The organism is Streptomyces antnestii (genome assembly GCF_004005495.1).
Classification (GTDB): Bacteria; Actinomycetota; Actinomycetes; order Streptomycetales; family Streptomycetaceae; genus Streptomyces; species Streptomyces antnestii.
The window spans coordinates 115344-172042 of the sequence record NZ_RZYA01000001.1; the positions used below are offsets into that span (position 1 = coordinate 115344).

The following is a 56699-nucleotide window of genomic DNA, read 5'->3' on the forward strand; positions in this document are numbered from 1 at the left end:
TCTGGGGCGAGGTCCGTGAGGAGATCGCCTCGGGCATCACCCAGCAGGGTGGTGTCATCGACGAGGTCGAGGGTCCGCTCGGCTGGGAGCTGCGGGCCCAGGTGCCGGTGCAGCTGCCGGACGGCACGGGTGGCTTCCAGGTCGTCCGGTTCATCGGTGTCGACGGCCCCCGCTGGTTCCTGCGCGGAGTGATCTCCGGGCAGGGCGCGGTGCAGCCGCAGGCCGCCGGGCTTCTGGAGCAGATCTTCCGGGACACCGTCGTGGTCCGTGGTGAGGGCCCGATGGCCCCGCGCGACCCGATCGTCCTGAAGCTGCCGGACGACGCGCAGATGGTGGCCGAGGGCGTTCAGCAGGAGCCCCAGGAAGGCTCCCGCTTCGCCGGCGGCATGGGGCAGCTGGCGCGCGGCCCCGAGATCACCGAGGTGCGCTGACCCGCGCCTCACCGGCCATGCATGGGCCGCACACTCCTCCGGGAGTGTGCGGCCCATCGGCGTTGTGGGGCAGGGGAGTTGGGGAGGCGGGCGCGTGGGGGCCCGTCGTGGTCCGCACCTCTTGACGGTGGGCTGGTCCGTACCTAGGGTCTGCGGCCAACACCCGTGTTCACAAAGGCACTTCACGTTCACGTAGAAGAACGGATGACCCCCCCACATGCCGAACACCCCGGCCCCCGCACGCCACCGCCGCAGACACCGCACCCCCCTCCTCGCCACCCTCGCGACCACCGTCACCGCACTCGTCGCCGCCCTCCTCGCCTGGCCGGGCGCCGACCGCGCCGACGCCGCGCCCAGCGCCTTCACCCACCCCGGCGTCACCGTCTCCCGGAGCCAACTCGACTTCGCCCGCGCCAAGGTCGACGCCGGCGCCCAGCCCTGGAAGAGCGCCTACGACCAGATGCTGGCGAGCAAGTACGCCTCCCTCACGCGCACCCCCAAGCCCCGGGCCACCGTCGAGTGCGGCTCGTACTCCAACCCCAACTACGGCTGCACCGACGAGCGTGAGGACGCGATCGCCGCGTACACGGACGCCCTCGCCTGGTACCTCACGCGCGACGAGCGCTACGCGAAGAAGTCCATCGAGCTGATGGACGCCTGGTCGGCCACCATCAAGGACCACACCAACAGCAACGCGCCCCTCCAGACCGGCTGGGCCGGCTCCTCCTGGCCCAGGGCCGCCGAGATCATCACGTACACGTACAGCGGCGGCTGGGCGAACGAGGGTCGCTTCAAAACGATGCTCCGCGATGTCTACCTGCCCGAGGTCATCAACGGCTCGAACTCCAACGGCAACTGGGAGCTGTCGATGATGGAGGCCGCCGTCGGGATCTCCGTCTTCCTGGAGGACAAGGCGTCGTACGACAAGGCGATGGCGAGGTTCCGGACGCGCGCGGCCGCGTATGTGTACCTGTCCTCGGACGGCGCGCTGCCCAGGACGGTGCCGAGCCAGAACCTCGACACCAAGGACAAGATCGTCAAGTATTGGCAAGGTCAGTCAACCTTCGTGACGGGGTTGACCCAGGAGACCTGCCGCGACTTCACCCACACCGGATACGGCATCTCCGCGATCTCCCACATCGCCGAGACCAGCCGCATCCAGGGACAGGACCTGTACGGCACCGACATCGGACAGCGGCTCCAGCAGGCCCTCGGCTTCCAGGCCAGGTACGAGCTCGGGGAGGCCCCGCCGAGCTGGCTGTGCGGCGGAACCCTCACACGCGGCCTCGGCCCCGTCACCGAGGTCGGCTACAACGCGATGCACACCCGCCTGGGGAACGGCATGACGAACACCCAGAAGCTCACCGAGCGGAGCCGCCCGGCGGGATCCAACAACCTGTTCGTCGCCTGGGAGACCCTGACCCACGCCGAGAACCCGAACTGATCCGGACCATTGCCCGGCCGGTCGCCGCGTGACCATACTGGCGCCCGGCCGGGGAACGTACGGGGGAGTACGCATGAGCGAGAGCACGGAAGCGGGGACCGCCGTCCTCGACCAGGACGGCGGCGGACCCATGGTCGTCGCCCGGGACCTGCGCCGTTCCTACGGCACGGGCGCGGCGGCGGTGCACGCCCTGCGCGGTGTCTCCTTCGAGGTGCCGCGCGGTGAACTCGTCGCCCTCAAGGGCCGCTCCGGATCCGGCAAGACGACCCTCCTGAACCTCGTCGGAGGACTCGACGAGCCGGACGGCGGCCGCATCGCCGTCGACGGCCAGGACCTGTCGGGCCTCGGCGAGAACGGCCTCCTCGAACTGCGCCGGGACCGCATCGGCTTCATCTTCCAGTCCTTCGGCCTCATCCCGATCCTGTCCGCCGCCGAGAACGTCGGGGTGCCGATGCGGCTGCGCAAGGCCGACCCCCGCGAACGCGAGGAACGCGTCGAGCTGCTCCTCGCCCTAGTCGGGCTCGCCGACCACGCCGAACAGCGCCCAGGCGAGCTGTCCGGAGGCCAGCAGCAGCGCGTCGCCATCGCCCGCGCGCTGGCCAACCGGCCCGCCCTCCTCATCGCCGACGAGCCCACGGGCCAGCTCGACGCCGAGACGGGCCTCGCCGTCATGGAGCTGCTGCGCGCCGTCGTCCGCAGCGAACACGTCACCGCGCTCGTCGCCACCCACGACGCGACGCTCCTCGGCCTCGCCGACCGCGTGCTCGAACTGCGCGACGGCGAGATCACGGAGATCACCGAGCCCGGCGAGCGCTGACGCGGGCCACCGCGCGGCAGCCCCGGACGGCCGTCGGCACGGCCCGCCCCGCATCAGGGTTGCGTCAAAGACGCCGGTCCACTGCACCCTCACCCCATTTGCCGCAATTGGTGGCCGTAGGGTCGACGCTGCGTACAACACGTGTAGCGGGAAGACAATGGGGCCATGGGACGCGGCAAGCTTCGGATCTACCTCGGTGCGGCACCGGGTGTCGGGAAGACCTACGCGATGCTGTCCGAGGGCCACCGCCGTATCGAACGGGGCACGGACTGCGCCGTCGGCTTCGTCGAGCACCACGGCAGGCCCCGTACGGAGGTGATGCTCCACGGCCTCGAACAGATCCCCCGCAAGGAGCTCACCTACCGCGGCGCCGTCTTCACCGAGATGGACGTCGACGCCGTCCTCGCCCGCCGCCCCGAAGTCGCCCTGGTGGACGAACTCGCCCACACGAACGTGCCCGGTTCGCGCAACGCCAAGCGCTGGCAGGACGTCGAGGAACTGCTCGCCGCCGGTGTCGACGTCGTCTCGACCGTCAACATCCAGCACCTGGAATCACTCGGTGACGTCGTCGAATCCATCACCGGCGTCCGCCAGCGCGAGACCGTCCCCGACGAGGTCGTGCGCCGCGCCGACCAGATCGAGCTGGTCGACATGTCGCCGGAGGCGCTGCGCCGCCGCATGGCGCACGGCAACATCTACAAACCCGACCGGATCGACGCCTCCCTCTCCAACTACTTCCGCCCCGGCAACCTCACCGCCCTGCGCGAACTCGCCCTCCTGTGGGTCGCCGACCGCGTCGACGAATACCTCCAGCAGTACCGGGGCGAACACAACATCCGCTCCACCTGGCAGGCCCGCGAGCGCATCGTCGTCGGACTGACCGGCGGCCCCGAGGGCCGCACCCTGGTCCGGCGCGCCGCGCGGATGGCCGCCAAGGGCTCGGGCAGCGAGATCCTCGCCGTCTACATCGCCCGCAGCGACGGCCTCACCGCCGCGTCCCCCAAGGAGCTCGCTCTCCAGCGCACCCTCGTCGAGGACCTGGGCGGCACCTTCCACCACGTCATAGGCGACGACATACCGGCCGCGCTCCTGGAGTTCGCCCGCGGCGTCAACGCCACCCAGATCGTCCTCGGCTCCTCACGCCGCAGGACCTGGCAGTACGTCTTCGGGCCCGGCGTCGGCATGACCGTGGCCCGCGAGTCCGGCCCCGACCTCGACGTCCACATCGTCACGCACGAGGAGGTCGCCAAGGGCCGCGGCCTGCCCGTCGCCCGGGGCGCCCGCCTCGGCCGCTCCCGGATCATCTGGGGCTGGCTCATCGGCGTCGGCGGCCCCGTGCTGCTCTCCCTGATCCTCACCCACATCAGCACCGACCTGGGCCTCGCCAACGACATGCTGCTCGTCCTGTCGGTCACCGTGGCCGCAGCCCTCGTCGGCGGCCTCGTCCCGGCCCTGGCGTCGTGCGCCGTCGGCTCGCTCCTCCTGAACTACTACTTCACGCCACCGCTGCACCTGTTCACCATCGCGGACCCGAAGAACATCGTCGCCATCGTGATCTTCGTAGGGGTCGCGGTGTCGGTGGCCTCCGTCGTCGACCTCGCGGCCAGACGCACCCATCAGGCCGCCCGGCTGCGCGCCGAGTCCGAGATCCTCTCCTTCCTCGCCGGCAGCGTCCTGCGCGGCGAGAGCAGCCTGGACGCCCTGCTCGAACGGGTCCGCGAGACCTTCGCCATGGACTCCGTCGCCCTCCTGGAGCGCGAGAGCGACGTCGACCCGTGGACCCGCGCCGCCAGCGTCGGCCCGCACCCCCTGGAGCGCCCCGAGGACGCGGACGTCGACATGCCGGTCGGCGACCACATGGCGCTCGCCCTGTCGGGCCGGGTCCTGCCCGCCGAGGACCGCCGCGTCCTCGCCGCCTTCGCGGCACAGGCCGCCGTCGTCCTCGACCGCCAGCGCCTCCAGTCCGAGGCCGACCAGGCCCGCGCCCTCGCCGAGGGCAACCGCATCCGCACCGCCCTGCTCGCCGCCGTCAGCCACGACCTGCGCACCCCGCTCGCCGGCATCAAGGCCTCCGTCTCCTCCCTGCGCTCCGACGACATCGCCTGGTCCGCGGAAGACCAGGCGGAACTCCTCGCAGGCATCGAGGAGGGCGCCGACCGCCTCGACCACCTAGTCGGCAACCTCCTCGACATGTCCCGCCTCCAGACCGGCACCGTCACCCCGCTGATGCGCGAGATCGACCTCGATGAGGTGGTCCCGATGGCGCTCGTCGGCGTCCCCGACGGCAGCGTCGACCTCGACATCCCGGAGAGCCTGCCCATGGTCACCGTGGACAAGGGGCTCTTGGAGCGCGCGGTCGCCAACATCGTCGAGAACGCGGTCAAGTACAGCCCCGAGGACGAGCCCGACAGCGTCGTATTGGTCTCCGCCAGCACCCTCGGCGACCGCGTCGAGGTACGCGTCGTCGACCGCGGGCCCGGCGTCCCCGACACCGCGAAGGACCGCATCTTCGCCCCGTTCCAGCGCTACGGTGACGCACCGCGGGGCGCGGGCGTGGGCCTCGGCCTCGCCGTCGCGCGCGGCTTCGTCGAGGCGATGAACGGCACCCTCACCGCGGAGGACACCCCCGGCGGGGGCCTGACCATGGTCCTCACCCTCACCGCCGCGACCGGCCGCCCACAGGCCGGCCCCACCACTTCTTCCCTTGCTCAGAGAGGCAGGTACGCATGACCCGGGTGCTCGTGGTCGACGACGAGCCGCAGATCGTGCGCGCCCTCGTCATCAACCTGAAGGCGCGCAAGTACGAGGTGGAGGCCGCGGCCGACGGGGCGGGCGCGCTCCAGCTCGCCGCCGCGTTCCACCCGGACGTGGTCGTGCTCGACCTGGGCCTGCCCGACATGGACGGCGTCGAGGTGATCAAGGGGCTGCGCGGCTGGACCCGCGTACCGATCCTCGTCCTGTCCGCGCGGCACTCCTCCGACGAGAAGGTCGAGGCGCTCGACGCCGGCGCCGACGACTACGTCACCAAGCCGTTCGGCATGGACGAGCTCCTGGCCCGCCTGCGCGCCGCGGTCCGCCGGGCCGAGCCCACCGGCGGCGGCGAGGACGAAGGCATCGTCGAGACGGAGGGCTTCACCGTCGACCTGGCCGCGAAGAAGGTCAACCGGGACGGCCGTGACATCCGCCTCACCCCCACCGAGTGGCACCTCCTGGAGGTCCTGGTCCGCAACACGGGCCGCCTGGTCAGCCAGAAGCAGCTCCTCCAGGAGGTCTGGGGCCCCTCGTACGGCACCGAGACCAACTACCTGCGCGTCTACATGGCCCAGCTCCGCCGCAAACTGGAGACGGACCCGTCACACCCGCGGCACTTCATCACGGAGCCCGGGATGGGGTACCGCTTCGAGCGCTGACCCGCGGAGCGGCTCGCGGAGCCCGGGGTGGCTTCCGTATCGAGCGCTGACCCGCTCATACGTTGTCGGCGACCCCCGGTACGCTTCATATATGAGTGCTGCACCTCGTTCCGAGACGTCGTCCGAGAAGCCGGCGGGCCGCTTCCGGCGCATGCTCGACCGGCTGTCCACCTCGCAGGAGGACCTGGAGTCGGAGGAGCTGCGCGAGGACTCGCAGACCACGGGCTGTACCCGCATCGGTGACTGCCACGACCGGCAGATAGTCACCGTTACTGGTACCTTGCGCACGGTCACCCTCCGACCACGGGCCGGAGTCCCGGCCCTGGAGGCGGAGCTGTTCGACGGCTCCGCGGCTCTGGACGTCGTCTGGCTCGGCCGGCGGTCCATCGTGGGCATCGAGCCGGGGCGCAAGCTGATCGCATCCGGCCGGATCTCGATGAGCCGGGGCCGTAGGGTGCTCTTCAACCCGAAGTACGAACTCAGACCGCTCGGACGGGAGTAGCCGGTGACGTCCCTCGACAAGCCGACGGACCGCGAAGCCACGGATCAGGACGCCGAATCGAGGGCTGTCACCGAGGCCGCCCTCTTCGAGGCTTTCGGCGGCGTACGGGGCATGGTGGAGACGGTCGTTCCCGGCCTCCTCTTCGTGACCATCTTCACGATCAACAAGAACCTGCACGTCTCGGCCATCGCGGCACTCGCGGTGGCCCTGCTGCTCGTTGTCGTCCGCCTGGCCATGAAGGACACCGTCAAGCACGCCTTCAGCGGCGTCTTCGGTGTGGCGTTCGGTGTCGTTTTCGCGATGATCACGGGCAACGCCAAGAACTTCTACCTGCCCGGCATGCTCTACACGCTGGGCATGGCCGTCGCGTACATCGTGACCACGCTGTGCGGGGTGCCGTTGATCGGGCTCATCCTGGGGCCCATCTTCAAGGAGAACCTTTCCTGGCGCACGCGTAACCCCGGCCGCAAGAAGGCCTACGCGAAGGCCAGTTGGGCCTGGGGCCTGATCCTGCTCGCCAAGTGCGCGGTGCTCTTCCCGATGTACTGGTGGGCGGACACCACGAAGTTCGGCTGGGTTCTGATCGCCCTGAAGATTCCGCCGTTCCTGCTTGCCGTGTGGCTGACCTGGGTCTTCCTGGCGAAGGCGCCCGCGCCGATCGATGTCTTCGCGGAGATGGAAGCGGAGGAGCGGGCCGCTCAGGAAGCGAAGGATGCGGGTCGGGAAGCGGGGGGTGCGCGTCATCGCCGGGAGGCTTGACGTTCGTTCGCGGCTGACGGCCGGTGGGGGCTTGTCGCGCCCACGCGGCGGAGCCGCACATGTAACAGCCCCGCGCCCCTTAGGGGCGCGAATGGGGCCCCGGAGTACGAACTCCGGGGCCCCATTCACGTACCTACGAAGAACCCCTTAACCCGTGACGTCCTCGCGGCGTACCGAGAGCAGGTCCTCGAGTTGTTCCTCGCGGGCCTGGGCGGCCACGAAGAGGAGTTCGTCGCCCGCCTCCAGGGAGTCCTCCTGGGAGGGGGCCAGGACGCGGGTGCCGCGGATGATCGTCACCAGGGACGTGTCCTCCGGCCAGTGGACGTCGCCCACGCGCGTGCCGGCCAGGGCCGACTCGGGCGGCAGCGTCAGCTCCACCAGGTTCGCGTCGCCGTGGCTGAAGCGCAGCAGGCGGACCAGGTCGCCCACGCTCACCGCCTCCTCGACGAGCGCGGACATCAGACGCGGCGTGGACACGGCCACGTCGACACCCCACGACTCGTTGAACAGCCATTCGTTCTTGGGGTTGTTGACGCGGGCGACGACCCGCGGGACCCCGTACTCGGTCTTCGCGAGGAGCGAGACGACCAGGTTGACCTTGTCGTCGCCCGTGGCCGCGATGACCACGTTGCAGCGCTGCAGCGCCGCCTCGTCCAGGGACGTGATCTCGCAGGCGTCGGCGAGCAGCCACTCCGCCTGCGGGACGCGCTCGACCGAGATGGCGGTCGGCGCCTTGTCGATGAGAAGGACCTCGTGCCCGTTCTCCAGGAGCTCACCGGCGATGGACCTGCCCACCGCGCCCGCTCCGGCAATGGCGACCCTCATCAGTGACCGCCCTCCACTTCAGGACCCTCGGCGAACGCCGCTTCGACCTTCTCGACGTCGTCGGTGCGCATCATCACGTGCACCAGGTCGCCTTCCTGCAGGACCGTCTGCGACGTGGGCAGGATCGCCTCGCCGAGCCGGGTCACGAACGCGACGCGGACGCCGGTCTCCTCCTGGAGCCGGCTGATCTTGTGGCCCACCCAGGCCACCGAGGCGTGCACCTCGGCGAGCTGGACGCCCCCGGTGGGGTCGCGCCACAGCGGCTCCGCGCCGGACGGCAGAAGCCTGCGCAGCATCTGGTCCGCGGTCCACCGCACGGTCGCGACGGTCGGGATGCCCAGGCGCTGGTAGACCTCGGCGCGGCGCGGGTCGTAGATACGGGCCGCGACGTTCTCGATGCCGAACATCTCGCGGGCCACGCGGGCGGCGATGATGTTCGAGTTGTCACCGCTGGAGACCGCGGCGAACGCGCCGGCCTCCTCGATCCCCGCCTCGCGCAGGGTGTCCTGGTCGAAGCCGACCCCGGTGACGCGGCGGCCGCCGAACCCGGAACCCAGGCGCCGGAACGCCGTGGGGTCCTGGTCGATGACCGCGACCGTGTGCCCCTGTTGCTCAAGGGTCTGGGCCAGGGCGGAGCCCACCCGGCCGCACCCCATGATGACGATGTGCACCGGCCGCTACCCCGCAGTCCTGGTCATGCCGATGACCTGCGAAAACACCCTGCTCACTCTTCTCTCTCAGTCTGCCGGGCAACAAGGGGCAACCGCGTGCGGCGTTGCCCGGAGACGAGCTTAAGCCGCATGGCCTCCGTTGCCAGCATCCGCGTAGCCCCGAGCGCGATCAGTGCGCGATCAGTGCGCGATCAGTGGTCGATCAGTGGTCGATCAGTGTGGGATCAGCTTCGCCGTACGGAAGAGCCGCCGGCGATCGCTGCGGCGTCCCGTTTGAACGCCCACTCCATCTTGGGCTCCATCGCGAAGCGGAACATCCGCTGGACCGGTGGTGTGCACAGACCGGTGATGAGGGCGGCCGCGGCCAGCGTGACCGTGACCTCGCCGAGCGGCGTGTGCAGCCAGTCGAGGTCGTACCAGTTCCAGAAGCGGGAGCCCTTGGCGACGAAGCCGTGCAGCAGATAGCCGTACAGGGTGCCGGCGCCGAGCGCGGTGAACCACATCCTGCGCCGGGGCACCCAGGCGAAGAAGCAGGCGACGAGGACGACCGAGCAGCCGAACATGGCGAGCGTCATGACGGCCCCGGACCAGCCGGGGGCGCCCAACTCCTGCGCGCTGTCGCGCCGGTAGAACCAGGCGGCGTTCATGCGCGGCGCCGCCCAGTACGCGAAGAGGAGCGCGGCCGCGAAGACCGGGACGGCCAGGAGACGGGCCTCGCGCCGGCGCACGAGCTGGAAGTGCTCGGGCTTGAGGACGAGTCCGAGGACGAAGAAGGGGAGGAACTGCAGGACGCGCTGCAGGTCGAGGTCGTCGCCGATGTCGGGGGAGACGGAGGCGAGCGCCGCGATGGCCAGGGCGAGCGGCACGGGCCACCGGACGACCTTCCACAGCGGGGTGGTGAGCCGCCAGACGAACAGCGCGATCAGGAACCAGGTCAGGTACCAGGGGTCGAGGAGACTGATCGGGTACGTCGGGTCGTCGTTCGCCCACCGCTTGAAGAACGTGTACGCGACCTCGAAGATCACGTACGGCACGGCGACCCCCGTCACCAGGCGCTTCAGCCGTGCCGGGCTCGCGTCGAAACTGCGCGAGAAGTAGCCGGAGATGACGATGAACGCCGGCATGTGGAAGGTGTAGACGGTGACGTAGAGCGCGGCCGCGGCCCGGCTGTCGCCGCGCAGCGGCTCCCAGGCGTGCCCCATCGCGACCAGCACGATCGCCAGGTACTTCGCGTTGTCGAAGAACGCGTCCCGCTGCTTCGCCGGTTTCTCCGTGTCCGCCGCGCGTGCCGGTGGCTTCTCCAGCGGGGGTGCGGCCGGCACGGACGAGGGTTCGGGTGACGGCGCGGCATGGTCCCCCCGAGGGGTGACGGGTCGCTGCGCCGGAAGGTGGCTGCGGGACATCACGAGCACCGTAGCCACCCCGCGTCCACCGCGTAAACTCGGGCCCCGGCGGCGTTACGGGCGTCACAGTGCCCACCTAGACTGGGGTTCCTCCCGGGCCCGGTGGAGCCGAAGCGGAAGTGGAAGAGGACGACGACGGTGGTGACGCGCGTACGCGACTTCGATGACCGGCCCGCCTTCGACGACCCGCCGGCCGAGGTCATCGCGGAGGCGGCGGGCGCGTTCGGACTCCTCGCGTCGTCGGCCCGGCTGCACATCGTGTGGGCCCTGGCGCAGGGTGAGAGCGATGTCACAGGCCTCGCCGAACGCGTCGGCGGCGCACTGCCCGCGGTGAGCCAGCACCTGACCAAGCTGAAGCTCGCCGGCCTTGTGCGGTCCCGTCGCGAAGGACGCCGCCAGGTCTACTTCGTGGACGACCCCGACATCGTCGCCGTGGTGCGGCTGCTGGTCGGCCGGCTCGCCGAGCGTGCCGGCCGGGCCCCGGCCGGGCGCCTGCGCGGGGCCGGGGCCTGAGGCGGCCGGCCGTGGCGGGGGAGCGCGGGCGCAGGCCCTGGCTCTGGGCGGCGCTGCTGCTCGTGGTCCTGGTCGCGTGGGCGTGCGGACGCTCGGGGGACGGGGGGAAGGGCGCGGGCACCGGAGCCGGGGGAAAGCCGGATGCCACGCCGCACTCCACGCCCACATCGAGGCCGAGCTCCAGCCCCAGCCCCAATAGCCCCGGTAGCACCGGCAGCCCCACCGTCTCCGCGCCCGGCGCCTCGCACACGTACGACCCGGCCGCGTACGACCCCGCCAACTACGCCCCGCAGGTCCGCGCCCGTGCCGCCGAGGCCGGAGTCAGCCCGCGGCTCCTCATGGCGATCCTCTACAACGAGTCGTACAAACCGCACGATCCCGCCCTGGAGCGCGCGTGGCAGCGCTACAAGCCGGGAGCCGCGTTCGGGATCGCGAACATGCACCGGGCAGCGTTCGACGAGACCAAGCGGGGCAGGCCCTTCGCAGACCGCCGGTGGGAGGAGCTGCCCGACGACCGGGACCTCGCCGTGCGCGCCGCCGCCTGGTATCTCCACGACCTGGCACGGCAGTTGCCCGCACACCCCTCGGGCCCGTACGACAAGGACGAACTCCTCGCGCTCGGCTACAACACGGGCGCCGGCAACATGCTGGCCTTCGCCCGCGGCGCGACGCCCGGCAGCCAGGCCGCCGACTACCTCGCCAGGCTGCGCTCGAACTGGGACAAGGCCGGCCGGGCGGTCGCCCGGGGCGGCGGGAACTGAGGCCGCGCGCGCCCTCCCCGCCTGCGCGTTGTGAGGATCCGGAGTGCTTGGGGGGTGGTGGGTGGGCGGCCACCCGTTCGACCGCTTACGATCCTCTGCGTGTCCAAACTGACCGACGTGCCCAAACGGATCTTGATCGGGCGCGCTCTGCGCAGCGACCGGCTCGGAGAAACGCTCCTGCCGAAGCGCATCGCCCTCCCCGTTTTCGCCTCCGACGCCCTGTCCTCCGTTGCCTACGCGCCTGGCGAGGTTCTGCTCGTCCTGTCTGTCGCGGGCATCTCGGCGTACCACTTCAGCCCGTGGATCGCCCTGGCGGTCGTGGTGGTGATGTTCACCGTCGTGGCGTCGTACCGGCAGAACGTGCACGCGTACCCGAGCGGTGGCGGTGACTACGAGGTCGCCACCACCAACCTCGGTCCCAAGGCCGGCCTGACGGTCGCCAGCGCGCTGCTCGTGGACTACGTCCTCACCGTCGCCGTCTCCATCACATCCGGCATCGAGAACCTGGGCTCGGCGATCCCCTTCGTGGTCCAGCACAAGGTGCTGTGCGCCGTCGCGGTGATCCTGCTGCTCACGCTGATGAACCTGCGCGGCGTCAAGGAGTCCGGGTCACTCTTCGCGATTCCGACGTACGTGTTCGTCGTGGGCGTCTTCATCATGATCGCGTGGGGTGCCTTCCGCGGCCTCGCGCTCGGTGACACCATGCGCGCGCCCACCGCCGACTTCCACATCAGGGCGGAGCAGCAGGGCATCGCCGGCTTCGCTCTCGTCTTCCTGCTGCTGCGCGCCTTCTCCTCCGGCTGTGCCGCGCTCACCGGCGTCGAGGCGGTCTCCAACGGCGTCCCGGCCTTTCGAAAGCCCAAGTCCAAGAACGCGGCGACGACGCTGTCGTTGATGGGCGTGCTCGCCATCACCATGCTCGTCGGCATCATCGGCCTCGCCCTGGTCACCAAGGTGCGCATGGCCGAGAACCCGGCCCACGACCTGCTGAGGAACGGCGTGCCGGTCGGCTCCGGCTATGTGCAGGACCCGGTGATCACGCAGGTCGCCGGGGCCGTCTTCGGCAACGGCAGCTTCCTGTTCATCGTGCTCGCCGCCGCCACCGCGCTGGTGCTGTTCCTCGCGGCGAACACGGCGTACAACGGCTTCCCGGTGCTCGGCTCGATCCTCGCCCAGGACCGCTACCTGCCGCGCCAGCTGCACACCCGCGGCGACCGCCTCGCGTTCTCCAACGGCATCGTGCTGCTCGCCGGCGCGGCCGCCATGCTCGTCGTCATCTACGGCGCCGACTCGACCCGGCTGATCCAGCTCTACATCGTCGGCGTGTTCGTGTCCTTCACGCTCAGCCAGACCGGCATGGTCCGCCACTGGAACCGCCACCTGCGCACCGAGAAGGACGCGAGCAAGCGCCGCCACATGATCCGCTCCCGCGCGATCAACGCCTTCGGCGGCTTCCTGACCGGCCTCGTCCTCGTCGTCGTCCTGGTCACCAAGTTCACCCACGGTGCCTGGGTCGCCCTGCTCGGCATGTGCATCTTCTACGCGACGATGACCGCGATCCGTAAGCACTACGACCGCGTGGCCGAGGAGATCCAGGCCCCCGAGACGCCCTCGGACGACAGCGTCCGCCCGTCCCGCGTCCACTCCATCGTCCTGGTCTCCAAGATCCACCGTCCGACGCTGCGCGCCCTCGCCTACGCGAAGCTCATGCGCAGCGACACCCTCGAAGCGCTCAGTGTGAACGTCGACCCGGCGGAGACGAAGGCCCTGCGCGAGGAGTGGGAGCGGCGTGGCATCGACGTACCGCTCAAGGTCCTCGACTCGCCCTACCGCGAGATCACCCGGCCGATCATCGAGTACGTCAAGGGCCTGCGCCGCGAGTCGCCCCGCGACGCGGTCAGCGTGATCATCCCCGAGTACGTGGTCGGCCACTGGTACGAGCACCTGCTCCACAACCAGTCCGCCCTGCGCCTCAAGGGCCGCCTCCTGTTCACCCCCGGCATCATGGTCACGTCCGTGCCCTACCAGCTGGAGTCCTCCGAGGCCGCCAAGGTGCGGGCCCGCAGGCGCCAGGACTGGAACGCGCCCGGCGCGGTCCGCCGCGGCCCCGTCGAGAAGCGCCCGAAGGAGCCCTCGAACAAGGGCTGACCCCCTTCGTTCGTCGTGTGGCAGGCGGCCGGGCAACACCCACGTAGACTGGTGGGCTGTTGTCCGGCCGTTCGCCGTGTCCCCGCTTTCCTCGCCCCTTGCTTTCCTTACGTTGTGGAGCCCCGCCATGCAGGCAGAACCGAAGAAGTCGCTGGTCGGGGAGGAGTACGAGGTCGAGATCGGCCCCGTGGCCCACGGCGGTCACTGCATCGCGCGTACGGCCGAGGGCCAGGTCCTGTTCGTCCGGCACACGCTGCCCGGCGAGAAGGTCGTCGCCCGCGTCACGGACGGCGAGGAGGGCGACCGCTTCCTGCGCGCCGACGCCGTCACGGTCATCGAGGCGTCCAAGGACCGCGTCGAGGCCCCCTGCCCGTACGCGGGGCCCGGCCGCTGCGGCGGCTGCGACTGGCAGCACGCCAAGCCGGGCGCGCAGCGCCGCCTCAAGGGCGAGGTCATCGCCGAGCAGCTCCAGCGCCTCGCGGGCCTCACGCCCGAGGAAGCGGGCTGGGACGGCACGGTCATGCCGGCCGAGGGCGACAAGCTCCCGGCGGGCCAGGTCCCGCAGTGGCGCACGCGCGTGCAGTACGCGGTGGACCCGGAGACCGGCAAGGCCGGCCTGCGCCGCCACCGCTCCCACGAGGTCGAGCCGATCGAGCACTGCATGATCGCGGCGCCCGGCGTCTCCGAACTCGGCATCGAGAAGCGCGACTGGACGGGCATGGAGTCCATCGAGGCGATCGCGGCGACGGGCTCGCAGGACCGCCAGGTCATCCTGACCCCGCGCCCCGGCGCGCGCCTGCCGCTCGTCGAACTCGACAAGCCGGTCTCCGTGCTGCGCGTCGACGAGAAGGACGGCGGCATCCACCGCGTCCACGGCCGCGGCTTCGTTCGCGAGCGTGCGGACGGCCGCACCCACCGCGTGGGCAGCGGCGGCTTCTGGCAGGTGCACCCGCAGGCCGCGGACACGCTGGTGAAGGCCGTCATGCAGGGCCTGCTGCCGCGCAAGGGTGAGATGGCCCTCGACCTGTACTGCGGCGTCGGCCTCTTCGCCGGCGCGATCGCGGACCGCATCGGCGACCAGGGCGCGGTGCTCGGCATCGAGTCGGGCAAGCGAGCGGTCGAGGACGCCCGCCACAACCTGGCCTCGTTCGACCGAGTCCGCATCGAACAGGGCAAGGTCGAAACGGTCCTGCCGCGCACGGGCATCACCGAGGTCGACCTGATCGTCCTGGACCCGCCGCGCGCGGGCGCGGGCAAGAAGACGGTCGAACATCTCGCATCCCTGGGCGCCCGCCGCATCGCGTACGTGGCCTGCGACCCGGCGGCGCTTGCCCGCGACCTGGCGTACTTCCGCGACGGCGGCTACAAGGTGCGGATGCTGCGGGCGTTCGACCTGTTCCCGATGACGCACCACGTGGAGTGCGTGGCGATTCTGGAGCCGGTGAAGAAGGACGCCTGACCCGCGGCTTTTTCGAGTGTTGCCGTCCCGTGGGTGACGGCGGGGCAGGCGCGGCCCCTTCAGGGGGGCCACGTCGGCCGGTTCGCGGGGGCGGAGAGCCGACCGCGGACCGGATCGACGGAAGAGATTTCAGCGGGCGGCCGCCAGGCCGAGGGCGATGTCGAGGATCATGTCCTCCTGGCCGCCGACCAGCCGGCGGCGGCCGCATTCCATCAGGATGTCGCGGACGTCGACCTCGTACCGCTGCGCGGCGGCCTCCGCGTGCCGCAGGAAGCTGGAGTAGACACCGGCGTAGCCCAGCGTGAGGGTCTCGCGGTCGACCCGGACCGGGCGGTCCTGGAGGGGGCGGACGATGTCGTCGGCCGCGTCCTGCAGCTTGAACACGTCGCAGTTGTGCTGGAAGCCCGACAGGTTCGCGACGGCGACGAAGGCTTCGATGGGGCAGTTGCCCGCGCCCGCGCCGTGTCCGGCGAGGGAGGCGTCGACGCGGTACACGCCGTTCTCCACCGCGACCACGGAGTTGGCGACGGAGAGCGAGAGGTTCTCGTGGGCGTGGATGCCGATCTCGGTCGCCGGGTCCAGGACGTCGCGGTAGGCGCGCACCCGGGCGGCGACGTCGTTCATCGTCAGGCGGCCGCCCGAGTCGGTGACGTAGACGCACTGGGCGCCGTACGACTCCATCAACTTGGCCTGCCGCGCGAGCAGTTCGGGCTCGGCCATGTGGGAGAGCATCAGGAAGCCGGAGACGTCCATGCCCAGCTCGCGGGCGGCCGCGATGTGCTGTGCGGAGACGTCGGCCTCGGTGCAGTGGGTGGCCACCCGCACCGAGCGGACGCCGAGGTCGTAGGCACGCTTCAGTTCGTGGACGGTGCCCACACCCGGCAGCAGCAGGGTGGTGAGGCGGGCGCGCTTCAGGACCGAGGCCGCGGCTTCGATCCACTCCCAGTCCGTGTGCGAGCCGGGGCCGTAGTTCAGCGAGCTGCCGGCGAGGCCGTCGCCGTGGGCGACCTCGATCGCGTCGACCCCGGCGTCCTCCAGGGCCACGACGATGCGCTTGACGTCGTCGGGCGTGATGCGGTGCCGTACGGCGTGCATGCCGTCGCGGAGGGTGACGTCCTGGACGAAGATCGGGGTGCTCACTGCGTGGCCTCCTTCGCGGCGGCGATCTTCTCGGCCATCTGCACGGCGGCCGAGGTCATGATGTCGAGGTTCCCGGCGTACGCCGGGAGGTACATGCCCGCGCCCTCGACCTTGAGGAAGACCGAGACCTGGTGGGTGGGCCGTGCGGTCGCGCCGTCGGCGAGCAGGGTCTCGACGGGCTGATCGGCCGGGATCTCGGTGATCTGCACGTCCTGGACCATGCGGTAGCCGGGGACGTACGTCGACACCTCGGCGACCATCTTGCCGACCGACTCGGTGATCTGGGCCTTCGCGGTCTCGCCGTCCTCGCCCTCGGGCAGGGTGACGAGGGCGAAGACCGTGTCGCGCATCATCAGCGGCGGCTCGGCGGGGTTGAGGATGATGACCGCCTTGCCCCGCTCGGCGCCGCCGACCTGCACGATCGCCGACGAGGTCGTCTCGGTGAACTCGTCGATGTTGGCCCGGGTGCCGGGACCGGCCGACTTCGAGGCGATCGAGGCGACGATCTCCGCGTACGCCACCGGGACGACCCGGCTGATCGAGGCCACGACCGGGATCGTGGCCTGGCCGCCACAGGTGACCATGTTGACGTTCGGCGCGTCGAGGTGTTCTTCCAGGTTGACCGCCGGGACGACGTACGGGCCGATCGCGGCCGGCGTCAGGTCGATGACGCGGATGCCGAGCGGGCGCAGCTTCGCGTCGTTGGCCTTGTGCGCACCGGCGGAGGTGGCGTCGAAGACGATGCCGATCTCGTCGATCTGCGGCGACTTCAGCAGTCCGTCGACGCCCTCGGCGGTGGTCTCGAAGCCGAGGCGGGCGGCGCGCGCCAGGCCGTCGGAGGCCGGGTCGATGCCGACCATGACCCCCATCTCCAGGTGCTGCGCGGTACGCATGATCTTGATCATCAGGTCGGTGCCGATATTGCCCGATCCGATGACGGCGACCTTGGTCTTCCCGCCCCTGCTGGTCTCGCTGGTCTCGCTCGTCCTGCTCATCGTCGCTCCTTACGCGGAGAAGGTGACCGACACCGAGCCGAGGCCGGTGACGGTGGCGTGGACCGTGGCGCCCGGCGTCACGGGACGCATCGGGCCGAGGGCGCCGGACAGGACGACCTGGCCCGCGCGGAGCGGCTCGCCGAGGTCGCGCGCCTGACGGGCGAGCCAGACGACGGCCTCCACCGGGTCGCCGAGGCAGGCGGCGCCGGTGCCGGTGGACACGGTCTCGCCGTCGACGGTCATGGTCATCTCGGCCGCGACGGGGTCGAAGCCGGTCAGCGGGACGCGCCGGGTGCCGAGGACGTAGGCGCCGGCCGAGGCGTTGTCGGCGACCGTGTCACCGAAGCTGATGTCCCAGTCGGCCACGCGGCTGCCACAGATCTCGATCGCGGCGACCGCGTGGTCGATCGCCTCGCGCACCTGGGCGGCGTCGAGGGGACCCTCGGCCAGGTCGGCCCCGAGCACGAAGGCGATCTCGGCCTCGATCCGCGGCTGGAGGACCGCGTCGGCCGGCACGACCGAGCCGTCGGCGTACTCCATGTCGTCGAAGAGGAAACCGAAGTCGGGCTGGTCGACGCCGAGTTGCCGCTGCACGGCCTCGGAGGTCAGGCCGATCTTCCGGCCCGCGACCGTGGCACCGGCCGCGATCCGCTCGGCGGTGAGCGACTGCTGCACGGCGTACGCGGCCTTCACGTCGTCGCGGCCGATGAGGTCACGCACGGGGGAGACGGGGGTGCCGGTGGCGGCGGCCTCGCGGAGCCGGGCCGCGGCGGCGGCGATGCTGTCGTCGCCGACAGGGGGATGGTTCTGGGGCATGTCGTCCAATCTGCGGTACGGGGTGGGGCGGGCTCCATGGCGGCGTTCCACTCAGCGGTACGCTCTTTTCCATGGAGGACAGCGACACCGTCCTGGGCAAGGCACTGGCGATCCTGCGGGCGTTCGGCCCGGCCGATTCCGTGCTTCCGCTCGCCGAGCTGGTGCGGCGTACGGGCCTCGCCAAGGGCACCGCCCACCGCGTCGCCGGGGACCTGGTCCACCACCGGCTGCTCGACAAGACCGACCACGGCTACCGGCTCTCCGGCGGCCTCTTCGAACTCGGCCTGCGCGCCGCCACCGAACGCACCCTCCTCGAAATGGCGATGCCGTTCCTCCAGGACCTCTACGAGCGCACCCACGAGACCGTGCACCTGGGCGTGCGCGAGGGCCACGAGGTCGTGTACGTCGCCAAGATCGGCGGACACCGCCAGGCCAGCTCACCCTCCCGCACCGGCGGGCGGATGCCGTTGCACTGCACGGCGATCGGCAAGGTGCTGCTGGCCTACGCGAGCGAGGACGAGCAGACCGCGGTCCTCACTGCCCCGCTCGAACGCCGTACGGCGCACACGGTGATCGCCCCGGGCCTGCTGCGCCGACAGCTCGTGAACGCCGTCGAGACGGGGGTCGCCTACGAACGCGAGGAGTCGACCCTGGGTCTGCTCTGCGTCGCCGCGCCGGTCCTGGCGCCGGACGGCCTGACCGCGATCGCGGGCATCAGCGTGGCCGGCCCGACCGGGCGCTTCCGCCCCGAGTCGCACGCGAACGCGGTGCGCGCGGCGGCGACGGGCCTGGGGTCGACCCTGGCCCGCCGCCGTCCCTGAACACCGCCGTCCCTGAGGACTGTCCGGTCAGGCCACCGGCTGTTCGACGGTCGCCGAGGAGAGCGGGATCGGCGTGAACATCTCGGGCTCCTCGGCCGGCGTCAGCGCGGTCGGACCGTACACCCAGTCGGTGAAGGAGTAGTCGCGGGCGTCGCGCGCCCGCATGATCGCGTTGCGCCGAAGCCGTGCCTCCCCGTCGAGGTGCCACAGTTCGCCCCACGCCCGGGCCGTCGTCTGCACCCGCCGGCAGTGCTCCACCCGCACCGCCTCGTACGCGGCCAGCGCGCCGTCCCAGTCCGGATCGGCGAGGGAAGGGGCGGCCCCGGCCAGTCGGGCGTAGTGCCGCGCGAGCACCCAGCCGTCCTCGATCGCCATGATCGCGCCCTGCGCCATGTACTGGAGCGGCGGGTGCGCGGCGTCGCCGAGCAGGGCGATGCGGCCGTGCACCCAGGTCTCGACCGGCTCGCGGTCGAACATCCGCCACCAGCGGTCCCGCCACATCAGTGGGATGCCCTTGCGGACGGTGTCGCAGGTGCCTTCGAACGCGGCGTCCAGCTCGTCGGGAGTGCCCCAGTCCTCCTGGCCCGCCAGGGCCTTGGGCGACTCGAACACGGCGACCTGGTTGAACATCTCGCCGCCGCGCAGGGCGTACTGGACGAAGTGGCAGCCGGGACCGACGTACACGGTGACGTCGTCCTCGGCGATGCCGTTGTCCTTGACCTGCTCGATCGGGACGGCCGCACGGTAGGCGACGTACGAGGAGTTGACCACCTCGTCGCCGATCAGCGCGCGGCGGGCGACGGAGTGCAGCCCGTCGGCCGCGACGACCAGCGGGGCGGACTCGGTCCGGCCGTCCTGGAGCAGGACCCGGGCGCCGCCCTCGACGTTCTCGTAGCCCACGACGACCTGGTTGTTGAGCAGCTCGACACCGGCGCGCTCGCAGGCGCGCAGGAAGATGCCGTGCAGGTCGCTGCGGTGGATGACCATGTACGGGAAGCCGTAACGGCGTTCGAGGTCGCGCAGGTCCAGCCGCGTCAGCTCCCGGGCGTCGAGCGCGTCCCGCATCACCATGTTCTCCGGGACGACGCCCAGCGACGTGGCCTCGTCGAGCAGGCCGTACTCGGCGAGGATGCGGGTGCAGTTCGGGGCGATCTGCAGGCCCGCGCCCACCTCGCCGTACTCCGGGGCCTGTTCGAGGACGCGTACCCGCAGGCCCTGGCGGGACAGGGCGTAGGCGGTGCTGAGGCCGCCGATGCCGCCGCCGACCACCAGGACGTCGGGCTGTCCGGCAGGCGTGGGTTCAGGGTTCATGTGCTGTTCCTTGCGTGTGCGGGGCGGGGCGGGCCCCGGATCAGAGCCAGGCGGCAAGGGCGGGGGCGGGGGAGCCGTCCGCTGCGCGGAGGCCGGCGTCCCGTCCGGTGAGGTAGGCGGTGATGGCGTGCAGTTCACCGGTGACCTCGACGGGCTCGCCGTCGCCGGGCAGCTCCCAGGCGCCGCCGGCCGAAGCCTTCAGGGTCACCGCCGGGCCGGGCGCGGCGGCGCGCTTGGCGGCGACGTCGTCGCACAGGGCGGCGAGGAAGCCGGCCGGCAGCTCGGCGAAGGAGACACCGGTCGCCAGGTCTACGGCGTGGACGCACACTTCGCGCGAGCGCATCCAGGGCAGTTCGGTGGCGGGGACGGTGCGGCCCTGGGCGGTGACGACGTCGTGCCGCCACTGCTCGTCGGTGAGCCGGTCCATCCGCGCCTCCAGCGCGTCCGCCGAGCGGCGCAGCCAGGCGGTCAGCTCGGCGGCGGGCAGGGCGCGCCCGCGCTCGATGCCGGCGGCGCGCTCCTCGGGCGAGGCGTACATCGGGGTGGGTTCGCCGGTGGCGGCCCAGTGGACCAGGTTCGACAGGGCCTCGGCGTTGGCGGCCACATGAGCGGCGACGTGGGCGCGGGTCCACCCGGGCAGTGCGGTCGGCGCCGCGTAACCGGTGTCGTCGAGTCCCGCGACGGCGTCGGAGATCAGCTCGGCGCCGATCAGGGCCCAGCGGCGGGCGTCTTCGAAGGTGCGGGGGCTCGTGGGGGTGCTGTTCGTCATGCTGCGACCACCTTGTTGACGCAGGCGCCGAGACCGGTGATCTCGGTGGTGACGCTCTGGCCGGGGAGCAGGAAGACCTTGGGGTCGCGGGCGTTGCCGACGCCGGCCGGGGTGCCGGTGGCGATGATGTCGCCCGGACGCAGGGTGATGACGGTGGAGATGTACTGGACCAGGAACACCGGGTCGAAGAGGAGGGTGCCGGTGTCGTCCTGCTGCATGGTCTGGCCGGCAACGACCGTCTCGACCTTCAGGGCGGGGCGGACGCCACCGACCTCGTCAGGGGTGACGACGTACGGGCCGACCGGGGTGGTCGCCTCCCAGATCTTGCCCTGGGTCCACTCGATGGTGCGGAACTGCCAGTCGCGCGCCGAGATGTCGTTCATGACGGTGAACCCGGCGATGGCGTCGGCGGCCTGCCGCTCGTCGGCGCGGCGCACCTGCTTGCCGATCACGACGGCGAGTTCGACCTCCCAGTCGAGGGCGTCGGTCTCGGCCGGCTTGACGATGTCGTCGTGCGCGCCGAGCAGGGTGTCGGCGAACTTAGGGAAGAGGGTGGGGTAGTTGGGCAGGTCCCGGCCCATCTCCTTGATGTGGTTGGTGTAGTTGTGACCGACGCAGATGACCTTGGAGGGGTTGGGCACGACGGGCGCGAAGTCGGCGTCCGCGACCGGGTAGGTGGTTCCCGACGCGGCGGCGGCCTTGGCCTGCCAGTCGTCCTCGGCGAACAGTTCGCGCAGGTCGGCGTACCCGAGGTCGACGTGGACCTCGCCGTCGAGGCGGACCGCGCGGGTGCCGTTGGCGGTGCGGAGGGTGGCGAGCTTCATGGTTACGCGTCCTTCTCGGTACGACGGGTGTGGTGGAGCTGGAGCGCCTCGAAGACGGGCGCGTCGGAGAAGCGGAAGAGGTCCAGGGCGCCCGAGTCGGAGTCGGTCGTGCCGGCCTCGGACCGGGCGGAGAACGGCTCCCAGGACGGGACGACGAACAGGTCGCCGCGGCTGACCGTCCAGGACTTATCGCCGACGGTCACCACCCCGGAGCCGTCGAAGACCTGGTGGACGGAGGACCCGGTCTCGCGCACGGGCGCGGTCTCGGCGCCCCGGGCGATCCGGTGGAACTCGGCGCGGATCGTCGGCAGGACGTCGGAGCCGTCGTGCGGGTTGGAGTAGCGGACCGCGGCGTGCCCGGGTTCGACGGTGCCGCCGAACCCCTCCTTCTCCAGGAGCAGTTGGTCGCGCAGGGCGGCGTCGGTGTACTCCCACTTGTACGAGAGCAGCGGGCTGCCCGGGGTGGTGGGAGCGGCCGAGAGGGGGCGCAGGCCCGGGTGGGCCCACAGGCGTTCGGAGCGGGACCGCTCCGGCGTGATCCGCTCCGCGTCGCTGATCTCGTCGCGGCCGAACTCGAAGAACTGCGCCTCGGTGACGTACTGGAAGGGGATGTCCAGGCCGTCGATCCAGGCCATCGGCTCGGAGGTGGCGTTGTGGTGGGCGTGCCAGTTCCAGCCCGCCTGGGGGAGGAAGTCGCCGCGGTTCATCGGTACGGGGTCGCCGCCGACGACCGTCCACACGCCCGAGCCCTCGACGACGAAGCGGAAGGCGTGCTGGGTGTGGCGGTGCTCGGGCGCGTCCTCACCTGGCATCAGGTACTGGATCGCCGCCCACAGCGTCGGGGTGGCGAACGGCCGCCCGCCGAGGGAGGGGTTGGCCAGCGCGATGGCGCGGCGCTCGCCGCCGCGGCCGACCGGGACGAGGTCGCCGGCCTGCGCCGCGAGCTCCCGCAGCCGGTCCCAGCGCCACAGGTGAGGGACGGCGCGCGAGCGGGGGTGGGCCGGCATCAGGTCGCCGATCTCGGTCCACAGCGGGACGAGCAGCTCGTTCTCGAAGCCCCGGTACAGCTCTTCGAGCGCCGGGGTGACCTCGGGCTGCCCCTGTGCGGCGACGGCCTGCAGCCGCACCGGGGAGCCCGAGGCGATGTCATGGGCGGGAGAGGAGGGAGTCACGGGTTCAGCGTGCGCCGTTCCTCTCTGAAGAGCATATAGATTCTGGAGAGCAGAACCGTTCTCCAGGAGTACGTCATGGACAAGCCGCTCAAGACCCCGCCGCCCTACCCCATCGCCAGCGTGGACCACGCGCTGCGGGCGGCGACCATCCTGCAGCTGGAGGGCAGTGCGAGCGTGTCGCAGATCGCAGAGCGCCTCGGCGTCGCGCGGTCCACGGCCCACCGCATCCTGGCGATGCTGGTCTACCGGGACTTCGCCGTGCAGGGCGAGGACCGCGACTACCGCGCCGGCCCGGTCCTCGAACTGGCCTCGCACTCCCAGTCCCAGGTCTCCCGGCTGCGCGCCGCGGCCCTCCCGCATCTGCACCGGATCGTCGACCTCCTCGACGAGACCGCGAACCTGACCGTGCGGACCGGGGACACCGTGCGGTTCATCGCCAGCGTCGAGTGCGGGCAGGCCCTGCGGGTCGGCTCCCGGGAGGGCATGGTCTTCCCGGCACACCGCACCACGGCGGGCCTGCTGCTCCTCGCCGAGCTCTCCGACACGGAGCTGGACGAGGTGTACGCGGCCGAGCGGTACGGGGAGCGCGCGGCCGACCGCCCCGACCTCGACCGGCTGCGGGCGGAACTGGGGCGGCTGCGGAGCAACGGGTTCGCCGTCAACCGGGGCCGGTCCGAGCGCGGCCTGGCCGCCGTCGGCGTACCGGTGCGCGACCGGGACGGCACCGCGCTGGCCGGCCTGTCGGTGTCCCTGCCCAGCGTGCGCTACGACCCACACCGCCTGAGGTCGCTGGTCGCCACCCTTGAAGCGGCGGCGCGCGCCCTGGAACGGGACTTCGCCGAGGAGGGCTCCTGACACGCGAAAAGGGCCTGTACGAGACAGTCGCCGACGCGCGGCGGTGTCTCGTACAGGCCCTTGGAGCCTCGGAGTCTCGGAGCTTTGGAGCCTCGGAGTCGGACGTCAGTTGTTGGCGACGAAGTCGATGACCAGCCGGTTGAACTCGTCGGCGTGCTCGATCATCGCCCAGTGTCCGCAGTGGTTGAGGACCACGAGACGGCTGTCCGGGATGTTGGCGAGCAGGGACAGCGAGGTCTCGTACGAGACGACACGGTCGTCGCGGCCGTGGATCAGCAGGGTCGGCACCTGGATCGTCGGCAGCAGCTCCGGCTTGACCCACTTGGGCAGCGGCGCGCCCTGGGGCAGGCCGTCCACGTAGTTGCGCAGATGCTCGGGGCGGGCCAGTGCGGCGTCCGAACGGGCCTTGCACAGTTCGGGCGTGGCGAAGCGGGCCTTGTCGTAGACCATGATCTCGACGAGCCGGCGCATGTTCTCCGGGCTGGCGTCGTGGTACGCCTCGATCAGGACCTTGAGGCCCTCGGACGGGCCGCCGCCGGGGCCGAAGAGGGTGGGAAGCTTGCCGACCGGCGGGCCCATGGTGATCAGGTGGGAGATCCGCTCGGGGTGTTCGGTGGCCAGCCGGAGCGAGGTCTGGCCGCCCATGGAGTTGCCGACGAAGGCGGCCTTGTCGATCCCGAGGGCGTCCAGGAACTGGATCGCGGCCTCGACGTGGTCGAGCCGGTCGACGGTGGCGGCGTCCGACTCGCCCCAGCCCGGCATGTCGACCGCGTACACGTGGAAGTGCGCGGCGAGGGCCTCGATGTTGCCGGCGAAGTTGCTCCAGCCGGTGGCCCCGGGGCCGCTGCCGTGCAGCAGGACGACCGGGTGGCCGGCGCCCGCCTCGTAGTAGCGGAGTTTCCAGTCGGCGGTCTCGACGGTGCGGGCGATGTCCTGCGGGTCGATGCTCATCAGTGCTTCTCTTCCATGGGGTTCGGGGCGGCGGCCAGCAGCTCGGCGACGACGCCCGGCGGGCGGTGGCCCCAGCTGTGCAGCCGGTCGAGCGTCTTCACCTCCCAGGTCTCGTCGTCGATGATCAGCCCGCCCCAGCCGTACTCGACGCTGAAGTCGGACGGCGTGAGGACGTAGAAGCTGAACATGTGGTCGTTCGGGTGCATGCCGAGCGTCATCTCGAACGGCTGCTTGGCGTCCATGCACCGGTCGTAGGCCAGGCCGACATCGCGTATGTCGTCGACCTCGACCATGAAGTGGTGGGTCTTCTTCGGCGACGGCATGTCCCCGAAGGCGACGGTGTGGTGGCGGCCGTTGCAGTGCAGGAAGATCAGGTCGGCGACGACGCCCGGGGCGAGCTCCTCGACGATGATGTCGCTGACCTTGAAGCCGAGCAGGTCGATGTAGAAGCCCAGGTAGGTCTCGCGGGAGACGCCGTGGGCCATCAGGACCTGGTGGCCCGCGCCGCCGGCGCCGGTCACGAAGCCGCCGAGCAGCGACGCCGACTCGAACGGGGTGGCGGCGTCGGCCAGGCCGGTGACCAGCTCGATCCGGTTGCCCATCGGGTCGGCGGTGACGAAGATCCGGTCCACCTTGCGGGCGGCGGCGAGCGCCGCGTCGCCCTCGGCGACCTCGGCACCGGCCGCCCGCAGCCGCTCGACCAGCGCGTCGAGCGCGTCCGCGCCCTCGACCTCGTAACCGGTGGCCACCAGGTCGTCGGCCGGGCCCTGCGTGACGACCCAGCGGTGGGCCTTCTCGTCGGTACGCAGCGTGAAGCCGCCCTCGGTCTTCTCGCCGAGCTGCATGCCGAGCAGGGCGACACCGAAGTGCTCCCAGTCGGCGAGGCTGCTCACCTCGTAGACGACGTACCCGAGTTCCTTGACACCAGACAAGACGTTCTCCTTGGTCACAATCGATCAGAGGGTGGGCACGGCGAGGCCGTGGGTGTCGGCGGCGGCGACGAAGCGGTCCGGGCGAACCGCGATGACGCCGGCGCCGTACCGGCGCATCCAGGGCAGGACGACCTCGTCCAGGTCGACGAGCTCGTGCGGCCCCTGGGTGTGCGCGGTCTTCGGGCGCACCGCGCGGTAGTGGGCGCCGAGCGCGTCCCAGCCGGCCTTCTCCTCGGCCGACAGCAGCGTCGCCGGGTCGACGTCGTCGCCGAGCAGCACGAAGTGGTGGCCGAGGAGCTCGTCCAGGCGGGCCATCCGGCCGGCGGTGTCACCGGCGACCGGCTGCGGGATCATGCGGCCGATGACGCTTGCGTCGCCGGTCTCGCCGCGCATCCAGCCGCCCGCGAGGACCGGCGGCGCGGTGAGCGGCGGCTCGAACGGGGTGACCGTGTTCTCGGGCACCGCGTTCATCGCGGCCTGCTCCTCCTCGGAGACCTCCTGCTTGATCACCCGGCCGAGGCCGATCGCGAGGGCGGTGTAGAAGGCGGCGTTGGGCCGCCGCTCCGCCTCGTAGGTGTCGAGCCAGCCCTCCGGCAGCTCGCCCTTGAGTACGCGGGCGAGTTTCCAGCCCAGGTTGTGGGCGTCGCGCATGCCGGTCTGCATGCCGGCGCCGGCCCACGGCGGCATCAGGTGCGCCGCGTCGCCGGCCAGGAACACGCGTCCTCGGCGGAAGGTGTCGGCCATGCGGACGTGGTGCTGGTAGAAGGCGTGCTGGTGGATCTCGACGTCGTCCTCGCTGACACCGAGCGCCTTGAGCAGCGGCCAGAGCTCGGCGCTCGTCGGGTAGTCCGCCGGGGTCTCGTCGGGCTTGAGCGGGATCTCCCACCGGTGGTTGCCCGCGGACAGGGCGATGTCGACGACTTGGCGCTCCTTGTCGGACCAGAAGGTCAGGAAGTCGCGGTCGGGCCACCAGCGCTTGACGTGGCAGTCGACGACGACCCAGGTGACGTCGTCGGTGTCGCCGAGCAGCGTGCAGCCGATCCGGCCGCGGGTGGCGCTGCTGCCGCCGTCGGCGCCGATCGCGTACCGGGCGCGGGTGGTGCGGGTGACGCCGTCGGCGGTCGAGGTGACCGTGACGCCGTCGGCGTCCTGCTCGATGCCGGTGACCTCGTCGCCGTAGTGGACGGTGACCAGGTCGGCGTACCGGTCCTGGACGGCCGCGCGCAGCTCGGCCTCCATCGTCGGCTGGTAGATGTTGTAGAAGCGCGGGGTGCGGCCGAGGGTGGACGGCGGGTGCTCGATCCGCATGATCTCGGTGCGGTCGTAGGTCATCCAGCGCAGGGCCCGCTGTGGGTCGATCACCTTCTCGAGGCGCTCGTCGACGCCGAGGTCCTGGAAGATCCGCATCGTCCAGTCGTTCACCGTCACCGCACGGGCCCGGGGGTAGATGTCCCGGTCCCGTTCGAGAGCGATGGCGGAGATGCCGTGTCGGGCGAGGGTGAGTGCGGCGATCACACCGGTCGGGCCATACCCGACAATCACGACATCCGCGTCGTAGTTCTTGGTCATGCGCTGGCTCCGTGGGTCAGGCTCGAACGCGGAGATGGAGAAGTTCTGGACCGATCGCAGTTTTGGACCGATCGGTCGGTACGATTGTGAAAGTAGCAGCGCACCTCCGCGGCACGTCAAGAGATGCCGGGCAGGAAATTTCGGAATCCGACGAGAGGGGGTGGCGGCGGCGAGCGCCGGCCGGCCGGTCCTGGCGGGCGCGCGCGAACCGGCCTCGCCTAGACTCCGGGAGGTGGAAATGATCGAGCCGCCCGCGCCGGAGACACGAACCAACCGCCGGGGCCGCCGGTCACGGCAGGAGATCCTTGACGCGGCCGCCCGCGTGATGTCCGTACGCGGCTACGCCGGAACGCCGATGTCGGTGCTCGCCAAGGAGACCGGCCTGCCGAAGAGCGCCTTCTACCACCACTTCGAATCCAAGGCCGGGCTGCTCGCGGCGGTCATGGAGCAGGGTGCGCACGCCTTCTTCGCCGCCATGCGCGAAGCGCACCGCAACCCGCCCGCGGAGGGCAGCCCCCGTGACCTGCTCCGCTGGTACATGCGCCGGACGGGCGACGTCATGGAGAACGGCGAGGAATTCCTGCGCCTGCTGCTCGTGCTGGTGATGAGCCGCGAGGCGGCGGAGGCCCCGGAGGCGCTGCGGACCGTGATCGCGGTCCGCGACGAGGGGCGCGCCTACATGGCGCACATGATCAGCGCGTCCTTCATGAGCGCGGGCGAGGAGGTCGCCGACAAGATCGGTCAGGCCCTCGCCCCCTTCGGGATGGCAGGCTACGACGGCGCGTTCGTCGCCCTCCAGTCCGAAGGCGGCCAGTCCGTCTCGGTGTGGATGGACCAGCTCGCCGACTCCCTCGCCTCACTCGGCGAGGCGATCGCCACCGCTGGCTGACGAGGCCGGCTCGGCAGCGACGTGGCCGACTTTCCGGGGGGCGGCCAAAGAGCTTTCAATGAGGGCAAGTTGACGATCATGAGCGGGTATGACGGCCCGTAGCGCGGCCAGCTGCTGCGCAGCAGCCGACCGCACACGGCGGAATGCGAAAGCCTCACGCCCGTGACGCACGCGAGGGAACGGGCAGTTGGGCGACCGCTCATAGGTTGCGCCTATCCGGGGCATCGGTTTTTGGTCGTGGACCCCTCCGTATGCGACCGGCTTCACTGACGCGTTATCAGCCGTGCCCGGATGGAGGTTGCAATGACGCACACCCCGGTTGAAGCCGCAGGTGGCACAGAGGTGTTGAAGGGCAGACCCTGGTACCGGCAGTTGTACGTGCAGGTGCTGGTGGCCATCGTCGTCGGCGTCGTGCTCGGCTGGCGGTGGCCGGATCTGGGCACCTCGATGGAGCCGATCGGCACGACGTTCGTCACGGCGATGAAGATGCTCATCGGTCCCATCGTGTTCCTGACCGTCATCGGCGGCATCGCCGGCGTCGCCGACCTGAAGAAGGTGGGCCGTACCGGCGTCAAAGCGCTCGCCTACTTCCAGATCGGCACCATCGTGGCGCTCGGCGCCGGCCTGGTCGCCATCAACCTCTTCCCGCTCGGCGAGGGTGTGCACGCGAAGGTCGGCGACCTGGACACCTCGGGTGACGCGGGCCAGTACATCGCTACGGGGGAGCAGCGGCACTGGTGGGAGTTCCTCACCAACCTCGTCCCGAAGAGCTTCTTCGGCGCGTTCGTGGAAGGCGACATCCTCCAGGTCATCTTCCTCGCCGTGATCTTCGGTGTCGCGCTGAAGATGGTCGGCAAGGCCGGTGAGCCGGTCATCGCGTCGGTCAACCGCCTGACGGAGGTCGTGTTCAAGGTCCTGTCGTTCGTCATGAAGGCAGCCCCGCTGGGCGCCTTCGGGGCCATGGCCTTCGCGATCGGCAAATTCGGCCTGTCCACCCTGACGAGCCTCGGCTCGCTGATCCTCCTCTTCTACGTCACCTCGATCACCTTCGTAGTGGTCGTGCTGGGTGCCGTGCTGGCCGCTTACGTAAAGCTCAACATCTTCCAGCTGCTGCGGTACCTCAAGGAGGAACTGCTGCTGGTACTCGGCACGTCGACGGCCGAGCCCGCGCTGCCGGGGCTGATGCGCAAGCTGCAGTTCATGGGCGTCGACCGGCCCACCGTCGGTCTCGTCGTACCGACCGGCTACAGCTTCAACCTCGACGGGGCGGCGATCTACCTCTCGCTGGCCACCCTCTACATCGCCCAGGCCACGGACACGTCGTTGTCCGTAGGCCAGCAACTCGGGCTGCTGGCGGTGATGCTGCTGACGTCCAAGGGGGCGGCCGGTGTGGCCGGCGGCGGGTTCATCGCACTGACGGCGACGCTGTCGACCGTCGGCCATGTCCCGGCCGCGGGCATCATGCTCGTGTTCGGCATCGACAAGTTCATGTCCGAGTGCCGGGCCCTGGTCAACTTCTGCGGCAACGCGGTCGCCACCTTGTTCGTCGCCCGCTGGGAGAACGCCCTGGATCTGGAACGGGCTGGTCGTGTTCTGGCGGGGGAGGGGGGCCAGGTGGACCTCTCGGGCATGGAGGACGCGGCGAGCGCGGAGGATGCGGAGGGTGCGGAGGTTCCGGGACCGCGGCTCGATAGGTTGCCCCGGTGACACGGGGTTGAGGAGGCAGGGGTTGGACGCCCGGCAGTTGCAGTACTTCCTCGCCATCGTGGAGCACGGCGGTTTCAGCAAGGCCGCCGCCGCGCTCCACGTGGCGCAGCCGTCGCTGTCCCAGGCGATGGCCAACCTGGAGGCGGATCTGGGGGTTTCGCTCTTCCACCGCATGGGCCGGGGCGTCGTCCTCAGCGAAGCCGGGGCCCAGCTTCTGGAGCCGAGCCGCCGCGTCCTGCGCGATCTGGACGCCGTACGCGCGCGTGCGGCGGATCTGGCCGGTCTGGGCCGCGGCACGGTGGAGGTGGCCGCCATGCCGTCGCCCGGCATCGAGCCGCTGACCACGCTGATCCACCGGTTCGCCGAGCTGCATCCCGCCGTCACGATCAGCACCCGGGCCGCCTTCACTCCGGAGGAGACCGTCGAACTAGTCCGAAGCGGCGCCTGTGAGTTGGGGCTGCTGGGTGCGGCCCGGCCCGTGACCGCCGCGGGCATCGAGGTCCTGCCGGTGGAGGACCAGCCGTTCGTCGTCGTGTCCGCGGCCGGCGGGGGTTTCGAGGACGGGGGTGTCCTGCGCCCCGAGGATCTGGCCGGGTGCAAGCTGATCGCCTCCCGGCAGGGCAGCCTGATGCGCACCATCGTCGACGACATCACCGCTCGCAGCGGGAGCACGGAGATCGTCGCCGTCGTGGACCACCGCACCTCCATCCTGCCGCTGGTGCTCACCGGCGTGGGCATCGCCGTACTGCCGGCCGCCTGGACCCGGCTGGCCCGCCGCTGCGGACTGGCGGTCGCCTCGCTCGCGCCGACCGCCCACCTCCACGTCGCGATGATCAGCCTGCCCGACCACCTGACCCCTGGTGCGCGGGCGTTCCTCGACCTGACCAAGGCGCTGGCCGCGCGGCGGGCGGCGCGGGACGCGCAGGAGTGAGTGACGGGGCGAGCCGTGAGCTGTGATGCCCGTGCCGCGAGCCGCTCGCCGCACCGATCGACCCTCCCTATGAGTCGTATCGGAAGCAGGTCTTGGACGAGCCGCCGCAGGGACCGGTTGACTCGAGAACGCACCGGATCACGTTCAAGTTCCCGTACCCAGAAGACCGGAGGCCCCCGTGCCCGAGACCCGAACCTTCCGCATCGCGGCCATTCCCGCCGACGGAGTCGGCGCCGAGGTCGTCGCGTCAGGACGCGCCGTCCTGGACGCCCTCGCCCACGGCTCCGACGGAGCCTTCGCCTTCGACTGGGCGGAATTCCCCTGGGGCAGCGACTACTACGCCCGTACGGGCAAGATGATGGCCGACGACGGCCTGGAGCAGCTGAAGGACTTCGACGCCATCTACTTCGGTGCCGTCGGCTGGCCCACCGTGCCCGACCACATCAGTCTGTGGGGCCTGAGGCTGAGGATCTGCCAGAACTTCGACCAGTGGGCCAATGTCCGCCCGGTCCACTTCCTGCCCGGCGTCACCAGCCCCCTGCGCAAGGCCGACGACATCGAACTCGACTGGGTCGTCGTCCGCGAGAACAGCGAGGGCGAATACGCCGGCCTGGGCGGACGCAACTTCTCCGGCCGCGGTCCCGGGGGCGAAGTCGCCGTCCAGTCCGCCCTGTTCACGGAGGTCGGGTGCGAACGCATCATCCGCTTCGCCTTCGATCTCGCCCGCACCCGCACCCGCCGCAAGGTCTCCTCCGTGACGAAGAGCAACGCCCAGCAGTACGGCATGGTGCTGTGGGACGACGTCTTCGCGCGCGTGGCGGCCGACTACCCCGACATCGAGACCGAGAGCGTCCTCGTCGACGCGATGTCCGCCAAGTTCGTCCTGCGCCCTGAGGATCTGTCGGTCGTCGTCGCTTCCAACCTCCACGCCGACATCCTCTCCGACCTCGGCAGTGCGCTGGCCGGCAGCCTGGGCCTGGCCGCCAGCGCCAACCTCAACCCCGAACGCCGCTTCCCCAGCATGTTCGAACCGGTCCACGGCTCCGCTCCGGACATCGCCGGGCAGGGCCTGGCCAACCCCATCGGCGCCGTCGGCAGCGCCGCCCTCATGCTCGAGCACTTCGGCCTGCCCGACCAGGCCGCGCGCCTGAACAAGGCCGTGGAGACGGTGACCGGAGCCGGCATCCTCACCCGCGACGTCGGCGGGACCGCCACGACGGACCAGGTCACCAAGGCCCTCATCGACGCGCTGAACGGCTGAACCACTAAACCCTCAACCACTATCCGCTGAACGACTGTCAGCCCCGTACCGCGACATGGAACGACGACGCCCACAGGACCAGGGCCGCGCCCAGGCCCACGACCGCGCGCACCGTCTCCGTCGTCGTGCCGGTCGCCGAGAGCACCAGGCCCGCCACCGCGACCGCCGTGAGGAAGACGGCCGTCCACGTGTACTGCCACTGGTCGAAGAGGCGGGCGAGTGGGAAGAAGTGCAGGCCCACGACCAGGCAGATGCCGGGCGGGATCAGTTCGGGGTGGCCGCTCGCGTTCGACGCCGCGATCACCGCGAAGATCGCCACGAGCTCGGCCATGTTCACCATGCCGACCCCGCGGTTCCACTTCTCCGGGAGCCGCACCCTGCGCGAGGCGGGACCCGCTCCGCCGCGGAACGCGAGGACGATCGCCGTGACGGTCAGCGCCACGGCGATCACGCCGACCGTCACCGAGACCGCCATGGCGCTGATGCCGGAGCCGCCCGCGAAGGCCCACACCAGGGCGAAGACCGCGAGGACTATGGCCCCGCGGCGGCGCAGGCTCTGGGTGAGTGCGGCGCACTCCGTGTCCGTTGTCATGGCCGGAGAGTAGTTCGATCTTGGCGTGCGCCCGACAGGTTTGAACCGACCCCGTCCGCCCGGCACGTAATTGGATGTCCCGCCCTCCGTTTGGCACTTCCTCCCGAAGACTCGCATCTGCTATGGGTGATCACCCAGATTCCTTGCAGGTAAGAGCTTGACCGCCCTAATGTGTCGCACATGCAGTCCTACACCATTGGGCAGGCGGCGCGTCTGCTCGGCGTCAGCCCCGACACCGCGCGCCGCTGGGCGGACGCGGGCCGTGTCGCGACCCACCGCGACGAGGGCGGCCGCCGCCTGATCAGCGGCCGTGACCTGGCCGCCTTCTCCGTCGAGGTCGGCCAGTCCGGCCCCGACGACGAGGACGCCTCGTACACCTCCGCGCGCAACGCCTTCCCGGGCATCGTCACCGCCGTCAAGCTCGGCGACGTGGCCGCCCAGGTCGAGATCCAGGCGGGCCCGCACCGGCTCGTCTCGCTGCTGACCCGCGAGGCGGTGGAGGAGCTCGGTCTCGAGGTCGGCATGCAGGCCACCGCCCGCGTGAAGTCGACCAACGTACACATCGACCGCACCTGACCCGGGCCGCCGCCGGTGTGTGCACCCGGCCGCGCCCGCATGCCCAAGGAGTACGACCCGATGACCCTCACCCTCAGCGTCACCGCCAGACGCCGGACCGCTGCCGCCGCCCTGAGCGCGGCCCTGCTGGTCTCGCTCGCCGCCTGCGGAAACGGCAGCGACAGCGGCAAGAGTGACAAGAGCAGCAACAGCAGTAAGAGCGAGCAGAGCCAGGGCGGTGCCTCCGGGGCGCCGAAGGCCGATCTGACCGTTCTCGCCGCGGCGTCCCTGACCGACGTGTTCAAGACCGCCGGCGCCGCCTACGAGAAGGAGCACCCGGGCACCAAGGTCACCTTCTCCTTCGCCGGATCCCAGGAGCTGGCCGCCCAGGTCAAGCAGGGCGCCCCCGCCGACGCGCTCGTCACGGCCGACACGAAGACGATGGACGGCCTGAAGTCCGACACCGGCGCCCCCACCGTCATCGCGAAGAACCGCCTGGTCATCGCCGCCGGCAAGGGCAACCCGAAGAAGATCGCGCACCTCAAGGACCTCGCGGACACCAAGGTCAAGGTCGTGCTCGCCGCGCCCGAGGTGCCGGTCGGCCGCTACAGCGCCCAGGTTCTCGACAAGCAGGGGCTGAAGGTCAAGCCCGTCTCGCAGGAGCCCAACGTCCGCGCGGTGCTCAGCAAGGTCGAGCTCGGCGAGGCCGACGCGGGCATCGTCTACAAGACCGACGCCGAGTCCGCCACCTCCAAGGTCGACGCCGTCGCTATCCCGGACGCGCAGAACGCGATCGCCGCGTACCCGGCCGCCACCCTCAAGCAGTCGAAGCACACCGAGGCCGCCGCGGCCTTCGTAAAGTGGCTGTCGACGCCGGACGCACAGAAGATCCTGCGGGATGCGGGCTTCGAAAAGCCGTAGCGGGCGGCAGCCGGGAGGCGCGGGCAGGGTTCCCGCCCGCGCCTCCCGGCTGCCCATGCCGCTCGCGATACCGGCGGTCCTCGCACTCGCGTTCCTGCTGCTCCCGCTCGTCGGGGTCCTCGCCCGCACCTCCTGGGGCGAACTCGGCACGCACCTCACGGCCCCCGCCACCACCGAGGCGCTCCGGCTCTCCCTGATCGTGTCCTGCTGGGCGCTCGGCCTCTCGCTCCTCCTCGGGGTGCCGCTGGCCTGGCTGCTCGCCCGCGTCACCTTCCCCGGCAGGGCCCTCGCGCGGTCGCTCGTCCTGCTGCCCATGGTGCTGCCGCCCACCGTGGGCGGTGTCGCGCTGCTCCTCGCCTTCGGCCGGCGCGGGCTGCTCGGTCCCTGGCTGGAGGACACGTTCGGCATCACGCTGCCGTTCCACACGTCCGGCGCCGTCCTCGCGGCCACGTTCGTCGCCATGCCGTTCCTCGTCATCAGCCTCGAAGGCGCGCTCGGCGGCCTGCGCCCCCGCTACGAGGAGACCGCCGCGTCCCTCGGAGCCTCGCCCGTACGCGTCTTCTTCACGGTCACGATGCCGATGGTCGCCCCCGGCCTGATCGCGGGTGCCGCCCTCACCTGGGCCAGGGCGCTCGGCGAGTTCGGCGCCACCATCACCTTCGCCGGCAACCTTCCCGGCACGACCCAGACCCTGCCCCTCCAGGTGTACCTGCTGCTCCAGGACAGCCCCGAGGCGGCGACGTCCGTGTCCCTGCTGCTCCTCGCCATCGCCATGGCGGTCCTCGTCGCTCTTCGCGGCCGCTGGACGGGGCTCCCGGGCACCGCGCGGCGCACCGCCGCGCCGGTGACAGCGCTCGACGAGCCGTACACCGATGGGCCGCACGCCGATGGGCCGTACGCCGACGGGCCGGACGTCGTCGACGAGTCCGAGCCCCCGGCCGAACGGTGGCCCCTGCACGCCACCGTCACCGGCTTCAACGACCTTGTCCTCGACGCCGAACCCGGCACCACCATCGCCGTCGTGGGCCCCAACGGCGCCGGTAAGACGACCCTCCTGCGCGCCCTCCTCGGCCTCACCCCGCGCGCCCACGCCGAACTCCGCCTCGGCGACACGGACGTCACCGCCCTGCCCCCGCATCGCCGCGGCGTCGCCTGGGTCCCACAGGACGGCGCCCTGTTCCCGCACCTGACGATGCTCGCCAACACGGCGTACGGGCTGCGCTCCCGCGGTGTTCCGCGACGCGAGGCCCGGCGCGCCGCGCAGCAGTGGCTCGACCGGCTCGGGGTCGGCCACCTCGCCCACCGCAAGCCCGCCCAGGTCTCCGGCGGCCAGGCCCAACGCGTGGCGCTGGCCCGCGCGTTGGCCGCCCGCCCCCGCCTCCTGCTGCTCGACGAACCCCTCGCCGCGCTCGACCAGACCACGCGCGCCCACGTCCGCCACACGCTGCGCCGCCACCTCGAAGGCTTCGGCGGCGTCTGCCTGATCGTCACCCACGACCCGGTCGAGGCCGTGTCGCTGGCCGACCGGGTCCTCGTGCTCGACGAGGGCCGCGCGCTCCAGGACGCCCCGCCCGCCGAGGTGACCCGGCACCCCCGCTCACCCTGGGTGGCCCGCATGCTCGGACGCAACGCCTGGCCCGGCACCGCCACCGGCGACGGGCTCGAACTCGCCGACGGCGGCGGCCGGTTGATCGTCGCCGACCCGTTGCCGGCCGGCACGCGGGCCCTCGCGATCATCGCTCCCGAAGCCGTCTCCGTACACCGCGACAAGCCCACCGGCAGCCCGCGCAACGTGTGGCCGGGGACCGTCCGCGAGATCACCGCGACGGGCAGCCGCCTGCGCGTGCTGATCACGTCCGGGTCCGCGCCCGACCTGGTCGCCGAGATCACCCCCCAGTCCGCCGCCGAACTCGGCCTCGCGGACGGCACGGCCGTATGGACCAGCGTGAAGGCTACGGAGACGACCGTCGTCGCCCTTTAGACCCGCGCCACCGGCGCGGACACAGGCAACCGGAGCGGACGCAGGCTACCGGCCGCGGACCCAGGCCACCGGCTGGTGTGTTCTTCGGCACGGTCGCGGGGCTCGCGGGATTCCTGCCTGTCGCCGCGGTCCGCACCCGCCTCGCTCCTGCCCGACCAGGGCCAGGGCATCTGGCCGACGGCCGTGGCCCTGACGGCAGTTACGACGCTGGTGACCTGTGTGGGCACCGCCCGCAAGACCCTGCGCGTCACGGCGTGGACGCGGTGACGATGGCCGCCTGACGCGGGATCGGCTCGCCCGGCACGGTCCGCGCGCGCCACCCGGTCGGACGCGGAGCGTGTCGCTGTTGGGCTGAACGGGTGACTTGGCGTAAGAATTGGCCGGTGCAGACAACAGTACGAGCCCGGACGGGGTGGGGGCAGTGAACAGCCACGACGTCACTGACGAACAATGGGAAGGGCTCGCCCAGGTCGTACCTCTGCGCGGCCGTAACGCATGGCCTTCGGCGGTCGACCACCGAACCGTTCCGGAGGCGGAGACCGAGGCGCGGCGGCGGTTCGTCGTGCTGCGGGTCAACGTGTTCGCGGACGCCCGCGAGGTCGCCGAGACCGTGATGACGGGCATCCCCGTGCTGCTCGACCTGAGCGGCGCCGAGTCCGACGTCGCCAAGCGCGTCCTGGACTTCAGCAGCGGCGTGGTCATGGGCCTCGGCTGCGGCATGCACCGCGTCGACCGGAACGTGTTCCTGCTCGCGCCGCCCGGCACCGAGGTCCAGGGCTTCGTGGCGGGGGCGGTTCAGTAGGCGTAGTTCTACGGGCACGGTTCGCGGGGCATGGTTCCCCGGGCACGGTGCCCAGGGCGTGGTTCCCCCGTTCCCGCGGCACGATTCCCGGGGCATGGTTCTCCCGGCATAGTCACCCGGCCAAGGCCACGGTCCCTCGATCGTAGGAAGGTCGGCCCAGAGGAACGGTTCTCCGGGCCGACCGCCGCTTACGGTCCGGGACATGACCTCGCTCGCGCCGGACGCGCTCCCGGCTCAACAGGACCGGCCGAGCGTCACCGCACTGCGGCTCTCCGCCTTCGGGGCACACCGCGGCGCCGACTTCCCGCTCGGCCCGCTCACCCTCTTCGCGGGCCCGAGCGGCAGCGGCAAGTCCAGCGCCCTGCGCGCGTACGAGGGACTGGCCCGGCTCGGCGGCGGCGCGGGCGTCGACGAGGTGTTCCCCGACCCGGCCGCCTGCGTGCCCGACCGGGCGCGCCCCGACGCCCAGCGGCGCCGCGGCTTCCGCATCGGCTGCACCGTCACCGGACCGGTGGGCCCCGTCCGGCTCGACCTCGCCGTCCAGGCCGAACCCGAACTCCGCATCGTGGGCGAGCGGTTGACCTGCGACGGCCACACTCTCCTGGAGACCGCGCTGCGCGACCCCGGACGCCGCGTCGTCCAGGCCGCCTGGCACACGGCCGGCGCCACCCCGGTGACCCGCGCGCCCCTGCCGGACGACCTGCTCGGCACGGCACTCCTGCCGCTGCGCGTCGCCGGGAAGACCGAAGGGCAGCGGCTCGTGATCGCCGCCGCCGAGCAGGTCGTGGTGGCCCTGCGCTCGGTCTTCTCCTGCGACCCGCAGCCCGGCCGGATGCGCCGCCCCGCCCCGGCCCGCGCCGACCGTCTCCTGAGCGGCTGCGACAACCTCGCCGCCGTGCTGTGGCGCACCCGCGCCGAGTGCGGCACCCGGCACGCGCTGCTCGTCGCCGCCGCCCGGGCCGGCTGCGCGGGCCCCGTCGTCGACGTCCTGTCGGAGGACCTGGGCAACGGGACGGTACGGGCAGTCCTCGACCGCGGCGACGGCCTGCGCACCCCCGTCGACCGGCTGGGGGACGGTGAGTTGAGGTACCTGGCGCTCGCCCTGGTCCTGCTCACCGGCCCCCGGGTGCTCGCGGTCGACCCGGTCGCGGAGGTACCCGAGGCGTTCCAGACGCTCACGGTCATCGCCGACGGCATGGACCGCAGCCTCGACCCCCGGCAGCTGACGGAACTGACCGGGCTCGCGGTACGGATGTGCGGCCGCGGCCACATCCGTCTCGCCGGGGCGGTCGGCGACGGGTCGTGGGCGGCGCGGGAGCACGGCGCGGCGGTGGTAGACCTGGGGCCGTGACGGAACTTGATGTGGCAGGACTGCAGCGCAGGCTCGCGGAGTTCGCGGCGGCCAGGAACTGGGAGCAGTACCACACGCCGAAGAACCTGGTGGCCGCGCTGAGCGTGGAGGCGTCCGAACTGGTCGAGATCTTCCAGTGGTTGACCCCGGAGGAGTCGGCGGCGGTGATGACGGACCCGGGGACGGCGCACCGCGTGCGCGACGAGGTCGCGGACGTCCTCGCGTATCTCCTCCAGCTGTGCGAGGTGCTGGGGATCGACGCACTGGCGGCCCTGTCGGCGAAGATCGACCGGAACGAGGAGCGTTTTCCGGCGCCGAAGGAGGAGTAGGCGGGGCCAAGTGGCCGACGGCGCCGAGTGCGTAGGGCCTTCTTGTGGGCCTTGTTGTGGGCCTTCTTGCACAGAGATGTCACTCTACGGAGTCACGGAATTGTCCACATCGGATTCCGTGTCCACAGATTTCGGTCTTCCTCTGGCTTTCCGTCCCTCGGGCCTTCACTCTGGGTAGTGGACAAGAGTGTTCGGAACGGGGGCCGCGCATGGATGCGGTGCGACTCATCAGGGCGAGCCGACGGGCCCTGGCGGAGAGCCAGGACGCGCCGGCCATCACGAGGGAGGCCTGGCAGGCACAAGCGCTGGCGCAGGCGATGGGCAACAGGCTGGCGGTCGAGGGGCCGCCGGAGCTGAGAGGGGAGGCGCTCGGCCTGAGCGAGGCCGGCGGCAGAGGGTGCGGCGGCTCCGCGATGCCGGTCATCGGGGCCGGCGGGATACGGGCGGCTCAGCTGACGGAGTACGGGGATCCGCACAAGGCCCTCATGGGTCTGGCCGCGCTGCTCGGCGAGGTGGGAATCGCCCTGGTGGGCATAGCGAGTGAAGCGGAGGAGGAAGGGGCCTACTGGCACTGCATGGACGCCATCGACGCCGCCGACGAATCGCGGGACAGGGTCCTGGAGATAATCCGCCGACTCGCGTTACGCCGCAGCGCCGAGCCGGAATCGGAATCGGAGCCGGATTCGGCGGCGTAGTCCTCCGGACCGGACCGGACCGGGCTGGGCCATGCAGCAAGGGACGGGACGGGACCGGACGGGACCGGACGGGGCCAGATCGGCCCGGCGGCATCGGGGGCGCACCGGCGTCCGTTACGACGCGCCCCCGGCGGGTCAGAGGCGGTGGCCCTCGCCGTGGGACGGGGCGGCGGGAGTGTGCTGGCCGATGGGAGAGTGTGGGCCGGCTGGAGCGTGCGGGCCGATGGGGCCGTGCTGGCCGGTGGGCTGCTGGGGGCCGGTGGACTGCTGGAGGTCGGCGTCGAGCTGTGACAGATCCGCGTTGAGTGCGGCCATCAGCTCCTCCATCTGCTGCAGCAGGCCCTTGGGGGCGCCCTGCTGCTGCGGCACGGGAGGTTCGTGTACGACCTGCTCGGGCACGGCTTCCTGGGACATGACGGCCTCCTCGGCCCACGCCCTCCCCACGGGGGAAGGCAGTTGACGCAAGCGTCGCCCGGCAGCGCCCGCCGGGTCGGGTGCCGGGCGGTCCGGCTCCGCCCGAGCCAACGATCACTCGCGGCGGCGGGACACTGGCGCGGGCTTCGGCCGCATGCCGGTTGACGGATATTCACCCGACCGGGTTGGGCGCGGACCGGCGGGACCAGCCGGGTTGACGCACAGGTGAGCGTGCAGGATGGAGGTATGGATCTTCGAATTTTCACGGAGCCCCAGCAAGGGGCGACCTACGACACTCTTCTGACCGTGGCCAAAGCGACCGAGGACCTGGGCTTTGACGCGTTCTTCCGCTCGGACCACTATGTGCCCATGGGCTCGTCCGACGGTCTCCCCGGACCCACGGACGCCTGGATCACCCTCGCCGGTCTCGCCCGTGAGACCCGGCGGATCCGGCTCGGCACACTGATGACGGCCGGCACCTTCCGGCTGCCGGGTGTGCTGGCGATCCAGGTCGCCCAGGTCGACCAGATGTCGGGCGGCCGGGTCGAACTCGGCCTGGGCGCAGGCTGGTTCGAGGAGGAGCACCGGGCGTACGGCATCCCCTTTCCCAAGGAGAGGTTCGGGCGCCTGGAGGAGCAGCTGGCGATCGTCACCGGCCTGTGGAGCACCGACGTCGGCCGGACCTTCAGCTACGACGGCACCTACTACCAGCTGAGCGACTCGCCCGCGCTGCCCAAGCCCGCGCAGGGCAAGGTGCCCGTCCTGGTCGGCGGGCACGGGGCGACGCGGACCCCGCGGCTCGCGGCGCGGTACGCGGACGAGTTCAACATCCCGTTCGCGTCCATCGAGGACAGCGAGCGGCAGTTCGGCCGGGTGCGGGCCGCCGCCGAGGAGGCCGGTCGCAAGGGCAGCGACCTGGTGTACTCGAACGCGCTCGTGGCCTGCGTCGGCAGGAACGACGCCGAGGTGGCGCGCCGGGCCGCCGCGATCGGCCGAGACGTCGACGAGCTCAAGGCGAACGGGCTGGCAGGCTCGCCGGACGAGGTGGTCGACCGCATCGGCCGGTACGCGGCGATCGGATCGCAGCGGATCTACCTCCAGATCCTGGACCTGGACGACCTGGATCATCTGGAGCTGATCTCCGCGCAGGTGCAGTCGCAGCTGGGGTGAGGGAGTGAGGGGGGAGGGGAGGGGGAGGGGGAGGGGGCCCCGCGAGTTCCAGGCGAAGGACCCTAGGGCGTGTCCGTCGCCGGTGTGTCGTTGGGGTGGAGGATGCGGGCCAGGAAGGAGCGGGTGCGCTGGTGCTGCGGGTTGCCGAGGACCTCGTCGGGGGTGCCCTCCTCGACGATGACGCCGCCGTCCATGAAGACCACCCGGTCGGCGACCTCACGGGCGAAGCCCATCTCGTGGGTGACGACCATCATCGTCATGCCCTCGTCGGCGAGGCCGCGCATCACGCTGAGGACGTCGCCCACGAGTTCGGGGTCGAGCGCGCTCGTGGGCTCGTCGAAGAGCATCAGCTCGGGGTTCATGGACAGGGCGCGGGCGATGGCGACCCGCTGCTGCTGGCCGCCGGAGAGCTGCGAGGGGTAGCTGCTCTCCTTGTCCGCGAGTCCGACCCGGGCGAGGTTCTCCCGGGCGGCGTGGACGGACTCGGCTTTGCCCCGGCGGAGGACGCGGCGCTGGGCGATCGTCAGATTCTCCAGGACGCTGAGGTGGGGGAAGAGGTTGAACTGCTGGAACACCATGCCGATGCGGCGGCGTACCCGGTCGATGTCCACGTCGGGGTCGGTGATGTCGGTGCCGCCGACGACGACCCGCCCCGCGCTGGGCTGCTCGAGGAGGTTCGCGCAGCGCAGGAGCGTGGACTTGCCCGAGCCCGACGGGCCGATGACACACACCACTTCACCGGGGGCGATGGTGAAGTCGATGCCGCGCAGCACCTCGAGGTCACCGAAGGACTTGTGCAGCCCGTGGATCTCGATGGCGGTGCTCGTGGTGGTGCTAGTGGCGGCGGCTGCGCCGGACGGCTCGGCCGGGGTCGCGGCGGTGTCGGTCGCGGTCTTCATGGGGGTGTCCTCCTCGGGGCCGGTGGCGGTGGACGGTGTGCCTGCGGGCGGCTGCCCCTCGGTCGCACTCATCGGTCACCTGGCCTTCGCGTGGCGCGCCTCGAGCCGGCGTACGAGATAGCCGAGCGGGACGGTGATGAGCAGGTAGCACAGGCCGGCCACGAAGATGGGAGTCGTGTTGGCGGTCTCGCTGGCCAGGTCACGGCCGAACTTGGTGAGTTCGCGGGTCTCCAGCGAGACCCCGAGGAAGAGGACCAGTGAGGAGTCCTTGAAGAGCAGCACGAGCTCGTTGGTGAGCGGGGGCACGATGACGCGGAACGCCTGGGGGATGACGATGGAGCGCATGGCCAGACCGTGCGACATGCCGAGCGTCCGCGCGGCCTCCAGCTGGCCGCGGGGGACGGCCTGGATGCCGGCCCGGATCGTCTCCGCCATGTACGCGGCAGCCACCAGACCGAGCGCGAGCGCGACCTGCCCGTACACACCGCCCGGAATGGCCGTGCCGGGGAAGGCGAGCGGCACGCCGACCCCGATGAAGATGAAGATCAGCAGCGCGGGAAGGCCGCGGAAGATCTCGATGTAGACCGAGGCGATCCATCGGTAGGGGGCCACCGACGACAGGCGCATCAGTGCGATGACCAGGCCGAGGACCAGTCCGACACCGAATCCCGACAGGGTGTAGAGGACCGTGTTGGCCAGGGCGACGGTCAACAGGTCGGGGAACATGCGGCGGGCGACGGACAACTGGAGGAACTGGTGCTGCAGTTGCTGCCAGTCCGCCAGTGAGACGAGGGCCGCCACGGCGGCGGCCAGGATCACGTACTGCGCCCCCTGGACGAGGCGGCGCCGGCGACGGGGTGAGAGGGCGGGGCGCGGGCCGGCCTCGGCGGGCGCCGCGTCGGCCGCGGGTGTCTGCGTGGTCACTTGGCCGCCGCTCCCTCGGGCATGGGTCCGATCCACTTCTCGTACAGCTTCTTGTACGTGCCGTCCTTCTTCGCGTCGCCGATGGCCTTGTCGATGGCGGCGAGGAGCTTGGGGTTGCCGCCCTTCTTCACCGCGAAGCCGTACTGCTCACCTGTCTTGACCACGCCCACGAGCTCGAACTTCGAGGCGTTCGCCGGGTCCTTGAGCCAGGTCTGGACCACCGGGTAGTCCTGGATGATCACGTCGGCCTGCCCGGTGCGCAGCCCGTTGAGCTCGGCGTCCGAGCTCTCGAACGACTGCGGGTCGAGCCCCTTCGCGTGCGCCGCGTCCTCACCCGTGGTCGACGACTGCGACCCCATCTTGAGCTTCTTGCTCTTGATGTCCGCGAGCGTCTTCGCGTCGACGCCCTTACGGGCGAGGAGGGCCTGGTCGGCGTCGAAGTAGGGGACGGAGAAGTCGAGGCTCTGCTTGCGCTCGTCCGTGATCGTCATGCCGGCGGCGGCCACGTCACAGACCCCGGCGTTCAGGTCGGCGCCCGTCTTGATGGTCTCGAAGGCCTTGTCGATGATCTGCTGCTTGATGCCGAGATCCTTCGCCACCAGGTCGATCATGGCGACGTCGAAGCCGACGACCTTGCCGTTCTTCTCCGACTGGAACGGCGCGTACGGCAGGTGGGTGCAGGTCGTCAGCCGGCCGGCCTTGACCAGCTTCACGCCGCCGGCCGTGGTGGTGGTCTTGCTGTCGCTGCTGCACGCGGTCACCGTGAGGGCCACGCACGCGGCGAGGGCGAGCGGGGTGGCGCGGCGGACGAGTCTGGTTCCGTACGGGTTCACGGGACTTCCCCTTCGGCATGGAGGGACGGACGCACTGGGGTTCGGGTTGGCACACCCTGCATCAAGGCGGCGGTGAAAGTCCAGAGTTGAGTTTCTTTACCCTCCCCCCACAACTCCTTACTGTTGGCGGATGTTTGACTCACGGCACGTCCGGACGTTCGCCGAGGTCGTACGAACCGGCTCCTACGCGGCCGCGGCCCGGAGCCTCGGCTACACGCAGCCCGCGATCAGCCAGCAGATGAAAGTCCTCGAACGGGCCGTCGGCACACCGCTGTTCGTCAGGGTGGGCCGCGGCCTGAAACTGACCGACGCCGGCGACGTGCTCGCCACGCACGCCGAGGGCATCCTCGGATCCATCGCGGCGGCGCACGAGCAGATGAAGGCGATCACCCGGCTGCGGGCCGGCCGGATCCGCATCTGCGGCTTCCCCAGCGCGAACGCCACCTTGCTCCCCGCGGCCGTCGCGCGGATCACCGAGGACCACCCGGGCGTACGGGTCGAGCTGCTCGAGGAGGAGCCGCCGCTGTCGCTCACGGCCCTGGCGAGGGGCGACTGCGACATTGCCCTGGCGTTCTCCTACGAGGACAGCGAGGACAACGAGGGCAACGGGGGCAACGGGGGCAACGGGGATAACGGGCACAACGCCGAGCGGCAGCAGGGCGGCGGTGACCTGATCGAAGTGCCGCTCCTCGACGACCCGTTGATGCTTCTGATGCCCGCGGACCATCCCCTCGCGCGGCGTCGCACCGTCGAGCTGCGGGAGTTCGCGGACGAGCGCTGGATCGCCGGGTGCAACCGCTGCCGCGGGCACTTCGTCGCGGCGTGCGCGGACGCCGGTTTCGAGCCCGACATCGCGTTCACCACGGACGACAATCTCGCTGTCCAGGGTCTGGTGGCGGCCGGGACGGGCGTGGCCCTGATGCCCGGCATGGTGCTCTCGTTCATGTGCCATCCCAAGGTCGCCGGGCGTCCCGTCGTCCCCGCGGACCATCGCCGGGTGTCCGCGTTCACGCCGGCCGGCCACCAGAAGGTCCCGGCCACCCGGCTCATGCTGGAGGCCCTTCAGGAGGCGGCGGGGGAGCTGCGTCCACTGAAGCCCCGGCGGGCGCGACGCTGACCGGCGAAGCGAGGGCTTCAACTACGCGCATCAATAAGCAAGTTCTTGGGAAGGGGCAAGAAAGACCCAGTGGACCGCACGGGTGCCGTCCTGCACGCTGCTGGCCATGGACGCCTTCGAAACCCTCGCCATCCACGCAGGCCAGGAGCCCGACCCGGTCACCGGGGCGGTCGTCCCGCCGATCCACCAGACCTCGACGTACCGGCAGGACGGTGTCGGCCGGTTGCGCGGCGGCTACGAGTACAGCCGTTCCGCCAACCCGACCCGCACCGCTCTCGAGGAGTGCCTGGCCGCCCTGGAGTCCGGGACCCGTGCCACCACGTACGCGAGCGGTCTCGCCGCCGAGGACACCGCGGTGCGCTCCGTGTGCGCGCCCGGCGACCACGTCGTCATCCCGGACGACGCCTACGGCGGCACGCTGCGGCTGTTCCGGAAGGTGCTCGCCGGCTGGGGCCTGACGTACACGCCCGTCCCGCTCGCCGATCCCGACGCGGTGCGCGCCGCGATCCGCCCCGAGACCCGGCTCGTCTGGTGCGAGACGCCGACCAATCCGCTGCTCGGCATCAACGACATCGCGGCGCTCGCACAGATCGCCCACGACAGCGGGGCACTGCTCGCCGTCGACAACACGTTCGCCTCGCCCTACCTGCAGCAGCCGCTCACGCTGGGCGCGGACATCGTCATGCACTCCACGACGAAGTACCTGGGCGGGCACTCCGACGTCATCGGGGGTGCCCTGGTCGTACGGGACGAGGAGCTGGGCGAGAGGATCCGCTTCCACCAGTTCGCGGTCGGCGCGATCCCCGGGCCCTTCGACGCCTGGCTGACCCTGCGGGGCATCAAGACCCTCGGCGTCCGCATGGACCGGCACTGCGACAACGCGGAGCGCGTGGCGCGGATGCTCGCCGGGCATCCGGGCGTGACGCAGGTGCTGTACCCGGGCCTCGCGGACCACCCCGGCCACGAGGTCGCGCGGAAGCAGATGCGCCGCTTCGGCGGGATGATCTCCTTCCGGCTCGCGGGCGGCGAGCGGGCCGCCCTCGAGATGTGCGGGCGCACCCGCCTGTTCACCCTCGCCGAATCGCTCGGCGGCGTGGAGTCGCTGATCGAGCACCCGGCGCGCATGACGCACTCCTCCGCGGCGGGCACCCCGCTGGAGGTCCCCGCCGACCTCGTCCGCCTTTCCGTGGGCATCGAGAACGCCGACGACCTGATCGCCGACCTGACCCAGGCCCTGGCCTGAGAGCCCGAGATCTGGAGAGCCTGAGATCTTGAGATCTTGAGATCTTGAGATCTTGAGATCTTGAGACCTTGAGACCTTGAGCGCCGGTGACCCACGAGAGCCCCGGCCGGCACCACGGTCCCGGCCGGGCCGAAACTCGCTGGTCACCCGCGCGCATTGCGACCAGACTCGGAAGCGTGTTCCTGAAGATCAGTACGACCGGCACCCCTGAACGCCCCGCGACCGATCTCGGGTTTCTGCTGCACAAGCATCCCGACAACGCGCAGGCGTTCGCCACCTCGCACGGAACCGCGCACGTCCTCTACCCCGAGGCGTCCGCGGAGCGCTGCACCGCGGCGCTGCTCCTCGAGGTGGATCCGGTCGCCCTCGTGCGCCGCGGCAAGGGCCGCGGCGGCGCCCCCGACGCGGCGCTCGCGCAGTACGTGAACGACCGGCCCTACGCCGCCTCGTCCCTGCTCGCCGTGGCCATCGGCAATGTGTTCTCCAGCGCCCTGCGCGGGCAGTGCAAGGCCAGGCCCGAACGGGCGGAGCAGCCCATGCCGCTGCGCGTCGAGGTGCCCGCGGTCCCCGCGCGCGGCGGCGCCGAGCTGGTGCGCCGGCTCTTCGAACCGCTCGGCTGGGCCACGGTGACGGCCGAGCCGGTCGCCCTGGACGAGAAGTTCCCCGAGTGGGGCGACTCGCGCTACGTGCGTCTCGTCCTGGAGGGCGAGCTGCGCCTGGCCGAGGCGCTGCGCCACCTGTACGTGCTGCTCCCGGTGCTCGACGACGCCAAGCACTACTGGGTCTCCGCCGACGAGGTCGACAAGCTGCTGCGGGCGGGTGAGGGCTGGCTGCCCACGCACCCCGAGCAGAAGCTGATCACCAGCCGCTATCTCGCGCGGCGCTGGTCGCTCACGCGCCAGGCCATGGAGCGCCTGGAGCTGGTGCGGCTCGCCGACGCGGACGACACCGACGTCGAGGACCTCGACAACGCGGTCGACGAGACGACGGACACCGAGGAGAAGCCTGTACCTCTGGCGGTCCAGCGGCGCGACGCCATCACGGCCGCTCTCCGGGCGGCGGGCGCGGGCCGGGTGCTCGATCTGGGCTGCGGACAGGGCCAGTTGGTGCAGGAACTGCTCAAGGACCCCCGGTTCACGGAGATCGTCGGTGTCGACGTGTCGATGCGGGCGCTCACCATCGCCTCCCGGCGCCTCAAGCTGGACCGGATGGGCGAGCGGCAGGCCTCCCGCGTCACGCTGCTCCAGGGCTCGCTCGCCTACACCGACAAGCGGCTCAAGGGCTACGACGCGGCGGTCCTCAGCGAGGTCATCGAGCACCTCGACCTGCCGCGGCTGCCCGCACTGGAGTACGCGGTGTTCGGCTCCGCGCGGCCGGGGACCGTCCTCGTGACGACGCCGAACGTCGAGTACAACGTGCGTTGGGAGACGTTGCCCGCGGGGCACGTCCGGCACGGTGACCACCGCTTCGAGTGGACCCGCGAGGAGTTCCGCACCTGGTCCCGCGCGGTGGCCGAACGGCACGGCTATGCGGTCGAGTTCGAGCCCGTGGGACCCGACGACCCCGAGGTCGGCCCGCCCACACAGCTGGCCGTCTTCACCCTGACCGGAACCGACCGGAAACCGAGCCCGACCGACACCAGCCCGACAGACCAGACCTCGACCGACCCGACCCCGAAGGAGGCGAAGACCGCATGACCACCCCCGCATCCCCGGCATCCCCGGCATCCCCGGCATCCCCGGCATCCTCTGCATCCCCTGCTCGTACGCTCCCCGTCACCGACCTGTCCCTCGTCGTCCTCGTCGGCGCCTCGGGGTCCGGCAAGTCGACGTTCGCGCGCCGGCACTTCAAGCCCACCGAGATCATCTCCAGCGACTTCTGCCGTGGTCTCGTCGCCGACGACGAGAACGACCAGAGCGCCAGCCGCGACGCCTTCGACCTGCTCCACTACATCGCGGGCAAGCGCCTCGCGGCCGGACGGCTCACCGTCGTCGACGCGACCAACGTCCAGCAGGAGAGCCGTAAGCAGCTGGTCGACCTGGCGCGGCGGTACGACGTGCTGCCCATCGCCATCGTCCTCGACGTCCCGGAGGAGGTCTGCGCCGCGCGCAACGCGGCCCGCGCCGACCGCGCCGGGATGCCCCGCCGCGTCATTTCCCGGCACACCCGCGAACTTCGCCGCTCCCTGCGGCAGTTGGAGCGCGAGGGCTTCCGCAAGGTGCACGTCCTGCGCGGCGTCGAGGCGATCGACAGCGCCGGGATCGTGCGCGAGAAGCGCTTCAACGACCTCACCCACCTCACCGGCCCGTTCGACATCATCGGCGACATCCACGGCTGCGCGGCCGAACTGGAGACCCTGCTCACCAGGCTCGGTTACGAGGACGGCGTGCACCCCGAGGGCCGTACCGCCGTGTTCGTCGGCGACCTCGTCGACCGGGGGCCCGACTCGCCGGGCGTGCTGCGCCGCGTCATGGCGATGGTCAAGTCGGGCAACGCGCTGTGCGTGCCCGGGAACCACGAGAACAAGTTCGGTCGTTACCTCAAGGGCCGCAACGTCCAGCACACGCACGGCCTGGCCGAGACCATCGAGCAGTTCGCGGGCGAGAGCGAGGAATTCACGCAGGAGGTACGGGAGTTCGTCGACGGGCTCGTCAGCCACTACGTCCTCGACGGCGGCAAGCTCGTCGTGTGTCACGCAGGCCTGCCCGAGAAGTACCACGGCCGTACCTCCGGCCGGGTCCGCTCGCACGCGCTGTACGGGGACACGACCGGCGAGACCGACGAGTTCGGCCTGCCCGTGCACTACCCGTGGGCGGAGGAGTACCGAGGCAAGGCCGCGGTGGTCTACGGCCACACACCGGTTCCGCAGGCCACGTGGCTCAACAACACCATCTGCCTCGACACCGGCGCCGTGTTCGGCGGCAAGCTCACCGCGCTCCGCTGGCCGGAGCGCGAACTCGTCGACGTACCCGCGGAGAAGGTCTGGTACGAGCCGGCCAGGCCGCTGCGGAGCGAGGCGCCCGGCGGACACGACGGGCGGCCGCTCGACCTCGCCGACGTGCAGGGGCGGCGGGCCGTCGAGACGCGGCACGGTGGCCGGGTCGCGGTGCGCGAGGAGAACGCGGCGGCGGCCCTGGAGGTCATGAGCCGCTTCGCCGTCGACCCGCGCCTCGTCCCGTACCTGCCGCCGACCATGGCACCCACGGCGACGTCTCAGAGGGAGGGCTTCCTGGAGCACCCCGCCGAGGCCTTCGCCCAGTACGCCGCCGACGGTGTGGCGCGGGTCGTGTGCGAGGAGAAGCACATGGGTTCGCGGGCCGTGGCCCTGGTGTGCCGGGACGCGGACGTGGCGCGCGAGCGCTTCGGCGTGGACGTGGACGCCGGGCTCACCGGCTCGCTCTACACCCGCACCGGGCGCCCGTTCTTCACTGAGTCCATCAGCGGCTCCGCCGCGGGTGCGCAGGTCACCGAGGAGATCCTCGGCCGGGTGCGCGCCGCCGTCTCCGACGCCGGCCTGTGGGACGAGCTCGACACGGACTGGCTGCTCCTGGACGCCGAGCTGATGCCCTGGTCGCTCAAGGCGTCGGGCCTGCTCCGCTCCCAGTACGCGGCGGTGGGCGCCGCCTCCGGGGCCGTCTTCCCCGGCGCGCTCGCCACGCTGGAAACGGCGGCGGCGCGCGGTGTCGACGTGGCGGAGCTCCTGGCCAGGCAGCGCGAACGGGCCGCCGACGCGGCCGCGTTCACGGACGCCTACCGGCGGTACTGCTGGACCACGGACGGCCTGGAAGGGGTGCGGCTCGCGCCGTTCCAGATCCTGGCCGCGCGGGGCCGGTCCCTCGCCACGCTGCCGCACGACCAGCAGCTCGCCCTCATCGACCGCGTGGTCGAGCACGACGCGTCAGGGCTGCTGCAGACGACGCGGCGGCTCTTCGTGGACACCGGCGACGAGGCGTCCGTACAGGCCGGCGTCGACTGGTGGCTGGAGATGACGGGCCGCGGCGGCGAGGGCATGGTCGTCAAGCCGGTCGAGGCGCTCGCCCGCGACGGCAAGGGCCGGCTCGTGCAGCCGGGCGTCAAGTGCCGGGGCCGCGAGTACCTGCGGATCATCTACGGTCCCGAGTACACGCGCCCGGACCACCTGGAGCGGCTGCGCGGCCGCTTCCTCGGCCACAAGCGCTCGCTCGCGATCCGCGAGTACGCGCTCGGCCTGGAGGCGCTCGACCGGCTCGCGGACGGCGAGCCGCTGTGGCGGGTCCACGAGGCGGTGTTCGCCGTCCTCGCCCTTGAGTCGGAGCCCGTCGACCCGAGGCTCTGACACGGAGACCGAGAAGGTGCGCCCGGCTCCTTGATTGCACGCGCGCGGGCCGCCCGGCCGGGGAAAGATGGATCCATGGGATTCCACGTCGACTCCGAGGCCGGGCGGCTGCGCCGCGTCATCCTGCACCGCCCCGATCTGGAGCTCAAGCGGCTCACCCCGAGCAACAAGGACGCGTTGCTCTTCGACGACGTGCTCTGGGTGCGCCGGGCCCGGCAGGAGCACGACGGGTTCGCCGACGTGCTGCGGGACCGGGGCGTGACCGTGCACCTCTTCGGGGACCTGCTCACCGAGACACTGGCCGTCCAGGGCGCCAGGAAGCTCGTCCTGGACCGCGTCTTCGACGAGAAGGAGTACGGGCCGCTCGCCACCGACCACCTCAGGGCCGCCTTCGAGACGATGCCGGCCACGGACCTGGCCGAGGCGCTCGTCGGCGGCATGACCAAGCGCGAGTTCCTGGACCGGCACGCCGAGCCGACGTCGGTCCGCTTCCACGCGATGGACCTGGACGACTTCCTGCTCGGCCCGCTCCCCAACCACCTCTTCACCCGCGACACCTCGGCGTGGATCTACGATGGCGTGTCCATCAACGCGATGCGCTGGCCCGCACGGCAGCGCGAGACCGTCCACTTCGAGGCGATCTACCGGCACCATCCGCTGTTCCGCGACACGGGCTTTCACCTCTGGTCCGAGGGGCAGGCCGACTACCCGTCCACGATCGAGGGCGGCGACGTCCTGGTGATCGGGCAGGGCGCCGTCCTCATCGGGATGAGCGAACGGACCACCCCGCAGGCCGTCGAGATGCTGGCGCACAAGCTGTTCGCGGCGGGCTCGGCGAAGACGATCGTGGCGCTCGACATGCCGAAACGGCGGGCGTTCATGCACCTCGACACCGTGATGACGATGGTCGACGGCGACACGTTCACGCAGTACGCGGGGCTCGGCATGCTGCGCTCGTACACCATCGAACCGGGCGTGGAAGAACGGGAGTTGAAGGTCACCGACCATCCGCCTGAGCACATGCACCGGGCCATCGCCGCCGCGCTCGGGCTGAGCGAGATCCGGGTCCTGACCGCCACGCAGGACGTGCACGCGGCCGAACGGGAGCAGTGGGACGACGGGTGCAACGTGCTGGCCGTGGAGCCGGGCGTCGTCGTCGCCTACGAGCGCAACGCCACGACGAACACCTATCTGCGCAAGCAGGGCATCGAGGTCATAGAGATCCTGGGCAGTGAGCTGGGGCGGGGGAGGGGCGGCCCACGCTGCATGAGCTGCCCGGTCGAGCGGGATCCGGTGTAGCCGACCGGGTGGCCCCCTCAAGGAGGCTGTATAGAAATGTGGGGCGTCGTATAGACTTCCAACGTCCCTGAGCTCGGGGCCCCCTGCCCGAGCCCATATCCGCACCCCAGGAGCGCCCCATGGCGACAGTCCGTCCCGACCTCACCGGCCGCCACTTCCTCAAGGAGGTGGACTTCACCGCCGAGGAGTTCCGCGGCCTGGTCGACCTCGCCGCCGAGCTGAAGGCGGCCAAGAAGGCGGGGACCGAGACGCAGTACCTCGCGGGCCGGAACATCGCGCTGGTCTTCGAGAAGACCTCCACCCGTACGCGCTGCGCGTTCGAGGTCGCGGCGGCCGACCAGGGCGCGTCCACGACCTACCTCGACCCGTCCGGCTCCCAGATCGGCCACAAGGAGTCCGTGCGGGACACCGCCCGCGTCCTCGGCCGGATGTTCGACGCCATCGAGTACCGCGGGGACAGCCAGCCCGGCGTCGAGGAGCTCGCCGCGTACGCGGGCGTGCCGGTCTACAACGGCCTGACCGACGACTGGCACCCCACGCAGATGCTCGCCGACGTGCTCACGATGGTCGAGCACAACAGCAAGCCGCTCGCCGAGATCGCCTTCGCCTACCTCGGCGACGCCCGCTTCAACATGGGCAACTCGTACCTGGTCACCGGCGCGCTGCTCGGCATGGACGTGCGGATCGTTGCGCCGCGCGCGTACTGGCCGGCCGAGGAGATCATCGCGCAGGCCCGCAAGCTCGCCGAGACGAGCGGCGCCCGCATCACGCTCACCGAGGACATCCCCGAGGGTGTCGCGGGTGCCGACTTCGTCGTCACCGACGTCTGGGTCTCCATGGGGGAGCCCAAGGAGGTGTGGGCCGAGCGCATAGCGGCTCTCGCGCCGTACGCGGTGACGATGGACGTCCTGCGCGCCACCGGGAACGCGGACGTCAAGTTCCTGCACTGCCTGCCGGCCTTCCACGACCTGGGCACCAAGGTCGGGCGCGAGATCCACGAGACGTACGGCCTGGACTCGCTCGAGGTCACGGACGAGGTCTTCGAGTCGGCGCACTCGGTCGTCTTCGACGAGGCCGAGAACCGGCTGCACACCATCAAGGCGATCATGGTCGCCACGCTGGCCTGAGCCCCTCGAGGGCTACTCCGGGCTTGTCCGCTGCGCCGGTATCGCGGGAAGGGTGAACCAGACCGCCTTGCCGGACTCGGTGGGGCGATGCCCGCAGGACGCGCTCAGGGTGCGGATCAGGAGCAGCCCCCGCCCGTGTTCCTGCCACGGGTCCGGCGCCTCGGCCGGGCCCGGCAGCGTCAGATCGCCCGGCGGAGCCGGGTCGCCGTCGTGCACCTCCACCTGGCAGCCGGACGGCAGCAGCTCCACCACCAGCTCGATGGGACCGGTCGCGTGCTCGATGGCGTTCGCGACGAGTTCCGCCGTGAGGAGCTCCGCCGTGTCGCTGTCGGCGGCCGGTGAGTCGAGCTCCGCCAGGGCCTTGCGTATCAGGGCACGCGCGGCCGGTACCGCGGCCGCGGTGTGCGGCAGCGAGATACGCCAGGAGGCGGGGGCGGGCGATGTGGGCACGGCGGGTCCGTTCAGGCGACAGGACTGTGGGGGCTGTGGGGGCTGCGCTGGGCTGTCCTGATTTCAACCATAGGAATGGTAAGCCGTCGAAATCGTACGCCCTCGGCGGGTGGTCGTATCGCGTACTCGTGACGGAAGTCACGAAGCGGTGATAACTTCATGGAGCGACGTGCCCCACACGGGCGCGCCGCACCGTCCGCCGCCCCCGCCCGAGGAGGCCGCACGCCATGAGTCCCTTCACCGGCTCCGCACCGCGCACCGACGACTGGCGTCACCTGAGGTACGCCGTCGACGACGGAGTCGCCACCGTCACCCTGGCCCGCCCCGACAAGCTCAACGCGCTCACCTTCGGCGCCTACGCCGACCTGCGCGACCTCCTCGCCCAGCTGTCCCGTGAGCGCTCCGTGCGCGCCCTCGTCCTGGCCGGTGAGGGCCGCGGCTTCTGCTCCGGCGGCGACGTGGACGAGATCATCGGCGCCACCCTCGCCATGGACACCGCCCAGCTCCTCGACTTCAACCGGATGACCGGCCAGGTCGTCCGGGCCGTGCGCGAGTGCCCCTTCCCGGTGATCGCCGCCGTGCACGGGGTCGCGGCGGGCGCCGGAGCCGTCCTCGCCCTCGCCGCCGACTTCCGCGTCGCCGACCCGAGCGCCCGCTTCGCGTTCCTCTTCACCCGCGTCGGCCTGTCCGGCGGCGACATGGGCGCCGCCTACCTGCTGCCCCGCGTCGTCGGCCTCGGCCACGCGACCCGGCTCCTCATGCTGGGCGAGCCGGTGCGCGCCCCCGAGGCCGAGCGCATCGGCCTGATCGGTGAGCTCACCGACGAGGGCCGCGCCGACGAGGCCGCCCAGGCGCTGGCCCGCCGCCTCGCCGACGGCCCCGCCCTCGCGCACGCCCAGACCAAGGCGCTGCTCACCGCCGAGCTCGACATGCCGCTGGCCGCCTCCGTCGAGATGGACGCCGCGACCCAGGCCCTCCTGATGAACGGCGAGGACTACGCAGAGTTCCACGCGGCGTTCACGGAGAAGCGCGCGCCCAAGTGGCGGGGGCGGTGACCATGCGACCCCTGCGTGTGGCGGTCATCGGCGGCGGACCCGGCGGCCTGTACGCCGCCGCCCTCCTCAAGCGGCTCGACCCGGAACGCGACGTCACGGTCTGGGAGCGCAACGCGCCGGACGACACCTTCGGCTTCGGCGTCGTCCTGTCCGACGAGACGCTCGGCGGCATCGAGCACGCCGACCCCGCCGTGTACGCCGCGCTCCAGGCCGAGTTCGTGCGCTGGGACGACATCGACGTCGTACACCGGGGCACCCGCCACACCTCGGGCGGTCACGGCTTCGCCGCGCTCGGCCGCCGCCGGCTCCTCGAAATCCTCCACGAGCGCTGCCGGCAGCTCGGCGTGGACCTCCGCTTCCGTACCGAGGCGCCGCCCGCCGACGCACTCGCGCACGAATACGACCTCGTCGTCGCCGCCGACGGAGTGCACAGCGCGACCCGCGACGCCCACGCCGACGTGTTCCGGCCGCGTATCGAGGAGCACCGCTGCCGCTACATCTGGCTCGCCGCCGACTTCGCCTTCGACGCGTTCCGCTTCGAGACCGCCGAGACCGAGCACGGCGTCATGCAGCTCCACGGCTACCCGTACGCCCGCCCGTCTCCCGACCACCACCCCTCACCGAGGCCCTCCGGGCCGCCCCTCCCTGTCGGCGACAGCACCGTCATCGTCGAGATGCGCGAGGAGGTCTGGCGGGCCGCCGGATTCGCGGACCTCGACGTGCGTGAGTCCGTCGAGCGCTGCGCGAAGATCTTCACCGAGGCCCTCGGCGGCCGGGGCCTGCGCTCCAACAACTCCGCGTGGACCGCCTTCCGTACGGTCGTGAACGAGACGTGGTCCCACGGGAATGTCGTCCTCGTCGGCGACGCCGCCCACACCGCGCACTTCTCCATCGGCTCCGGCACCAAACTCGCCGTCGAGGACGCCCTCGCCCTCGCCGCGTGCCTCCAGGAGCAGCCCACCACGGCCGAGGCGCTGGCCGCCTACGAGGCGGAGCGGCGGCCCGTCGTCGCCTCCACCCAGCGCGCGGCCCGCGCCAGCCTGGAGTGGTTCGAGAACCTCGGCCTCTATCTCGACCAGCCGGCCCGCCAGTTCGCGTTCAACCTGCTCACCCGCAGCCGCCGCGTCACGCACGACAACCTCCGGCTGCGCGACCCCCACTTCACCCAGGCCGTCGAGCGCGACTTCGGCTGCCCGCCCGGCACACCCCCCATGTTCACGCCGCTGCGCCTGCGCGAACTGACCCTGCGCAACCGGGTCGTCGTGTCCCCCATGGACATGTACTCGGCACAGGACGGGGTCCCCGGCGACTTCCACCTCGTCCACCTGGGCGCCCGCGCGCTCGGCGGCGCCGGGCTCGTCATGACGGAAATGGTGTGCGTCAGCCCCGAGGGCCGCATCACCCCGGGCTGCGCCGGGCTCTACACGTCCGAACAGGCCGAAGCCTGGCGCCGCATCACCGACTTCGCGCACACCCAGGCCCCCGGCACGGCGATCGGTGTGCAGCTGGGGCACTCCGGCCGCAAGGGCTCCACGAAGCTGATGTGGGAAGGCATCGACGAACCGCTCCCCGACGGGAACTGGCCCCTCGTCGCCGCGTCCCCGATCCCGTACCGGCCCGACAGCCAGACCCCGCACGAGCTGACCGTGGCCGAACTCGCCGATATCCGCGAGCAGTTCACGGCCGCCGCCTGGCGGGCCGCCCGCGCCGGCTTCGACCTGCTCGAACTGCACTGCGCCCACGGCTACCTCCTGTCGGGCTTCCTCTCCCCGCTCACCAACCACCGCACGGACGCGTACGGCGGCTCCCTCACGAACCGGCTGCGTTTCCCCCTCGAAGTCTTCGACGCCGTACGGGCGGTGTGGCCCGGCCGGAAGCCCATGACCGTCCGGATCTCCGCCACCGACTGGGCGGACGGCGGCACGGACGCCGCCGACGCCGTCGAGATCGCTCGCGCCTTCGCCGCGCACGGGGCCGACGCGGTCGACGTCTCGACCGGACAGGTCGTCGCCGACGAGAAACCCGCCTACGGCCGCTCCTACCAGGTCCCGTTCGCCGACCGGATCCGCAACGAGACCGGCGTGCCGGTCATCTCCGTCGGTGCGATCTCCTCGTGGGACGACGTCAACTCGCTGATCCTGGCCGGTCGCACCGACCTGTGCGCCCTCGCCCGCCCCCACCTGTACGACCCGCACTGGACCCTGCACGCGGCGGCCGAGCAGGGCTACGCCGGTCCCGGTGCCGCCTGGCCGAAGCAGTACGAGGCGGGCAGCCGCCGCCCCCAGACCGGACGCCTCGACGCGCCCAAGCCCCGGCTCACGCTGGGGAGTTGACCGGATCCTCCGCGAATTCCGCGCCCGCGTCCCGCAGTCGCTCGTGCAGTGCCCGGAACACCTCCGCCGACCGCTTCCCGGGCCACCGGTCCGGCAGCAGCCCGGCGGGCAGCCCCGGGTCGGCGTACGGCAGATGGCGCCAGGAGTCGAGGGCCAGGAGGTAGTCCCGGTACGCCTCCTCCGCCGGGGTGTCACCGGGCGGGCGCGC

Annotated in this window: 53 protein-coding genes (2 of these 53 cut by a window edge); 33 read left to right on the forward strand and 20 right to left on the reverse strand. The window is 71.3% G+C overall.

The genetic code is table 11. From position 1 onward, the window contains the following. The 7 genes from EOT10_RS00485 to EOT10_RS00515 all read left to right on the forward strand — a co-directional run. On the forward strand, positions 1-431 hold the 3' portion of the coding sequence (locus EOT10_RS00485) for a DUF3710 domain-containing protein (protein ID WP_127825994.1). The gene continues 337 nt to the left of window position 1, outside the view; the window shows 431 of its 768 coding nt (coding positions 338-768); the start codon falls outside the window, past its left edge; its stop codon occupies positions 429-431. A 217-nt stretch (positions 432-648) separates the two neighbouring features. After that, complete coding sequence (locus tag EOT10_RS00490; RefSeq protein WP_127825995.1) at positions 649-1875, forward strand: alginate lyase family protein; 1227 nt, start codon at positions 649-651, stop codon at positions 1873-1875. A gap of 73 nt (positions 1876-1948) precedes the next feature. Beyond that, positions 1949-2692 (forward strand): ABC transporter ATP-binding protein, encoded by a 744-nt coding sequence (locus EOT10_RS00495; RefSeq protein ID WP_127825996.1) that lies wholly within the window; start codon positions 1949-1951, stop codon positions 2690-2692. 165 nt (positions 2693-2857) lie between these two features. After that, the gene (locus EOT10_RS00500) at positions 2858-5422 is read left to right on the forward strand and encodes a sensor histidine kinase (RefSeq protein WP_127825997.1); all 2565 of its coding nucleotides are present in this window, start codon (positions 2858-2860) and stop codon (positions 5420-5422) included. After that, positions 5419-6102, forward strand: a complete 684-nt coding sequence (locus EOT10_RS00505; RefSeq protein WP_127825998.1) for a response regulator — start codon at positions 5419-5421, stop codon at positions 6100-6102. The genes EOT10_RS00500 and EOT10_RS00505 overlap by 4 nt, the downstream gene beginning before the upstream one ends. Positions 6103-6193: 91 nt before the next feature. Continuing rightward, positions 6194-6604 (forward strand): OB-fold nucleic acid binding domain-containing protein, encoded by a 411-nt coding sequence (locus EOT10_RS00510; RefSeq protein ID WP_127825999.1) that lies wholly within the window; start codon positions 6194-6196, stop codon positions 6602-6604. 3 nt (positions 6605-6607) lie between these two features. After that, complete coding sequence (locus tag EOT10_RS00515) at positions 6608-7363, forward strand: DUF3159 domain-containing protein (protein ID WP_127826000.1); 756 nt, start codon at positions 6608-6610, stop codon at positions 7361-7363. A gap of 147 nt (positions 7364-7510) precedes the next feature. Here EOT10_RS00515 and EOT10_RS00520 read toward each other — a convergent pair whose 3' ends face one another. The 3 genes from EOT10_RS00520 to EOT10_RS00530 form a co-directional block, all read right to left on the reverse strand. Next, positions 7511-8188 carry a potassium channel family protein gene (locus tag EOT10_RS00520; protein ID WP_127826001.1) on the reverse strand — a complete coding sequence of 226 codons (678 nt, stop codon included), beginning with the start codon at positions 8186-8188 and terminating at the stop codon, positions 7511-7513. Continuing rightward, on the reverse strand, positions 8188-8859 hold the full coding sequence (locus tag EOT10_RS00525; protein ID WP_127826002.1) for a potassium channel family protein: 672 nt from the start codon (positions 8857-8859) through the stop codon (positions 8188-8190). The genes EOT10_RS00520 and EOT10_RS00525 overlap by 1 nt, the downstream gene beginning before the upstream one ends. A gap of 224 nt (positions 8860-9083) precedes the next feature. After that, positions 9084-10262 carry an acyltransferase family protein gene (locus tag EOT10_RS00530; protein ID WP_127826003.1) on the reverse strand — a complete coding sequence of 393 codons (1179 nt, stop codon included), beginning with the start codon at positions 10260-10262 and terminating at the stop codon, positions 9084-9086. A gap of 141 nt (positions 10263-10403) precedes the next feature. Here EOT10_RS00530 and EOT10_RS00535 point away from each other — a divergent pair, with 141 nt between their 5' ends. The 4 genes from EOT10_RS00535 to EOT10_RS00550 all read left to right on the forward strand — a co-directional run bounded on the left by EOT10_RS00535 (position 10404) and on the right by EOT10_RS00550 (position 15143). Beyond that, positions 10404-10775, forward strand: coding sequence for an ArsR/SmtB family transcription factor (locus EOT10_RS00535; protein WP_127826683.1), 372 nt, complete (start codon positions 10404-10406; stop codon positions 10773-10775). A gap of 11 nt (positions 10776-10786) precedes the next feature. Continuing rightward, positions 10787-11536 (forward strand): transglycosylase SLT domain-containing protein, encoded by a 750-nt coding sequence (locus EOT10_RS00540; RefSeq protein WP_127826004.1) that lies wholly within the window; start codon positions 10787-10789, stop codon positions 11534-11536. 99 nt (positions 11537-11635) lie between these two features. Beyond that, a complete protein-coding gene (locus tag EOT10_RS00545) occupies positions 11636-13684 on the forward strand; it encodes an APC family permease (protein ID WP_127826005.1) in 2049 nt (682 codons plus the stop codon). Positions 13685-13811: 127 nt separating this feature from the next. Next, positions 13812-15143, forward strand: coding sequence for a class I SAM-dependent RNA methyltransferase (locus EOT10_RS00550; protein WP_127826006.1), 1332 nt, complete (start codon positions 13812-13814; stop codon positions 15141-15143). 129 nt (positions 15144-15272) lie between these two features. Here the strand turns inward: EOT10_RS00550 and dmpG are convergent, their stop codons facing one another. From dmpG to EOT10_RS00565, 3 genes are read right to left on the reverse strand one after another with little or no spacing between them, the layout of a single operon-like run. Continuing rightward, on the reverse strand, positions 15273-16283 hold the full coding sequence (dmpG, locus tag EOT10_RS00555; protein ID WP_127826007.1) for a 4-hydroxy-2-oxovalerate aldolase: 1011 nt from the start codon (positions 16281-16283) through the stop codon (positions 15273-15275). Continuing rightward, entirely contained in the window at positions 16280-17278 is a 999-nt protein-coding gene (locus tag EOT10_RS00560) for an acetaldehyde dehydrogenase (acetylating) (RefSeq protein WP_127826008.1), read from the reverse strand. The genes dmpG and EOT10_RS00560 overlap by 4 nt, the downstream gene beginning before the upstream one ends. A gap of 9 nt (positions 17279-17287) precedes the next feature. Beyond that, entirely contained in the window at positions 17288-18094 is an 807-nt protein-coding gene (locus tag EOT10_RS00565; RefSeq protein WP_127826009.1) for a 2-keto-4-pentenoate hydratase, read from the reverse strand. Positions 18095-18165: 71 nt separating this feature from the next. Between EOT10_RS00565 and EOT10_RS00570 the strand changes: the two genes are divergently transcribed. Further along, on the forward strand, positions 18166-18915 hold the full coding sequence (locus EOT10_RS00570) for an IclR family transcriptional regulator (protein WP_127826010.1): 750 nt from the start codon (positions 18166-18168) through the stop codon (positions 18913-18915). A gap of 27 nt (positions 18916-18942) precedes the next feature. Here the strand turns inward: EOT10_RS00570 and EOT10_RS00575 are convergent, their stop codons facing one another. From EOT10_RS00575 to EOT10_RS00590, 4 genes are read right to left on the reverse strand one after another with little or no spacing between them, the layout of a single operon-like run. Then, the gene (locus tag EOT10_RS00575) at positions 18943-20226 is read right to left on the reverse strand and encodes an FAD-dependent oxidoreductase (protein ID WP_127826011.1); all 1284 of its coding nucleotides are present in this window, start codon (positions 20224-20226) and stop codon (positions 18943-18945) included. 40 nt (positions 20227-20266) lie between these two features. Next, positions 20267-20995, reverse strand: coding sequence for a maleylpyruvate isomerase family mycothiol-dependent enzyme (locus EOT10_RS00580; protein ID WP_127826012.1), 729 nt, complete (start codon positions 20993-20995; stop codon positions 20267-20269). After that, positions 20992-21819: a fumarylacetoacetate hydrolase family protein gene (locus EOT10_RS00585; RefSeq protein ID WP_127826013.1), complete on the reverse strand. Its 828-nt coding sequence runs from the start codon at positions 21817-21819 to the stop codon at positions 20992-20994. Before EOT10_RS00585 ends, EOT10_RS00580 begins: the two co-directional genes overlap by 4 nt. 2 nt (positions 21820-21821) lie before the next feature. Then, positions 21822-22991 carry a cupin domain-containing protein gene (locus EOT10_RS00590; protein WP_127826014.1) on the reverse strand — a complete coding sequence of 390 codons (1170 nt, stop codon included), beginning with the start codon at positions 22989-22991 and terminating at the stop codon, positions 21822-21824. A 75-nt stretch (positions 22992-23066) separates the two neighbouring features. On the opposite strand from EOT10_RS00590, the gene EOT10_RS00595 reads away from it, so the two are divergent. Then, a complete protein-coding gene (locus tag EOT10_RS00595; RefSeq protein WP_127826015.1) occupies positions 23067-23846 on the forward strand; it encodes an IclR family transcriptional regulator in 780 nt (259 codons plus the stop codon). Positions 23847-23951: 105 nt separating this feature from the next. Here the strand turns inward: EOT10_RS00595 and EOT10_RS00600 are convergent, their stop codons facing one another. From EOT10_RS00600 to EOT10_RS00610, 3 genes are read right to left on the reverse strand one after another with little or no spacing between them, the layout of a single operon-like run. Further along, positions 23952-24797, reverse strand: a complete 846-nt coding sequence (locus EOT10_RS00600) for an alpha/beta fold hydrolase (RefSeq protein ID WP_127826016.1) — start codon at positions 24795-24797, stop codon at positions 23952-23954. Then, positions 24797-25729, reverse strand: coding sequence for a VOC family protein (locus EOT10_RS00605; RefSeq protein WP_127826017.1), 933 nt, complete (start codon positions 25727-25729; stop codon positions 24797-24799). Before EOT10_RS00605 ends, EOT10_RS00600 begins: the two co-directional genes overlap by 1 nt. A gap of 24 nt (positions 25730-25753) precedes the next feature. After that, on the reverse strand, positions 25754-27298 hold the full coding sequence (locus EOT10_RS00610) for an FAD-dependent monooxygenase (protein ID WP_127826018.1): 1545 nt from the start codon (positions 27296-27298) through the stop codon (positions 25754-25756). Between the two features lie 238 nt (positions 27299-27536). Here EOT10_RS00610 and EOT10_RS00615 point away from each other — a divergent pair, with 238 nt between their 5' ends. The 4 genes from EOT10_RS00615 (at position 27537) to EOT10_RS00630 (ending at position 32086) form a co-directional block, all read left to right on the forward strand. After that, entirely contained in the window at positions 27537-28187 is a 651-nt protein-coding gene (locus tag EOT10_RS00615) for a TetR/AcrR family transcriptional regulator (RefSeq protein ID WP_127826684.1), read from the forward strand. A gap of 303 nt (positions 28188-28490) precedes the next feature. Continuing rightward, positions 28491-29894: a C4-dicarboxylate transporter DctA gene (gene dctA, locus EOT10_RS00620; RefSeq protein WP_127826019.1), complete on the forward strand. Its 1404-nt coding sequence runs from the start codon at positions 28491-28493 to the stop codon at positions 29892-29894. 22 nt (positions 29895-29916) lie between these two features. Further along, entirely contained in the window at positions 29917-30825 is a 909-nt protein-coding gene (locus tag EOT10_RS00625) for a LysR family transcriptional regulator (protein WP_127826020.1), read from the forward strand. Between the two features lie 178 nt (positions 30826-31003). Then, complete coding sequence (locus EOT10_RS00630; protein ID WP_127826021.1) at positions 31004-32086, forward strand: tartrate dehydrogenase; 1083 nt, start codon at positions 31004-31006, stop codon at positions 32084-32086. Positions 32087-32123: 37 nt separating this feature from the next. On the opposite strand, the gene EOT10_RS00635 is transcribed toward EOT10_RS00630, so the two are convergent. Next, positions 32124-32678 carry a DUF7010 family protein gene (locus tag EOT10_RS00635; RefSeq protein ID WP_127826022.1) on the reverse strand — a complete coding sequence of 185 codons (555 nt, stop codon included), beginning with the start codon at positions 32676-32678 and terminating at the stop codon, positions 32124-32126. A gap of 180 nt (positions 32679-32858) precedes the next feature. On the opposite strand from EOT10_RS00635, the gene EOT10_RS00640 reads away from it, so the two are divergent. The 7 genes from EOT10_RS00640 (at position 32859) to EOT10_RS00670 (ending at position 39312) form a co-directional block, all read left to right on the forward strand. Continuing rightward, entirely contained in the window at positions 32859-33254 is a 396-nt protein-coding gene (locus EOT10_RS00640; RefSeq protein WP_127826023.1) for a TOBE domain-containing protein, read from the forward strand. Between the two features lie 60 nt (positions 33255-33314). Continuing rightward, entirely contained in the window at positions 33315-34154 is an 840-nt protein-coding gene (modA, locus tag EOT10_RS00645; RefSeq protein WP_127826024.1) for a molybdate ABC transporter substrate-binding protein, read from the forward strand. A gap of 55 nt (positions 34155-34209) precedes the next feature. Then, complete coding sequence (locus EOT10_RS00650; RefSeq protein WP_223280771.1) at positions 34210-36135, forward strand: ABC transporter permease; 1926 nt, start codon at positions 34210-34212, stop codon at positions 36133-36135. 421 nt (positions 36136-36556) lie between these two features. Next, a complete protein-coding gene (locus EOT10_RS00655; protein WP_127826026.1) occupies positions 36557-36937 on the forward strand; it encodes a cell division protein SepF in 381 nt (126 codons plus the stop codon). Positions 36938-37139: 202 nt separating this feature from the next. Beyond that, positions 37140-38288 (forward strand): AAA family ATPase, encoded by a 1149-nt coding sequence (locus EOT10_RS00660; protein WP_127826027.1) that lies wholly within the window; start codon positions 37140-37142, stop codon positions 38286-38288. Further along, positions 38285-38617, forward strand: a complete 333-nt coding sequence (locus EOT10_RS00665) for a nucleotide pyrophosphohydrolase (protein WP_127826028.1) — start codon at positions 38285-38287, stop codon at positions 38615-38617. Before EOT10_RS00660 ends, EOT10_RS00665 begins: the two co-directional genes overlap by 4 nt. Before the next feature lie 209 nt (positions 38618-38826). Then, positions 38827-39312, forward strand: a complete 486-nt coding sequence (locus EOT10_RS00670) for a DUF6099 family protein (RefSeq protein ID WP_127826029.1) — start codon at positions 38827-38829, stop codon at positions 39310-39312. A 135-nt stretch (positions 39313-39447) separates the two neighbouring features. Here the strand turns inward: EOT10_RS00670 and EOT10_RS00675 are convergent, their stop codons facing one another. Next, positions 39448-39726 (reverse strand): hypothetical protein, encoded by a 279-nt coding sequence (locus EOT10_RS00675; protein ID WP_127826030.1) that lies wholly within the window; start codon positions 39724-39726, stop codon positions 39448-39450. Between the two features lie 246 nt (positions 39727-39972). Here EOT10_RS00675 and EOT10_RS00680 point away from each other — a divergent pair, with 246 nt between their 5' ends. After that, entirely contained in the window at positions 39973-40896 is a 924-nt protein-coding gene (locus EOT10_RS00680) for an LLM class F420-dependent oxidoreductase (RefSeq protein WP_127826031.1), read from the forward strand. 62 nt (positions 40897-40958) lie between these two features. Here the strand turns inward: EOT10_RS00680 and EOT10_RS00685 are convergent, their stop codons facing one another. The 3 genes from EOT10_RS00685 to EOT10_RS00695 form a co-directional block, all read right to left on the reverse strand. Then, entirely contained in the window at positions 40959-41795 is an 837-nt protein-coding gene (locus tag EOT10_RS00685; protein ID WP_127826685.1) for an amino acid ABC transporter ATP-binding protein, read from the reverse strand. A 75-nt stretch (positions 41796-41870) separates the two neighbouring features. Next, positions 41871-42719 (reverse strand): amino acid ABC transporter permease, encoded by an 849-nt coding sequence (locus EOT10_RS00690; RefSeq protein ID WP_127826032.1) that lies wholly within the window; start codon positions 42717-42719, stop codon positions 41871-41873. Continuing rightward, positions 42716-43552: a transporter substrate-binding domain-containing protein gene (locus EOT10_RS00695; RefSeq protein ID WP_127826033.1), complete on the reverse strand. Its 837-nt coding sequence runs from the start codon at positions 43550-43552 to the stop codon at positions 42716-42718. Before EOT10_RS00695 ends, EOT10_RS00690 begins: the two co-directional genes overlap by 4 nt. Positions 43553-43682: 130 nt before the next feature. Between EOT10_RS00695 and EOT10_RS00700 the strand changes: the two genes are divergently transcribed. The 6 genes from EOT10_RS00700 to argF all read left to right on the forward strand — a co-directional run bounded on the left by EOT10_RS00700 (position 43683) and on the right by argF (position 52653). After that, the gene (locus EOT10_RS00700; RefSeq protein ID WP_127826034.1) at positions 43683-44669 is read left to right on the forward strand and encodes a LysR family transcriptional regulator; all 987 of its coding nucleotides are present in this window, start codon (positions 43683-43685) and stop codon (positions 44667-44669) included. Between the two features lie 106 nt (positions 44670-44775). After that, positions 44776-45912 carry a cystathionine gamma-synthase gene (locus EOT10_RS00705; protein ID WP_127826035.1) on the forward strand — a complete coding sequence of 379 codons (1137 nt, stop codon included), beginning with the start codon at positions 44776-44778 and terminating at the stop codon, positions 45910-45912. Positions 45913-46088: 176 nt separating this feature from the next. Next, the gene (locus EOT10_RS00710; RefSeq protein WP_127826036.1) at positions 46089-47609 is read left to right on the forward strand and encodes a 3' terminal RNA ribose 2'-O-methyltransferase Hen1; all 1521 of its coding nucleotides are present in this window, start codon (positions 46089-46091) and stop codon (positions 47607-47609) included. Continuing rightward, on the forward strand, positions 47606-50227 hold the full coding sequence (locus tag EOT10_RS00715; protein ID WP_127826037.1) for a polynucleotide kinase-phosphatase: 2622 nt from the start codon (positions 47606-47608) through the stop codon (positions 50225-50227). The genes EOT10_RS00710 and EOT10_RS00715 overlap by 4 nt, the downstream gene beginning before the upstream one ends. 75 nt (positions 50228-50302) lie before the next feature. Then, on the forward strand, positions 50303-51526 hold the full coding sequence (locus EOT10_RS00720; RefSeq protein ID WP_127826038.1) for an arginine deiminase: 1224 nt from the start codon (positions 50303-50305) through the stop codon (positions 51524-51526). 119 nt (positions 51527-51645) lie between these two features. After that, a complete protein-coding gene (gene argF / locus EOT10_RS00725) occupies positions 51646-52653 on the forward strand; it encodes an ornithine carbamoyltransferase (RefSeq protein WP_127826039.1) in 1008 nt (335 codons plus the stop codon). A 12-nt stretch (positions 52654-52665) separates the two neighbouring features. Here argF and EOT10_RS00730 read toward each other — a convergent pair whose 3' ends face one another. After that, complete coding sequence (locus EOT10_RS00730) at positions 52666-53118, reverse strand: ATP-binding protein (RefSeq protein ID WP_127826040.1); 453 nt, start codon at positions 53116-53118, stop codon at positions 52666-52668. A gap of 212 nt (positions 53119-53330) precedes the next feature. Between EOT10_RS00730 and EOT10_RS00735 the strand changes: the two genes are divergently transcribed. Both EOT10_RS00735 and EOT10_RS00740 read left to right on the forward strand, forming a co-directional pair. Continuing rightward, positions 53331-54158, forward strand: coding sequence for an enoyl-CoA hydratase family protein (locus EOT10_RS00735; protein ID WP_127826041.1), 828 nt, complete (start codon positions 53331-53333; stop codon positions 54156-54158). 2 nt (positions 54159-54160) lie between these two features. After that, positions 54161-56491 carry a bifunctional salicylyl-CoA 5-hydroxylase/oxidoreductase gene (locus EOT10_RS00740; RefSeq protein ID WP_127826042.1) on the forward strand — a complete coding sequence of 777 codons (2331 nt, stop codon included), beginning with the start codon at positions 54161-54163 and terminating at the stop codon, positions 56489-56491. Here the strand turns inward: EOT10_RS00740 and EOT10_RS00745 are convergent. Next, a protein-coding gene (locus EOT10_RS00745) for a PaaX family transcriptional regulator (RefSeq protein WP_127826043.1) crosses the window boundary here: on the reverse strand, positions 56475-56699 show its end. The gene runs 603 nt beyond the window's last position; 225 of the gene's 828 nt are visible here — the last part of the coding sequence; the start codon falls outside the window, past its right edge; the stop codon is at positions 56475-56477. The genes EOT10_RS00740 and EOT10_RS00745 overlap by 17 nt on opposite strands.

Bases quoted from the DNA above. Each gene is read 5' to 3' on its own strand.
- EOT10_RS00490 (WP_127825995.1), top strand. From the start codon at position 649: ATGCCGAACACCCCGGCCCCCGCACGCCACCGCCGCAGACACCGCACC.
- EOT10_RS00495 (WP_127825996.1), top strand. From the start codon at position 1,949: ATGAGCGAGAGCACGGAAGCGGGGACCGCCGTCCTCGACCAGGACGGC.
- EOT10_RS00500 (WP_127825997.1), top strand. From the start codon at position 2,858: ATGGGACGCGGCAAGCTTCGGATCTACCTCGGTGCGGCACCGGGTGTC.
- EOT10_RS00505 (WP_127825998.1), top strand. From the start codon at position 5,419: ATGACCCGGGTGCTCGTGGTCGACGACGAGCCGCAGATCGTGCGCGCC.
- EOT10_RS00510 (WP_127825999.1), top strand. From the start codon at position 6,194: ATGAGTGCTGCACCTCGTTCCGAGACGTCGTCCGAGAAGCCGGCGGGC.
- EOT10_RS00520 (WP_127826001.1), bottom strand. From the start codon at position 8,188: ATGAGGGTCGCCATTGCCGGAGCGGGCGCGGTGGGCAGGTCCATCGCC.
- EOT10_RS00530 (WP_127826003.1), bottom strand. From the start codon at position 10,262: ATGTCCCGCAGCCACCTTCCGGCGCAGCGACCCGTCACCCCTCGGGGG.
- EOT10_RS00550 (WP_127826006.1), top strand. From the start codon at position 13,812: ATGCAGGCAGAACCGAAGAAGTCGCTGGTCGGGGAGGAGTACGAGGTC.
- EOT10_RS00560 (WP_127826008.1), bottom strand. From the start codon at position 17,278: ATGAGCAGGACGAGCGAGACCAGCGAGACCAGCAGGGGCGGGAAGACC.
- EOT10_RS00565 (WP_127826009.1), bottom strand. From the start codon at position 18,094: ATGCCCCAGAACCATCCCCCTGTCGGCGACGACAGCATCGCCGCCGCC.
- EOT10_RS00570 (WP_127826010.1), top strand. From the start codon at position 18,166: ATGGAGGACAGCGACACCGTCCTGGGCAAGGCACTGGCGATCCTGCGG.
- EOT10_RS00575 (WP_127826011.1), bottom strand. From the start codon at position 20,226: ATGAACCCTGAACCCACGCCTGCCGGACAGCCCGACGTCCTGGTGGTC.
- EOT10_RS00580 (WP_127826012.1), bottom strand. From the start codon at position 20,995: ATGACGAACAGCACCCCCACGAGCCCCCGCACCTTCGAAGACGCCCGC.
- EOT10_RS00585 (WP_127826013.1), bottom strand. From the start codon at position 21,819: ATGAAGCTCGCCACCCTCCGCACCGCCAACGGCACCCGCGCGGTCCGC.
- EOT10_RS00595 (WP_127826015.1), top strand. From the start codon at position 23,067: ATGGACAAGCCGCTCAAGACCCCGCCGCCCTACCCCATCGCCAGCGTG.
- EOT10_RS00600 (WP_127826016.1), bottom strand. From the start codon at position 24,797: ATGAGCATCGACCCGCAGGACATCGCCCGCACCGTCGAGACCGCCGAC.
- EOT10_RS00610 (WP_127826018.1), bottom strand. From the start codon at position 27,298: ATGACCAAGAACTACGACGCGGATGTCGTGATTGTCGGGTATGGCCCG.
- EOT10_RS00615 (WP_127826684.1), top strand. From the start codon at position 27,537: ATGATCGAGCCGCCCGCGCCGGAGACACGAACCAACCGCCGGGGCCGC.
- dctA (WP_127826019.1), top strand. From the start codon at position 28,491: ATGACGCACACCCCGGTTGAAGCCGCAGGTGGCACAGAGGTGTTGAAG.
- EOT10_RS00635 (WP_127826022.1), bottom strand. From the start codon at position 32,678: ATGACAACGGACACGGAGTGCGCCGCACTCACCCAGAGCCTGCGCCGC.
- EOT10_RS00640 (WP_127826023.1), top strand. From the start codon at position 32,859: ATGCAGTCCTACACCATTGGGCAGGCGGCGCGTCTGCTCGGCGTCAGC.
- modA (WP_127826024.1), top strand. From the start codon at position 33,315: ATGACCCTCACCCTCAGCGTCACCGCCAGACGCCGGACCGCTGCCGCC.
- EOT10_RS00650 (WP_223280771.1), top strand. From the start codon at position 34,210: ATGCCGCTCGCGATACCGGCGGTCCTCGCACTCGCGTTCCTGCTGCTC.
- EOT10_RS00660 (WP_127826027.1), top strand. From the start codon at position 37,140: ATGACCTCGCTCGCGCCGGACGCGCTCCCGGCTCAACAGGACCGGCCG.
- EOT10_RS00670 (WP_127826029.1), top strand. From the start codon at position 38,827: ATGGATGCGGTGCGACTCATCAGGGCGAGCCGACGGGCCCTGGCGGAG.
- EOT10_RS00675 (WP_127826030.1), bottom strand. From the start codon at position 39,726: ATGTCCCAGGAAGCCGTGCCCGAGCAGGTCGTACACGAACCTCCCGTG.
- EOT10_RS00680 (WP_127826031.1), top strand. From the start codon at position 39,973: ATGGATCTTCGAATTTTCACGGAGCCCCAGCAAGGGGCGACCTACGAC.
- EOT10_RS00685 (WP_127826685.1), bottom strand. From the start codon at position 41,795: ATGAAGACCGCGACCGACACCGCCGCGACCCCGGCCGAGCCGTCCGGC.
- EOT10_RS00700 (WP_127826034.1), top strand. From the start codon at position 43,683: ATGTTTGACTCACGGCACGTCCGGACGTTCGCCGAGGTCGTACGAACC.
- EOT10_RS00705 (WP_127826035.1), top strand. From the start codon at position 44,776: ATGGACGCCTTCGAAACCCTCGCCATCCACGCAGGCCAGGAGCCCGAC.
- EOT10_RS00715 (WP_127826037.1), top strand. From the start codon at position 47,606: ATGACCACCCCCGCATCCCCGGCATCCCCGGCATCCCCGGCATCCCCG.
- EOT10_RS00720 (WP_127826038.1), top strand. From the start codon at position 50,303: ATGGGATTCCACGTCGACTCCGAGGCCGGGCGGCTGCGCCGCGTCATC.
- argF (WP_127826039.1), top strand. From the start codon at position 51,646: ATGGCGACAGTCCGTCCCGACCTCACCGGCCGCCACTTCCTCAAGGAG.
- EOT10_RS00735 (WP_127826041.1), top strand. From the start codon at position 53,331: ATGAGTCCCTTCACCGGCTCCGCACCGCGCACCGACGACTGGCGTCAC.
- EOT10_RS00740 (WP_127826042.1), top strand. From the start codon at position 54,161: ATGCGACCCCTGCGTGTGGCGGTCATCGGCGGCGGACCCGGCGGCCTG.